The organism is Bradyrhizobium elkanii WSM2783 (genome assembly GCF_000472865.1).
GTDB lineage: Bacteria > Pseudomonadota > Alphaproteobacteria > Rhizobiales > Xanthobacteraceae > Bradyrhizobium > Bradyrhizobium elkanii_A.
The window spans coordinates 1-55,270 of record NZ_AXAP01000048.1 but is presented as its reverse complement, the minus strand read 5'-3'; the positions used below and the strand labels follow the sequence as shown (position 1 = coordinate 55,270).

The following is a 55,270-nucleotide window of genomic DNA, read 5'->3' as shown; positions in this document are numbered from 1 at the left end:
CCTGCGCGAGATCTCGCCGACCTATTACGCCAACGTCCCCGCCGGCTACGCCGCACTGGCGGCGGCGATGGAAAAGGACGATGTGCTCTGCCGCAGCTTCTTCAGGAATCTTTCCGTGATGGCTTATGGCGGCGCGCGGCTGCCGGATGATCTCTACGATCGGATGCAGGCGCTTGCGGTCCGCTCCACCGGCGAGCGCATCGTGTTCTATACCGGATGGGGCTCGACCGAGACCGCGCCGACCTCGACTGGCACCTATTGGGACACCGAGCGCGTCGGCCTGATCGGACTGCCGTTCCCCGGCGTTGAACTGAAGATGGTGCCGTGCGGCGCGAAATATGAGTTGCGTCTGCGCGGCGTCAACGTGACGCCCGGCTATTTCGGCCAGCCCGAACTCACCAGATCGGTGTTCGACGAGGAAGGCTTCTACTGCATCGGCGATGCCGGCGTGTTCGTCGACCCCGAGGATCCCGTGCAGGGCATCATCTTTGCCGGCCGCGTGGTCGAGGATTTCAAGCTCACGACCGGCACCTTCGTGCATGTCGGCTCGCTCCGCACCGATGCGATCGCGGCCGCTACGCCTGTCGTGCACGATGCGCTGGTGGCCGGACAGGATCGCCCCTTTATCGGCCTGCTCGCTTGGCCCAATCTTCACGCCTGCCGGCAGATCATGGGCGATCCCAACGCAAGCTTCGAAGGCGCGGTGAAGCATCCCGAGGTGATCGCCTGTTTCAGGCGCGGACTGGAGGCGCACAATGCGTCCGTCGCCGGCGCCAGCAGCCGGCGTATCTCGCGCGCGATGCTGATGGTCGAACCGCCCTCGATCGACGGCAACGAACTCACCGACAAGGGCTACATCAACCAGCGCGCCGGCCTCGAGCGCCGCGCCGCGCTGGTGGAAAAGCTCTATGCCGACACACCCGACGCAGATGTGATCGTGCTGCAATGAAAATCAACACTCGCCACTCGTCATTCCCGGGCGCCGCGCAGCGGCGAACCCGGAATCCATTTCTCCGCTTGCGCGCGTGGCGCGATGGATTCCGGGTTCGCGCTTCGCGCGCCTCGGAATGACAGTTCCTTGTTACGCATCATCAACCCGAGTGAAATGCCATGAACTTCGATTTCTCCGACGAACAGAAGCAGATGCGCGACGAGGCGCGGAAATTCCTCAGCGAACAATGCCCGCCGAAAGCGGTGCGCACTGTGCTGGATGGCAAGGCCGCCTATGACAGGGACCTCTGGAGGGGCCTCGCCGAGATGGGCTTTCTCGGCGTCGCGATCCCCGAACAGTTCGGCGGTGCGGGCGCGGGCCATCTTGAGCTCTGTGTGATCGCGGAGGAGATGGGCCGGGCGCTGGCGCCGGTGCCGTTCTCTTCGACCGTGTATCTGGCGGCCGAAGCCTTGATGCTCGCCGGCAGCGATGCGCAGAAGCAGAAATGGCTGCCGAAGATCGCCGCAGGCGAAGCCATCGGCACGCTGGCGCTGTTCGAGGGCAAGGGCAATCCGTCGCCGAAGGCGATCAAGCTCACTGCGGCGGGCGCAGCGCTCAACGGCACCAAGAAGCCGGTGCCGGACGGCGCCATCGCCGATTTCGCGGTGGTGGCCGCGCGCACCGGCTCGACCGGACGTGATGCCGATATCTCGCTGTTCCTCGTCGATCTCAAGGGGAGCGGCGTCGAGGTCAAGGAATTGACCAATCTCGATCCGACCCGCGGCCAGGCGGAGCTCACTTTCACCAACGCCAAGGCCGAGCCGCTCGGCGCCACCGGCGAAGGCTGGGGCATCATCACGCAAGTGCTCGACCGCGCCGCGGTGCTGCTGGCGTTCGAGCAGGTCGGCGGCGCCGACCGCGCGCTGGAGATGGGGCGTGATTACGCGCTCGATCGCATCGCCTTCGGCCGGCCGATCGGCTCGTTCCAGGCGGTCAAGCACATCCTCGCCGACATGTATGTCTCGGCGACGCTGGCGCGTTCCAATTGCTACTACGGCGCCTGGGCGCTCTCGACTAACGCCGCGGAGTTGCCGGAAGCGGCCGCCGCGGCGCGGATCAGCGCGACGCAGGCGTTCCAGCACTGCGCCAAGAACAACATCCAAGTCCATGGCGGCATGGGTTTCACCTGGGAGTTCGACTGCCACATGTACTACCGCCGCGCCAATGCCACCGCGCTCGGCCTCGGCAGCGTCTCTTATTGGGAGGACGCCCTGATCGACCGCATGCGCAAGAAGAACGCGGCAGCCTAAGTTGTAAGACCGTAGGATGGGCAGAGCGAAGCGAAACCATCAAACCGGTGGCGGCAAATGATGGGTTTCGCTGCGCTCTACCCATCCTACGACGCCACGAAACACGGCCGAGGATTTTAGAACATGAATTTCGACGACACCCCGCAGGAAGCCGCGTTCCGCGCCGAGGCGAGAGCCTGGATCGCGGCGAACGCGCCGAAGCAATATGAGGAAGAGCTGCGCAAATCCTCGCTCGGCCGCGTCCAGCTCAAGAATGCCAACATCCTCGAGGTCGCAAAGGCCTGGCAGAAGAAGAAGGCGGATGCCGGCTGGGCCTGTCTGCACTGGCCGAAGGAATATGGCGGCCGTGGCGCCTCGCCGATCGAGCGCGTGATCTGGCAGCAGGAGGAGGGTCCGTTCGGCAGGCTCAGCGCGATGTTCATCATCGGCCACGGCATGTGCGGCCCGACCATGATGGCGTTCGCCCGCGAGGAACATAAGCGCCACTATCTGCCGCCGCTGGCCTCGGGCGAAAAGATCTGGTGCCAACTCTTCTCCGAGCCCGCAGGCGGGTCCGACGTCGCGGGGCTTCGTACCCGTGCGGAGAGGAAGGGCGACGAGTGGATCATCAACGGCCAGAAGATCTGGACATCGGGCGCGCATTATTCCGACTACGGCATCCTGCTGACCCGCACCGATCCGACCGTGCCCAAGCACAAGGGCCTGACGATGTTCTTCCTGGACATGAAGAGCCCAGGCGTCGAAGTCAGGCCGATCAAGCAGGCGAGCGGGCAATCCGACTTCAACGAGGTCTATTTCACCGACGTCAGGATCCCGGATCATCAGCGGCTCGGCGAAGTCAATGACGGCTGGAATGTCTCGCTGACCACGCTGATGAATGAGCGCATGTCGATCGGCGCCGGCGTCTCGACCGGTTTCCCGGAACTGTTCGAGTTCTGCAACAGTTTGATGCTGGAGGACGGCCCCGCGATCGAAGATCGCAGTGTTCGTTCAAGGCTTGCAAACTATGCGGTGAAGGCGAGCGGGTTGAAATACACCAGCATGCGCGCGATCTCGGCCCTGTCGAAGGGCGAGCGACCGGGCCCGGAGAATTCCATCGGTAAATTGGTGGCGGGATCGATGATCCAGGAAGTCGCGATGTACGCGCTCGACCTGCAGGGCGCCGCCGGCGTGCTGAGCGGGACGGATGCGGAACTCGCCGGCAAGTTCCAGGCGATGCTGCTGCGCGCGCCCGGCACCCGCGTCGAGGGCGGCACCGACGAGATCATGCGCAACATCATCGCCGAACGGGTACTGGGATTGCCAGGTGATATCAGGGTCGACAAGGACGTGCCGTTCAACCAGATACCGACCAAAGGCCGCGCGTAGATCGCGCGTCATTCCGGGGCGCCGCGCAGCGGCGAACCCGGAATCCGGAGATTGTGGATCGAGATTCCGGGTTCGCGCTTCGCGCGCCCCGGAATGACGAACAAAAAGGAAGCGCCAATGAACTTCGACGACACCCCGGAGGAAGCCGCCTTCCGCGCCGAGGCGCGCAAATGGGTCGAGGCCAACGCGCCCAAGGAGTATGAGGCGGAGCTGTCAAGGTCGTCGCTCGGCCGTATCCGGCTGGAGAAGGCCGAGATCGTCGACGTCGGCAAGGCCTGGCAGAAGAAGAAGGCAGAGGCCGGCTGGGCCTGCCTGCACTGGCCGAAGGAATATGGCGGCCGCGGTGCATCGCCGATCGAGAAGGTGATCTGGCAGCAGGAAGAGGGCATCTACGGCAAATTGACCCAGCCGTTCCAGATCGGCGAGGGCATGTGCGGCCCAACCGTGATGGCCTATGGCAGCGAGGAGCATAAGCGTCGCTATCTGCCGAAGCTCGCTTCGGGCGAAGAGATCTGGTGCCAGCTCTTCTCCGAGCCGGCCGGCGGCTCTGACGTCGCAGGGCTGCGCACGCGCGCGGAAAAGCAGGGCGACAACTGGATCATCAACGGCCAGAAGATCTGGACCTCCGGCGCGCACTATTCCGATTACGGGCTTTTGATCACGCGCACCGATCCCAACGTGCCAAAGCACAAGGGCCTCACCATGTTCTTCCTGGACATGAAGAGCAAAGGCGTCGAAGTCCGCCCGATCAAGCAGGCCAATAGCATGCAGGAGTTCAACGAGGTCTATTTCACCGACGTCGTGATCCCGGACAGCCAGCGGCTTGGCGCGGTCGGCGACGGCTGGAACGTCTCGCTGACCACCTTGATGAACGAGCGTATGTCGATCGGCGCGCGGCTTGCGACCGGCTTTCCGGAAATGTTCGAGTTCTGCTCGAATTTGATGACGGAGGACGGGCTTGCGATCGACGATCCCGCCGTGCGCTCGAAGCTCGCGAGCTGGGCCGTGAAGACAAGCGGACTGAAATACACCAGCTACCGCGCGATCTCTTCGCTCTCCAAGGGCGAGCGGCCGGGACCGGAGAACTCGATCGGCAAGCTCGTCGCGGGCACCATGCTGCAGGACATCGCGACTTACGCGATGGACCTGGAAGGCGCCGCCGGTGCGCTCACGGGCGCTTCGGAGGAAGTGGCAAGCGGCCAGTTCCAGCAGATGCTGCTCACTTCACCGTCGATGCGGATCGCCGGCGGCACCGATGAAATTTTGCGCAACATCATCGCCGAACGTGTGCTCGGTCTGCCCGGTGATATCCGCGTCGACAAGGACGTGCCGTTCAACAAGATCCCAACCAAAGGACGCTGACCATGGATGCGAAAACGCCAAGCCCGCGTTACACGACGGAAGATCGCATCGGCGTGCTCGAAGAGCTCCTCAACGAGCGCTACTCCGTTCGCGCCTTCCTGCCGCGCGAAGTGCCGCGGGAGATCATCGAGCATGTGCTCAACGTGGCGCAGCGCACCGCGTCCTGGTGCAACAGCCAGCCGTGGCAGGTCCTGATTGCGAGCGGCGAGGCCAAGGAACGGTTCCGCAAATCGATCTATGCCGAGGCGGCATCCGGCGCCAAGGACGACCATGACTTCACGCCGCCGCGCGAATATGTCGGGGTCTATCTCGAGCGCCGCCGCGAAAGCGGCTTCCAGCTCTACAACACGCTGGGCATCGCGCGCGGCGACAAGGCGGCGTATGCAAAACAGGCGCTGGAGAACTACAATTTCTTCGGGGCGCCGCATGTCGCTGTTATCCACACCAACGAGCCGCTCGGCATTTACGGCGCGATCGATTGCGGCGCCTATGTCAGCAATTTCATGCTGGCGGCCCAGGCGCTCGGGCTCGGCACCATCCCGCAGGCGGCGCTCGCCCGCCATTCCGGCCTGATCCGCCGTCACTTCAACCTGCCCGACGACCGCCGCGTCGTCTGCGGCATCTCCTTCGGCTACGCCGATCACAGCCACAAGGTGAACAGCTATCGGACATCAAGGGCGACCGTCGCGGATGCCGTGACGTTCTTGGACGAGTAGTCCGTGATCTCGACGTGGCTTGTTTAACCCGCGACCGATCAGCGGGTGCGCGTCGGTGGTTTCGGTAGCTTGTCAGGGTCGAATTTTGGTGTCGGCCCGATCGGCTCCGGTGCAGGCAGCTGTGGTTCGCTGAGAATCAGGGTCCCTTCAAGGATCACTCCCGGCACCTGCTCCGCGGTCGCTGTGTAACGACCCAATTTGTCGGCGCACGTTCCTTCAAGCCGAAGCGTAAGGTCATCGGCGCCGAAGACGGTTGCATGTCCTTCGGTGTGCCTTCTGATCGATAGGATGGCGGTGAAGCGGTCCCCGTCGATTTCGCAGGAGCCGCTATAGGTCGTGATGCTGTCATGACCCCATATCCTGCCGTCTTCGACATGGGCGATGCCGGTGCCTTGGCCCAGCGAGGTGTTGAACCACGCTGCATAGGTACCGTTTCTGAGCATGGAGGAACCTTCTCCCTCGGTGTTCACAGATGCCCCAGCCGGATCATCGACATGGCTGGCGCTAAAACTTGGTTAACCTCCTTCTCCGGGTGAATCCGGTGAAGAGCTGCGCAGCGGATCCAAGTGCAGCCGCCCCAGTCGCCGACCTCGACCGGCTGGTTGCGCATTCCGTGCCACTGACGTTTGCCGGCAGCAGCGCGCCCACGGTCAGAACTTCGCCGGCCGTTTCTCCGCGCGCGCCTTGATGCCTTCCTTGATCTCGGTCCCGCGCAGGCTCTCGCGATGACGGGTGTCGGCGGCTTCCTTGTCGAACTCGCCGTGAGCGAATTCATTGATGGCGCGCTTCATGCCGGCCATCGCGCGAGGCGCGTTGGCGACCAGCAGGCTCACGAGCCGGTCGACCTCCTGGTCCAGCTCGCCCTCGGGCACCATGGCGGTGAGATAGCCGATCCGCAGCATCTCCACCGCGCTGATCTTCTGCCCGGTCAGAAACAGCATCTTGGCATTGTTGACGCCGAGCCGCGACACATAACGCCTGATACCGCTCGGGTAATAATGCAGGCCGAGCTTTGCGGCCGGCATGAACATCTCCGCGGTGTCGACGCCGATGCGGAAGTCGCAGGCAAGCGCCAGATCGGTCGAGCCGCCATAGACGCCGCCGTTGAGCCGGCAGATCGTGGGCACCCGCAGATCTTCGAGCCGGTTGGCCACGCCCTCGAACACGGAACCGGAGCTCGGCTCGTCGCTGCCAGCACCGGCGCGGGCCGCCACCGAATTGAGATCGTAGCCGGCGGAAAAAGCCCGGCCGGTGCCGGTCAGCACCAGCACGCGGACGGCAGGATCGGCCTCGACGCGGTCGAACAGTCGCACCAGCTCGACCAGATCTTCCGCCTGCAGCCGGTTCATGTGCTTGGGACGGTTGAGGCGGATGGTGGCGCGAGGGCCCGAAATCTCGAGCTGCGGCGGGGTTGCGGTCTCGGCCGCGTCAGACATGGTTTGCTCCATTGTTGGTTCTCCAGCTCGCGCCGGTTTGGCGTCGGTCGTCTCGGCAAGGCCGGGCCTGTTGGCTGCTTCGCGGACGTGGTAATCCACACCGGTTGCCGGAAGGTGCCTTTCCTTGCCCAGCCCGTCAACGACGACTGGCAAATGGCTGCATTCCGCCTCGGTCTCACCCGTCTGGGCATGCCAGGCGCCTTGGCCGGCGCCTGATTTGCCTGACAAAGTCGTGAGATTCGCGAACAAAAGAGCGACATTTCCCGTATATCAGGGAGAGGCTGCCGTGCGGGGCGGCCCCGGATTTAAGAAATCGCGGCGACATTCACTGCTTAGAAATTGGTTGGTTTCCTATGGATACCTCACATCTTGTTCAGCACGCAGGGACTGCCGGCACGTTGTTCGCATCGATCTTCGTGATCGCGACGACCACGATGCGGACAATGATTCCCTTGCGCGTTTTCGGCATTCTCGCAAACATTGTCCTGATCATCACAGCCATTCCGATCCATAATTATCTGGTCATTCTGGTCCAGGTGGTCATGCTGCTGGTCAATACCTATCGCCTGCACCAGATGCTGCAGCTCGTCCGCGACGTCAGGAAGTCCGTCAACAGCGATCTCTCGATGGAATGGCTGAAGCCGTTCATGACCGAGCGTAAATGCAGCGCCGGCGAAGTCCTGTTCTACAAGGACGAGAAGGCCGACAGCATGTTCTACATCGTCAGCGGCCGCTTCCGCCTGGTCGAGTCCGGCATCGAGCTGCCGGTCGGCGCCATTGTCGGCGAGCTTGGCATGCTGTCGCCGTCCAACGTCCGCACGCAGACGCTGGAATGCGTCCAGGGCGGCGTCATCCTTTCGGTGAGCTACGACCAGGTCGAGCAGCTCTATGTGCAGAACCCGGCCTTCGGCTTCTACTTCCTCAGGCTTGCCAGTGCGCGGCTGTTCCAGAATATCGATACGCTGGAGCAGCGGCTGGCCCAGCAGGTGGCGGCGGTAGAGCCGAAGCCGGCATGACGAGCGAGAGTGCAACCGTGGCGGACGATGGCATCCTGTCCTCGTTGCGTTATCTGTTCGCCGATTTCCTCGGCGACGATGACGACACGCAGCCAGTGCTTCCCGAGGGATTGCCGGAGAGCGTCGCAGCCGTCGCGAGCGATGCCATCCACCTGCTGATCGACTATCAGAGCGCCGGCTATGCGCAGCTCTATGTCGACCGCTTGCGGCGCTTCGTCGGTAGGCACGACGTCGACGAAGCGATGCTTGCCGAGATCGCGCAGTTGATGATGCAGCGCATGGCCTATGAGGATCCGATCCGGATCGCGCAATTGAAACTGCTCGAACTCGGCGACAAGGGTGCGCAGGCCGGATCGGTGGAGATCAGGAGATTCCGGTTCGACGAACTGGTTGATGCTCTGCCTGCGGCGATCGCCGAGCCGGTGCTCGATATCCTGGAGCGGCTGGGCTGGGCACGAAGGACGGTCAAAGTCCGCTTCTCCACCAAGAACCGCTTCAGCATCCGCCGCCTGAAGCTTGAGGCCGGCCTCAAGCGCTGGCGCCTGTTCTCGATTCGCTACGCCAAGGAGCGGGTCTGGGTGGAGCGCTGGCTGCATATGATCAACCGCAGCCTGGCCAAACAGCCCGCGGCAGCCCTCGCTGTCATCCGGACGGCGACGATGATCGAAGGCTACGGCGCGAGCTACCGCCACGGGCTCGCCGACTGGCACACGATCATCGACGACCTCGCCAAGCCGACCTTCGATGGTGTGCTCGCCCTGCCTGATCTCGCCGGGGCCATTGCGGAGGCACGCGCGGCAGCGATGCCCGATCCGCGCCAGGCGGCGCTGAAGCGCAAGATCGCGGAAATCCGGGCCCGTCTGCCTGCCGAAGCCAGCGCAGCAGCCGGGTGATCGTTCGATTTATCTGAGCTTGATCTCTTTCGGAAAACCGGTGCCCACTTTTCCGGATCATGCTTTATCGCGGGCCGTCCTCGCGCGAGGACAGTTTCGGCGGTTCGTCATAGCCGCGGCGGCTCGAGTAGAACAGGAGTGCCATCAGGCCGACGCCGATGACAACGGAGAACACGATGCCGATCGCCATGGCTGCATAGCCTTGGCCGGGCATCGCGGCACCCGGCAATGTCAGTCCCTCATAGGCGAAGACGCCAACGGCCGCCAGAATCGCGAGCAAGGCAAGGATGATCGCCACTCGCATGGTTGCTGCCTTTCCTGTTTGGGTAACAAGAACCGGCAGGCGGGTTGTGTTCCTGCGAAAGCCGTTATTTCGCGGCGGGAGCCAGATTGCTGAGCGACCGCTTGCCCGCGGCGATCAGTTCCGTCAGCGTGGTCTTGCCGCCCTCGGCGGATCTGATGATGCGTCTCGCGATTCTCTTGCGAACCGAGTGCCGTTCGCCATGCTGCGTTTGCTCACAGATCCGATCCAAGGCGGCGTTCATGATTGCCAAGGTCTTCGAATCAAATTTGCTCTCGATCATTTGCCCCTCCCTGATCTCACCTCTCATTGGTCGCATCGACATGGCGGACGCTCAGCATGGCGCTGACATCGAGGACATTCTCGGTCTGCCGGGCTTTCTTCATTAACGCATCGCGCTCGCGGCCAAGCGGCAACCGGCGCGCAGCGGCGCGAGCATCGCGGGCGAATTTCTCTAAACGGACCTCGAATGGCTCGGTCGGCCGCGATCTGTTTCGCTTCTTCTTCATGCCGCCTCCGATCTGGAAGCGAAGCTAGTCTGACGCCTCGACAGCGTCCTTAACCTATGAAAGCCGATCAAACCAAAGGTGCAAATCTCCGGCGACTGGAACGTTTGCAGCAGTCGGGCGTAAGCCTGTTGCTTCCGCTATCCGTCCCCGGAGGATGGCGGAAGCACTCCGATGACAGGCCCCGGCGAAAGAGATCGTCGGGGCCGTCGAGATATCAGGGAAGCAGCCGATGACGCGTTCGGATCAGGGTATCGTCAGGGACAACAAGGGCGAGGAGCAGCCTGCCGACAAGCGTCGCGCTCAGACCGTTCACAAGACGGATCCGAAGCATTCGGTCTCGAAGGAGGCGACCCGCGATCCCAAGCTCACCGACGACAACAAGACGCCGGGGTCGGGCATGGGCCCCGACGACAGCGGCGACGCGCCGACGGGATAGAAGGACGCGCATGGCTTTCTTGCGAGGCTGCGCGTGGCGACGGCCTGACACGAAGGGGTCCACTTATCGGGAGCCATCTCGGCAGCCATCGTCAAGTTTGGCGACGATACGCACCCCCTGCCAGACCTCGACCGTCCCGCCATTGAAGTGCTGGCGTGCCCTAGCGACAGCCTCGTCGTCGGTCTCGCTTTCCAGCTCCATTTGCTTCCGAATGTGGCCGTCGCTTCCCAACAGATAGGCCCGGTATTCCTGCATCACATTTCCCCGACTGCACCAACAGCGATTGTCACAGAGAGAGTTCCGCCCGCGCATTAACATGTGCTGGGGTCGTTGAAGAAACTCGCATTTTAGGCATCACTAGCCACAACCTGATAGAGTATGATATATGATTGGCTACTTGAGAGGGAATAACATAGGTTATTGAAAACGGTCCTATCCTTACTCGACTTATTAGCGGGGAGACTGTTCCTTGAGTCCACTCGTTCGTAAGCTTGAGCAGTTTGTGCGGCTGTCGTCGGCCGATCGCGCGTACCTCACCCGCGCGGCATCGGAACGGCTGCGCAAGTTCGGTCCCAGGGTCGATATCGTGCGCGAGGGCGAGAGGCCCAAGGACGTGCAATTGGTCGTTGCCGGCTGGGCATGCCGCTACAAGCAGTTGGAGGATGGGCGACGGCAGGTGGTGTCCTTTTTCCTGCCGGGCGATAGCTGCGATCTCAACGTCTTCATCCTGCGCGAGATGGACCATTCGATCGGCTCGATCACGGACTGCACCATCGCCGACCTGTCGCGCGATTTCTTCGAGGAGATCAGCGTCGGATATCCGCGCATCGTGACGGCGCTCTGGTGGGAAAGCCTGGTTGATGCCGCGATCCAGCGCGAATGGACGTTGAACCTGGGTCAGCGCACGGCCCTGGAGCGCATGGCGCATCTTTTGTGCGAGCTCTTCTTCCGCCTACGCCTTGCCGGTCTCACCAACGGCGACGGTTGCGACTTCCCCCTGACGCAGGCCGATCTCGCCGACGCCAGTGGGCTGTCCAAGGTGCATGTCAACCGCACCCTGCAGGAATTGCGTTCGGCGAATCTGATCGTATTGAAAGGCAGGACGCTTGTCGTGCCGGATCTTCGGCGCCTGATGAATGCCGGCCTGTTCAACGCCAACTATCTGCATATGGAGCGCGAAGGCCGTCAGCTCGATGCCACCGAGTGATGCCGCCCGGTCGGTGATCGCTTGACGCTTGGTATTACCGACGCCTGGAGCGGGAGTGGTGACGCTCTGGCCCGGCAGCCGATCGTCGCGACGCCAGGCGCGGTTCGCAATCTTCTTGAAATGCCCGTTTCACCTGCTCTGTTTGTGAACATATATCTATTTGATTTTGCTATATTTTTTGTTCCAGCCCAACTCCATCGCGTTCAGGCGGTTGCGATCGTATTGGGCGGGCGATGCCGCGCGGCTGAACGATGTCCGGCTTTGTCCCGACTACGGATCGCCGTCGACTGTTAACCTTTATGGCCTGCGCGACGATGCCGCAGCACTATCGCCGTAGGGCCACACCATATGAATTTCGGAGGACCGAGAGGTGCATTCGGGCGCGGGAGATGCCATAAATGGCCGCAAGTTTTGAATATTGCGGGTTTAAGAAAAAGTTGCGCTGACGCCCAGGTCCGGTTTCTCTCCATCATTTTCCATCAGTCGCAGCGAAGGGCGTCAGCTTTGTCGTTTCCATCCATGTCGTCGTCGGTCCCGGTTGCTGCACTGGTAGGATGGATGCTGCTGCTGACCGCCAAGCACATCGTGGCGGACTTCTTTCTGCAGACTTCCTGGATGGCGATCGGCAAGGATCAGAAGACCGGCTGGGCGCTGCCCTTGTTTGCGCATTGTCTCGTGCACCTCGCGACCTCGCTGCTCGTGATCCTGGTGATCGCGCCGAGATTCTGGTTCGTCGCCTTCATCGATTTCTTCATCCACCTTGCGGTGGATCGCGCCAAGGGAATCACCACCTCGACCTTCGGCGTCACGACCGAGCACCCGTGGTTCTGGTCACTGATCGGCGTCGATCAGGCGCTGCATCACCTGACCGGCTTCGGCCTTGCAATCTTTATGGCCGCGAACTGAGCCCAATTCTCTCCGTCATTCCGGGGCGGGCTCCGCGCGAGAATCCATTACGCCGCACGCGCAGGCCGAGAAATGGATTCCGGGCTCGATGCTTCGCATCGCTCCGGAATGACGTGCGCGTTTCTGATTCGCTCAAAAATCGCAATCACCCCGGACGACTACTGGCACCCTTGGTTAACCCTTCGTTAGAGAATTGCACGGCATCTTCCGGACCAGGGAGAACTGCAATGTTTTCAAGCCGCAACGCCTTCGAGAACGACGTTTGCCCGGTCCGCGAGGAGCTGCTCGGACAGATGTACCGCGCCAATCCTGCCGGCCTCCAGGCCCTCGTCGAAAGCGTCTCGTCCGATGTCCGGGCCATGCTGGCGCTGTTCTGCTATCGCCGCCATCATCTGCATTCGCTGGCAGTGGCGATCGCCGGAAGCTGCAGCGAACGCGAGCTCGCTTATTTCGGCGGCCACGTCGGCAACAACCTTTATAAACTGTCCCGCCAGCCGGCCCGCTCGGCAGCGCCCTCGCATGGCGGCCGCAAGCCGATCACGCTGTCGACTAAGCCGCTCGCGACCTTCGCGCCGATCGTCGACGATCTCGACGAGGAAGAGGTTGCGGAGACTGTGACTGCCTAGGCCCTATACGGGACCACGAACTCTCCCTTATCCCGAGGAGCCGCAAAGCGGCGTCTCGAGGGATGGGCTGCGGGCGAGATCGGGGCCTCACGGTTCGAGACGCGCGAAGACGCGCTCCTCACCATGAGGGACTCCTGCCCCATCCGGGCTACGATTCAACTGCCAACACCGGAAGTCCGTGCCGGCGTCGCGCCATCGCGCATTCGGCATCGCCGGGCATGCAGGTGCGGCAGACCTCGGGCCGTATCGGATAGATCGCGCAGCTCGTGGCCACGCCGATCTTGCCCGACAGCGCCGAGCAGCGGTCGCCGTCGCAGCGCATGCCGGATTGCCTTGCATTGACGTATTCCAGCGGGATCAAGTCGAGCTCCGCGTCGTCCTCGGTGGTGAAGCGGGGCCAGTTCTCCGAGTAGAAGCAGCACGCGCCGCAACCCTGGCAGGGATTCTCGGTCGCAATTTCGATCGCCATCAGACGTCCTTCGGCGCTTCCCAGACCAGGCTGCGGCGCCAGCGCGCCCGCAACAGGTCGCGCCTTTCAGGGTATTTCTCGTCATGATAGACCGCGCCCTGCACGCGGTCGGTGCGGAAACTGCGGAAATCCTTCCTCAGCTCGCACCATGCCGCCAGGATCCGCACCGCCTCGTGATAGCCGACCGCGATCGGCCAGATCGTGCGTTCGGTATTGCGGCCATGTTCGTCGCGATAACTGAGCGTGATCTTCTTGCCGTCGTGGATCTGCGAGCGTGTCCGCACCATGTCGATGCGGTCGGGTTCCTGGTTCCGCGCCCAGCGGGCGCGGCTTGCGGGTTCGAGTACGAACGGCCGCAACCGTTCCGGCACCGTATCGGCGATCTTGGCCATCAGATCCTGCGCGGCGCGCGCCAGCGCCGGATCGGCGTGGCCCGTGACCCAGCTCGCGCCGAGCACGCAGGCCTCGATCTCGTCGGGTGTCAGCATCAAGGGCGGCAGGTCGAATCCCTTCTCCAGGATGTAGCCCATGCCGGCTTCGCCGCGAATCGGCACGCGCTGCTCGATCAGGGTCGCGATGTCGCGATAGATCGTGCGCTTGGATGTCTCGAGCTCGGCGGCGATCGCGTCCGCGGTCAGCGGTTTGCGGGTGCGCCGAAGCACCTGGATGATCTGAAACAGCCGGTCGGCGCGTCTCATGGCAGCTCTCTTTGGTCAGTCTCTTGGCTAGTCAGTTCCAGGCCGTCGATTTTCCCGATGTCGGCCTCGCCGCTGCTGACAGGATGTTGGCAGCAGGGGGTGGTTATAACGGGACAACATCTCAACTGAAGGGAATTTGTCCATGCTGAATCGTCTTGATACGGGCGGCTTCGATAGCCGTCTTGAAAGGTTCAGGCGAGCCCAAACCTTTGCGTTGGAACAGCTCGTCACGATCCACACCGTCTCCTCCGATCTTCGTTGGGCGCTGATCGAACTGGCCCTGCGTTCGATCGCGGCCCTGTTCACGGCCATCGGAAAGCATCTGGTTTTCCGGGGCCGCCGCCTCGTGAAACGGGTTCGCTTGGCGACCCATTTTACCCCTGCTGACACCATGGTGGCAGCAGGGGGCCGCTAGGCTCGGCATCGTTTTTTGGAAATTGGGAGGCTTCTATGATCATTCTCCATGGCTTCGGTCCGGGGTTCGGCTTGCCGGAAATCAGCCCGTTCGTGACCAAGACCGAGGTCCAATTGAAAATGGCCGGGCTTGCCTATTGCAAGGAGAAGGCGATGCCGCCGAGTTCGCCCAAGGGGCAGTTGCCCTATATCCGTGACGAAGCGGAGACCATCGCCGATTCCACTTTCATCCGCGCGCATATCGAAGGCAAATACGGCTTCGACTTCGATGCGCCCCTGAGCTTGCAGGCGCGCGCGCAGGCCTGGGCCTTCGAACGGATGATCGAGCACCATGTCTATTGGGCCCTGGTTGGCGCTCGCTGGGTCGATGAAACCAATTTCGCCAAGGGGCCGGCACATTTCTTCGACGGCGCGCCGGAACACATGCGCGAGAAACTACGTGAGGATGCTCAATTCCGGGTCGCCGAGAATTATCTCCTGTCTGGCCTTGGCCGCCATGCGCCCGACGACGACATCGACCTCGCCATCCGATCGCTGTTCGCGCTTTCCGTGCAGCTCGGCGACAAGCCGTATTTGATGGGCGATACGCCGTGCGGCACGGATGCCACCGCGTTCGGGGCGCTTGCGGGAATCCTGACCCCATTTTTCGATTCGCCGCTGCGCGCGCGGACCGAGAAGTTCAGCAACCTCACCGACTATGTCGACCGGATGATGGGGCAATATTATCCAGAGTTCGCCTGGTCGCCCGTGCGCGAAGCGGCCTGAGATCAGTTCGCCTAAGATGATGTCCCAGGCTGCGGCTGGCGCCTCAATGCAGCCAGCTCCGCTTCGAGCTCGGCGATCCGTGCGTCGCGTGCGGCGAGTGCCGCAGCGACATCGGCGGCATCGAATTTCTGCGGGATGTGCTGCGGACAGTTGGTGTCCCAAGCCGATATCTTGAACAGGATCACCTGCTCGGGACGCGCCCTGTAATCCTTGGGCATCAGTGATTGTGTCAGCGCCGGGTCGTCGTCGACCACGCGCGCTTCTCCCCAGAGCTTGACGCGTCTGCGATGCGCGTAATCCATCACGAAAATATACGCCTTCGGATTTTCCGACAAATTGCCTTGGGTGATGTACTGCCGGTTGCCGCTGAAGTCGGCGAACGCGATGGTACTGGCGTCCAGGACCTTGATGAATCCCTTCGGTCCGCCGCGGTGCTGGATATAGGGCTGGCCGTCGGCAGACGCGGTCGCGAAATAGAAGCTGTTGGTGTTGGCCAGGAAGGCTGCCAGGTTCTCGTCGATCTCGGTGCGCCAGCCGCGCCGTTCGGCCTGAGCATAGGCCTCGCGCGAACCTTTGCGCGCCTGGATCGCCTTCACCGCAGGCGTAAAGGCGACGTCGCTCGGATAGATCTGAGTGTCTGACATTTGAACCTCCCGGCGTGGAGCGCCAAAGCGTCGTTTCACCGTACAAAATGGGATGGTTCCCTCAGTTGAACAATCAAGGCGATTGACACTTCACTGTTGCGGTTTATGCAATAATGCGATGGACCGCATTGATGCTATGCAGGCCTTCGTCGCCGTGGCCGATCTGCAGGGGTTTGCGCCTGCGGCTCGAAAGCTCGGGCTGTCGCCGTCGGCCGTGACCCGGCTGATCGCCGCGCTGGAGGAGCGGCTTGGTGCGCGGTTGTTGCAGCGGACCACGCGGTCCGTGACCCTGACCGATGCGGGCTCGCGCTATCTGGAGCGCGCCCGCCGCATCCTTGCCGATCTCGAAGAGGCCGAGGAGGCCGTCGAGGGCGAGCGCACACGCCCGGCCGGGCGATTGGTGATCTCGGCGCCGGCCGGTTTCGGCCGCCTGCATGTCAGTCCCATGGTGACGGCCTATCTGAAGCGCTATCCCGACGTCGGCGTCGACCTCAGGCTGTCCGACCGCATGATCAATCTGGTGGAGGAGGGCGTCGATCTCGCCGTCAGGATCGGGCATCTGCCGGATTCGACGCTTGTCGCCCGCCATGTCGGCGAGATGCGGCGCATCGTAGTGGCGTCGAAGGCATATCTGAGCGCCCGCGGCGAACCGATGCGGCCCTCGGAGATATCAGCGCATGACACCATTCAGTTCGGCGCCATGTCGGCAGCGCCGGATTGGCGCTTTGTCGAGGAAGGGCAGGAGGTCCGCGTCGCGCCGAGTCCGCGCTTCTCATCGAACAACGCCGATGCCGCGATTCAATACGCCGAAGCCGGCGGCGGGCTGACGCGGGTGCTCGCCTATCAAGCGGCTGCCTCGCTGAAGGCAGGGCGGCTCAGGATCGTGCTGGCGAAATTCGAGCAGCCGCCGCTGCCGATCCACATCGTCTATCCGACCTCGCGCCTGCTCTCGGCCAAGGTGCGCACCTTCGTCGATCTGGTGACTGAGATCGCGGATTGGCGGTTTGGCTAATACTCGTCTCCCCACGCGCCGTCATGGCCGGGCCTGTCCCGGCCATCCACGTCTTTGTCGCCGCGCACAAGATCGTGGATGCCCGGGCCAAGCCCGGGCATGACGGTGCTAGGTGCAACGGCGATCGACGTCATCCGACACTGTCCTTCTTCGGCATCACCCGGAACGTCCCACTCGCCCGCGCGATGATGACGTCGTCCGCCTTCACCAAGCTCTGTGCAAAGCAGATCGTGCTCCCGGTCTTGATCACGTCGGTCTCGACCGCGAGCCACTGCCCGATCTCGGCAGTGCCAATGAAATCCACCGCAAGCGAGACCGTCACCAGCGAAGATGTCCAGCCCATCACTTGGGCGCAGCTATAGCCCATCGCGTTGTCGGCGAGTGCAGCGATCAATCCACCATGGATCAGACCGCGCGAGTTGGTGTGCGCCCTTGCGAGCCTGAGCCCCATGATCACTGCCCTGTCGGTGCGCTTCGAATAAAGCGGCTCCCAGGGATCGGTGAGCGGGCTCTTGCGGAAGTGAGGCTCAAAGCCTTCCGGAATGTCGGCAATGACGGAAGTATCGGTGCTCATGGTCGGCCCGTATGTCTGGTGATCTCGGCGCCATTGAACGCGATGTCGATGACAGTTTCACCGCATACAAAGTTTTAAACGGCATCTGCGCGGATGTTTGAAACACACTCCGTCGTCAGCGCGGTCCCGTAGGGTGGGCAAAGCGCAGCGTGCCCACCATCAGCACTCCGTTCGCAAAGGTGGGCACGCTGCGCTTTGCCCACCCTACGATTCCACGATTCTACAACGGCAGGCCGACGTAATTCTCCGACAGCGATGTCGACGCCGCCTTGGAGCTGACGAGATAGTCCAGCTCGGCGAGCTGGATACGTGCACCGAATTCGCCCTGATCGGGGAATTTGTGCAGCATCGAGGTCATCCACCAGGAGAAGCGCACCGCTTTCCAGACCCGCGCCAGCGCTCTGGCGGAGTAGCCATCGATGCCAGCGGAAGATCTCTCGTCGTAATATTCACGTAAGCCTTGCGACAGGTAGTGCACGTCGCTGGCGGCGAGGTTCAGTCCCTTTGCGCCGGTCGGCGGCACGATATGCGAGGCGTCGCCGGCCAGGAACATCCTGCCGAAGCGCATCGGCTCGGCGACGAAGCTGCGCAGCGGCGCGATGCTCTTTTCGATCGAGGGGCCGGTGACGAGTTCGTCCGCCGCCTTCTGGTCGAGCCGCCGCTTCAGCTCGTCCCAGAACCGCTCGTCGGACCATTGGTCGATATGGTCGTCGAGCGGACACTGCACGTAATAGCGGCTGCGGTGCATCGAGCGCATCGTGCACAGCGCAAAGCCGCGGTCATGGTTGTTGTAGATCAGCTCATGCGAGACCGGAGGAGTCTCCGAGAGGATGCCGAGCCAGCCGAACGGATACACCCGCTCATAGGTCTTGATGGCGGAAGCCGGCACGCTGGCGCGGCTGACGCCGTGGAAACCGTCGCAGCCCGCGATGAAGTCGCAGATGATCTCGCCTGCTTTGCCATCCTTCACGTAAGAGACGCGCGGATGGTCGGTGTCGAAATCGTGCGGCTGGACATCGGCGGCCTGATAGATGGTGGTGAGCCCGGCCTGCTGCCGCGCGTTCATGAGGTCGAGCGTCACCTCGGTCTGTCCGTAGATCATGACCGTCTTGCCGGTCGCCGCGTGCATGTCGATGCGATGCCGGTCGCCGCCGAAGGCGAGTTCCAATCCGTGATGAATCAGCCCCTCGCGATGGGCGCGCTCGCCTGCGCCGACGTGGTCGAGCAGGCCGACCGTGCCCTCTTCCAACAGGCCGGCGCGGATCCGTCCCAGCACGTAGTCCGGCGTCTGCCGTTCCAGGATCACATTGTCGATGCCATAGGCGTGAAGTAGTTGCCCAAGCAACAATCCTGCCGGACCTGCGCCTATGATTGCTACCTTTGACCGCAATTTTTGCTCCTCCCGATACCGTAGGCCACAGCTTATACCCGCTGGCCAGCCGCTGTCGTCAGCTTGCAATGGTGATTATATCATATAACAATAATCGCAAAGGGCCACCAAAGGCCCGCAAAGAGGGAGAGGATGCCGATGAGGAAGACGGTTCTGGCGTTGCTGCTGGCCGCCAGCGTGACGCCTGCGTTCGGGCAGGAGAAGACGTTCGACCTGAAGATTTCGCATTGGGTGCCGGCCTCCCATCCGCTGCAAAAGTCGCTGGAGGACTGGGCCGCGGCGGTGGAAAGGGATTCCGGCGGCACCATCAAGGGCAAGGTGTTCCCGGCCCAGCAGCTCGGCAAGGCCTTCGACCATTACGACATGGCGCGCGACGGCATCGCCGATGTCACCTATGTCAATCCGGGCTACCAGCCCGGCCGCTTCCCGATCGTCGGCGCCGGCGAATTGCCGTTCCTGATCTCGGACGCCAAGGGCGGCTCGATGGGACTGGATGCCTGGTACCGCAAATATGCCGAGAAGGAGATGAAGGACGTCAAATATTGTCTGGCCTTCGTCCATTCGCCGTCTTCGTTCCATTCGCGCACCAAGAAGATCGTGGTCCCCGAGGACGTCAAAGGCCTGAAGATCCGGCCTGCGCACGCCACCATGGCCAATTTCGTCACCTCGCTCGGTGGCACCAATGTGCAGTCCTCAGCGCCTGAAGTGCGCGATATCATCGAGCGCGGCGTTGCCGACGGCGTCACCTTTCCCTGGGGCTCGCTGGTGTTGTTCGGCATCGACAAGGTGACGAAGTACGACATGGAGGCGCCGCTCTATGTCACGACCTTCGTGTTCGTCATCAACAAGGACAAGTACAACGCGATGTCCGACCGTCAGAAGGCCGCCATCGACAAGAATTGCTCGACCGAGATGGCGGGCATCGTCGGCGAGCACTGGGGTAAGTTCGAGGACGCCGGCATCGATAAGGTGAAAGCCGAGTCCGGCCACGAGGTCTACACGCTGACGCCGGAGCAGACCGCGCTGTGGAAGAAGGCCGCCGAGCCGCTGGTCAAGACCTGGGCCGACAGCGTCAAGAAGACCGGCGTCGACGCGGATGCCGCCATGGCGGACCTGAAGGCGTCACTCGCGAAGTACAACGCGCTCGCGCAGTAAGGGTAGGCGCCGATCACGTTGGCCGCCGTTCCTGCAATCGTCATGAGCCGATGAGATTGGATCATACTGAAGCCGCATCGACGGTGCCCCACCTCTCCCCTTGTGGGAGAGGTCGGATCGCATCGCAAGATGCGATCCGGGTGAGGGGTTTCGCTCTCTCGTGGGACTTGATCGCCCTCACCCGGCGCTTCGCGCCGACCTCTCCCCGAAGGGGCGAGGTGAACTGCGCCGCCGGACCGCCTTAATCAACTGATCGCACAGCATAGGACGCTCCACTCATGAAACGCGCTTACATGGACCGTTTCATCGACACGATCGAATGGATCGCGGCCGGATTCGTCGGCATCGTCGCCGCCAATATCTTCCTTGCGGTGCTCCTGCGAAACACGCTGAACTACGCGATTCCCGATTCCTTCGACATCGGGCGGATGCTGCTCGGCATCCTCATTTTCTGGGGCATCGCCGCGACGTCCTATCGCGGCACCCACATTACCGTCGATCTGGTCTGGGCCAATGTCGGGCCGAGATACCAGCGCGTCATCGACGTGTTCGCGACGCTGGTGCTGCTGTTCGTGGTCACCGTGCAGACCTGGACGTTGTTCGACAAGGTGCGCGGCACCTACAACGACAATGTCCTGACCTTCGACCTGCACATGCCGACTTGGCCGTTCTTCGCGCTCGCCTGGATCGGCGACGTGTCCGCGGTGCTCTTGATCGCGATCCGCACCTATCGGCTGATCTTCCACCCCGAGGAGATGCACGATCCCAAGATCAAGGCGACGGAGTAAGCGCCGATGAGCACCGACGCCGTCGCCATCATCGGCTTTGTCGCGCTGTTCGCGCTGATGCTGCTCCGCGTGCCGGTCGGCATGGCGATGGGCCTCGTCGGCGTCTGCGGCTTCAGCTATCTGGTCGGCGCCACGCCGGCGCTGAAACTCGTCGGCCAGACCTCGATGCGTACGGTGACCGACTATACCTTCGGCGTCATCCCGATGTTCCTCCTGATGGGGACCTTTGTCAGCAATTCCGGCATGAGCCGCGAATTGTTCGGGGCGGCCAACGGTTTTGTCGGCCATCTCCGCGGCGGGCTCGGCATCGCCACCGTCGCCGCTTGCGGCGGCTTCGCCGCGATCTCTGGCTCCTCGGTCGCGACCGCCGCGACGTTCTCGGCTGTCGCGTATCCGGAGATGCGCCGCTTCGGCTACCCGCAATCTTTTGCCACCGGCGTGATCGCGGCGGGCGGCACGCTCGGCGCGATGCTGCCGCCGTCGACGGTGCTTGCGGTCTACGGCATCATCACTGAGCAGGACATCGGTAAACTCTTCATCGCCGGCATCATCCCGGGCCTGCTCGCGATGACCATGTATATGATCACCATCGCGTTGATCGGCTATATCAGGCCCGGCTTCCTGCCGACGGGGAAGCGGATTTCCTGGCGCGAGCGCTTCGCCGGCCTGCGCGACATCTGGGCGCCGGTGCTGCTCTTTATCTTTGTCATCGGCGGCCTCTACGGCCTGCCGTTCCTGCCGCGCTTCACGCCGACGGAAGCCGGCGGCGTCGGCGCCACCGGCGCATTCCTGATCGGCATTCTCACCGGACGGTTGGACAAGGAGAAGATCCTCAATTCGCTGCTGCAGGCGACGCGCACCGCGGCCGCGGTGTTCACCGTGCTGATCGGCGCGCTGATCTTCGGCTATTTCCTGACGGTGACGCAGACCCCGCAAAAGGTCACCGAATTCCTCACCGGCCTCGGGCTCGGCAGCTACGGCATCCTCGCCGTCATCATGGTGATGTATCTCGTGCTCGGCTGCCTGATGGACGCCATGGCGATGATCATCCTGACCGTGCCGATCATCTTCCCGGTGATCATGCATCTCGGCTTCGATCCGATCTGGTTCGGCGTCATCATCGTGATGACCGTCGAGCTCGGCCTGATCCATCCGCCTGTCGGCATGAACGTGTTCGTGATCAAGAGCGTGGTGAAGGACGTCTCCTTCTCCACGATCTTCAAGGGCGTGATCCCCTTCGTCGTCACCGACCTGATCCGGCTCGTGATCCTGATCGCCTTCCCGCTGCTCGCGACGTGGTTGCCGCAGCGGATGATGGCGAATTAGCGATCTCTCCATTCGTCATGGGCTTGTCCCGGCCATCCACGTTCTCGTTGCCGCCAAGACGTGGATGCCCGGGATATCTGCGCGAAGACGCGCTTCGCGCTTTTGCCCGGGCATGACGGAGAATGTGGCGCTGGCGATCAACAGCGCATCACTCCCCCTCGTCGCTCGCGAGCACGCCCTTCACCGCGCGCGCCCAGCCCGCCAGCTTCCGCTCGCGCGTCGCCTGGCTCATCGCGGGCTTGAATCGGTGCTCCAATCGCCAGTTGTCGGCGAATTTCGTCGGCTCGGGATAGACGCCAGCCTGCAGGCCCGCGAGATAGGCGGCTCCTAACGCCGTGGTCTCCTGGATCATCGGGCGGTCGACCGGGGCGTCGAGCAGATCGGCCAATCGCTGCATGGTCCAGTCGGAAGCGGTCATGCCGCCGTCGACGCGGAGCACGATGTTGGCCGCGGTTGCGTCAGGCCAGTCGGCGCGCATCGCGGCCCAGAGGTCGTAGGTCTGGTAGCAGACGCTTTCCAGCGCGGCATGCGCGAGCTCGGCCGGGCCGGTGTTGCGGGTGAGGCCGAACAGCGCGCCGCGCACACGCGGATTCCAGTAGGGCGCGCCCATGCCGACAAAGGCCGGCACCAGATAGACGCTCTGCATCGAGTCGGATTTGTCGGCGAGCGGCCCGGTCTCGGCGGCCTGCTTGATGATACCGAGCCCGTCGCGCAGCCATTGCACTGCGCTTCCGGCGACGAAGATCGAGCCTTCCAGCGCGTAGGTGCGTTTGCCGCCGAGCTGGTAGGCTATCGTGGTCAGCAGCTTGTTCTTCGATTTCACCGGCGTGGTGCCGGTGTTGAGCAGTGCAAAGCAGCCGGTGCCATAGGTCGACTTGATCATGCCGGGCTCGAAACAGGCCTGCCCGATGGTCGCAGCTTGCTGGTCGCCGGCGATGCCTGCGATGGCGATGCTGCCGCCGAACAGGTCGGGCACGCTGTCGCCGAATTTCGCCGACGAGTCCTTCACCTCTGGCAGCATCGAGCGGGGCACGCCGAGGATTTTCAAGAGCTCGTCGTCCCATTCGCCGGTGTGGATGTTGAACAGCAGGGTGCGCGAGGCGTTGGTGGCGTCGGTTGCGTGCACCTTGCCGCCGGTGAGCCGCCAGAGCAGATAGCAATCGACGGTGCCGAACAGCAGTTCGCCGCGCTCGGCGCGCTCTCGCGCGCCGGGCACGCCGTCGAGGATCCAGGCGACTTTTGTCCCCGAGAAATAAGGGTCGATGATCAATCCGGTCTTGGCCGAGATCACGGGCTCGTGGCCTTCGGCCTTCAGTCTGGCGCAGAAATCTGCGGTGCGACGGTCCTGCCAGACGATGGCGCGGTGCACGGCCTGGCCCGTGGCGCGGTCCCACACGACAGTGGTCTCGCGCTGGTTCGTAATGCCGATCGCGGCGATGTCTTTCGCTTTGAGATCGGCCTTCTCCAGCGCATTGCGGCAGGTGGCGATGGTCGAGGTCCAGATGTCCTCCGGCTCATGCTCGACCCAGCCGGAGGCCGGGAAATGCTGCGGAAACTCCTGCTGCGCCACCGCCGCGATGGAAATATCGCTGCGGAACACAATGGCGCGCGAGGACGTGGTGCCCTGATCGATGGCCAGCACAAAGGACATGGCGCTCCTTCCCGGAGGTGATGGTTTGCGCCAAGGGAGCGGATTGGCGCGGGAAGGTCAATATGCCGCCCGCTCGACCTCGCCCCGCTCTCGCGGGGAGAGGTCGGCGCGCAGCGCGGGGTGAGGGGACGCGCCGCATTCACGGTGTTCAGAATTTGTGGAGGCAGCCCCTCACCCCAACCCTCTCCCCGTGAAGAACGGGGAGAGGGAGACGAAGCTACACCGCTGCCGTGGTGACGCCGCCGTCGATGACGATGGTCTGGCCGGTCATGAAGGTGGAGGCGTCGGAGGCGAGATAGGCGACCGCGCCGGCGATCTCGTCGGGTTCGCCGATGCGACGGAGCGGGGTGGTGGCGGTGCGCCGTTTCAAAAGCTCCGCGTCTTCCCAGAGCGCGCGGGCGAAATCGGTCTTGACCAGCCCCGGCGCGACGCAATTGACGCGCACGCCTTTTGGTCCCCATTCGCCGGCCAAGCTGCGGCAGAGCGCGAAGTCGGCCGCCTTCGAGATGCCGTAGGCGCCGATCACGGTCGAGCCGCGCAATCCGCCGATGGACGAGATGATTACGACCGAGCCATTGCCGCGCTCGGCCATCTGCGGGATTGCCAGCGCGCAGAGCCAGATGTTGCTCTTGACGTTGCTGCCCATGATCTTGTCGAACGCCTCGTCCTTGATGTCGAGCAGCGGGCCGTAATAGGGGTTCACCGCGGCGTTGCAGACGAGGATGTCGATCTTGCCGTAATGTTTGGTTGCGCCGGAGATCAGCGCCTCCACCTCCTCGCGGCGCGAGATGTTGCAGGGGATCACATGCGCATCGCCGCCGGCCGCATTGATGCCGTCAGCCACTTCCTGGCAGGCGTCCGCCTTGCGCGAGGAGATCACCACCTTGGCGCCGAGCTTTGCCAGCAGTTCGGCGGAGGCGCGGCCGATGCCGCGGCTCGAGCCGGTGATGACGGCAACTTTTCCGGTGAGATCGAATGGGGTGTTCTTCATTGTTATGTTATTCCCTCTTCTGTTTTGTTCGCATTTTCCCACACCGTCATGGCCGGGCTTGACCCGGCCATCCACGCTCTTCCTTCGCCGCCAAGACGTGGATGCCCGGGACAAGCCTGGGCATGACGACCATTATGCGGCTTACGGGCTCGCAATGGCGAGCAGCTAAATCAACCCGCCCGCGTCTGCGACGCGGCGCAGGTGATACTCGGTGTCGCCAAAGGTGTTCTCGATCATGGTCAGGCGCTTGAAGTAGTGGCCGATCTTGGCCTCCATCGTCATGCCGATGCCGCCATGGAGCTGAATCGACTGCTGGCCGACGAACTTCAGCGACTTGCCGATCTGCACCTTGGCCGCCGCGATTGCGCTCGCGCGCTCCTTGGCATCCTCGAAGTCGCCGGCCATGGTCGCGAACATCGACATCGAGCGGGCCTGCTCGGCCGCGACGAACATGTCGGACGCACGGTGCTGCAGGCTCTGGAACGAACCGATCGCGACGCCGAACTGCTTGCGCGTCTTGATGTACTCGACGGTCTCCTTGAGCGATTCATCCATCGCGCCGACCGCCTCCGCGCACAGCGCGATGCGGGCTTCGTCGACCACGCGCTCGATCAGATCAAGCGCATCCTCGGGATTGCCGATCGCGGCATCGCTGCCGACTTCGACGCCGGTGAAGCTGATGTCGGCGGCGTGCAGGCCGTCCTGGGTCGGATAGCCCTTCTTGCTGATGCCCTTGGCATCGGCGGGCACCAGGAACACGCCGATCCCGTTTCTGTCGCGCCGCTCGCCCTTGGTGCGCGCGGTCACGATCAGCGTGTCGGCGTTCTCGCCGTTGAGGACGACGAACTTCTCGCCGTCGATGACCCAACCGGCGCCCTTCTTCTTCGCGGTCGTGGTGACGTCGAACAGGTCGTAACGCGAGTTCTTCTCGAGCTGCGCGAACGCGAGCGTCTTGCTGCCGTCGATGATGCCGGGAATGTGCGCGGCCTTCTGCTCGGCCGAGCCGCCATGGCGCAGGAAGCCGCCGCCGATCACCACGGTCGCCAGATAAGGCTCGAGCACGAGCGCTTTGCCGAGCGCTTCCATCACGATCATGGTCTCGACCCCGCCGGCGCCGAACCCGCCGTCGGCCTCAGTGAAGGGCAGGCCGAGCAGGCCCTGCTCGGCGAGCTTGCTCCAGACGGCTTTGCTCCAGCCGCCCTTCTCCTTCATGTATTTCTTGCGCTGCTCGAAATCGTAGGAATCCGTCAGCAGACCGTCGATGCTTTCCTTGAGAAGCCGCTGCTCCTCGGACAAATCAAAATCCATGTTCTTGCTCTCTCAGGATTATCGGAAATTCTCCGTCATGCCCGGGCTTGTCCCGGGCATCCACGCTCTTGCTCTGTCTGCACCACCGCGTGGATGGCCGGGTCAAGCCCGGCCATGACGCCAGTGTGTGTGACGGTAAGAGCCGTCAACTCAAAGCCCCAGCACCGCCTTGGCGATGATGTTGCGCTGGATCTCGTTGGAGCCGCCGTAGATCGAGACCTTGCGATTGTTGAAGTAGCTCGGCGCGATCTGGGCGGTCCAATCCATGGCCTCGTTTGAACCGTCGTCGCCATGCACGTCATAAGGTGCGGCGAACGGGCCGATCACTTCCATCAGGAGTTCCGTCGTGGTTTGCTGGATCTCCGAGCCCTTGATCTTGAGCACGGACGATGCCGGGTTGGGCTTGCCCTTGCCATGCTTGCCTTCGTCGGCGACGACGCGAAGCTGCGTCAGTTCCAGGGCCTTCAGCTCGATCTCGCAGGCTGACAGTCTCTCGCGGAACGCGGGATCCTGGATCACCGGCCGGCCACCGGATTCGACCTTGGAGGCGAGCTCCTTGATGCGGCGCAGCCGCTCCTTGGAGACGCCGACCCGCGCAATGCCGGTGCGCTCGTTGCCGAGCAGGAACTTGGCGTAATCCCAGCCCTTGTTCTCCTCGCCGATCAGGTTCTCGATCGGGACCTCGACATTGTCGAAGAACACTTCGTTGACCTCATGGCCGCCGTCGATGGTCTGGATCGGCCGAACCGTGACCCCCTTCGACTTCATGCTGAACACGATGAAGGAGATGCCCATCTGCTTCTTGGCGCTAGGATCGGTGCGGCACAGGCAGAAGATCATGTCGGCATGCTGCGCCAGCGTGGTCCAGGTCTTTTGGCCGTTGATGATCCACTTGTCGCCCTTGCGCTCGGCCTTGGTGCGGAGCGAGGCGAGGTCCGAACCCGAGCCCGGCTCCGAGAAGCCCTGGCACCACCAGTCGTCGACATTGGCGATGCGCGGCAAATACTGCTTCTTCTGCGCCTCGTTGCCGAAGGTGTAGATGACCGGGCCGACCATGCTGACGCCGAAGGCGAGCGGCTGCGGCGCCGGATAGGACTGCAGTTCCTCGTTGAAGATGTAGTGCTGCACCGACGTCCAGCCGGTGCCGCCATATTCCTTCGGCCAGTGCGATACGCCCCAGCCCTTCTTGTTCAGGATGCGCCACCAGGTGACCATCTCGTCCTTGGAGAGATGGCGGCCCTCCTGCATCTTCCTCCGCGTGTCCGGCGGCACATTGTCCCTGAAGAACGCCCGCACTTCCTCGCGAAACGCCACTTCTTCCTTGGTGAAAGCGAGATCCATCGGATCCTCCTTGTGAGCAAATGAACTATTTCTGCTTTGTGTTTCTCGTTCGTCGTCCCCGCGAAGGCGGGGACCCATAACCCCCGGCCTTTGTAGTGGACTTAAGCTATCTACCAGCGAGGCCCCAAAGCGAGATCACGCGGTATGGGTCCCGGCCTTCGCCGGGACGGCAGGCTTAGTGCACCACCTCGAACAAACCGGCCGCACCCATGCCGCCACCGACGCACATGGTGACGACCGCATATTTTGCCTTGCGGCGGCGGCCTTCGATCAAGGCGTGGCCGGTCAGCCGCGCGCCCGACATGCCGTAGGGATGGCCGACCGCGATCGCGCCGCCATTGACGTTGAGCTTATCGGGATCGATGCCGAGCTTGTCGCGGCAATAGAGCACCTGCACCGCGAAGGCCTCGTTGAGCTCCCAGAGGTCGATGTCCTCGACCTTCAGGCCATGGCGCTTGAGCAGGCGCGGCACGGCGAAGACCGGCCCGATTCCCATCTCGTCGGGCTCGCAGCCGGCGGAAACGAAACCGCGGAAGATGCCGAGCGGCTTCAGGCCGCGCTTGGCCGCTTCCTTGTCGCTCATGATCACCGTTGCGCTGGCGCCATCGGAAAGCTGGCTGGCATTACCGGCGGTGATGGTGAAACCTTCGCCGCGCACCGGCTTCAGGCCGGCAAGGCCTTCGGCCGTGGTCTCGGGCCGCGGACCCTCATCCTGCGACAGCGTCACCTCCTTGAACGAGACCGCGCCGGTCGCCTTGTCGGTCACCGCCATCTGGGTGGTGATCGGCGCCAGCTCGTCCTTGAACTTGCCGCCCTGCTGGGCGGCCGCGGTGCGGCGCTGGCTCTCGAGCGAATATTCGTCCTGCTTTTCGCGCGAGATGTTGTAGCGTTTGGCGACTACTTCGGCGGTGTCGATCATGGGCATGTAGACCTCGCCCTTGATCTTCAACAGCGCCGGGTCCTGGGCGTGAAACGTATTGATCTTGTCGTTCTGCACCAGGCTGATCGATTCACCGCCGCCGCCGACCGCGATCTCGACGCCGTCGAACAGCACCGAGCGCGCGGCAAGCGCAATCGCCTGCAGGCCGGAGGCGCATTGCCGGTCAATGGTGGTGCCGGCGACAGTGACGGGAAGGCCGGCGCGGAGCAGCGCCTTGCGTGCGATGTTGCCGCCGGTTGCGCCCTGCTGCAGGGCTGCGCCCATCACGACGTCCTCGACCTCCTTCGGGTCGACCTTGGCACGGGCGACTGCCTCGCCGATCGCGTGTCCAAGCAGGGTTGCGCCTTCGGTGACGTTGAGCGCGCCGCGATAGGCCTTGCCGATTGGCGTGCGGGCGGTGGAGACGATAACGGCGTCGGTCATGAACGACCTCCTGTTGCGGTTTCTGGTTGTTGTTTGGCTGCGCTGCCCGGAGCGGCCTTCTGCTGGCGCAGTTCGTGACGGGAGAGTTTTCCGACCGACGTTCGCGGCAATTCCTCGACGAATTCGAGTGCGGCCGGCAGTTCATGCTTGCCGAGCTTGCCGGTGAGAAAGACGCGCAGATCGTCGATCGTGAACGGCGCCGCGCCGTCGCGCAGCTTGATGAAGGCTTTCGCAGCCTCGCCCCGGTAGTCGTCGGGGATGCCGATCACGATCACTTCCTGCACTGACGGATGCGTATAGATCGCCTGCTCGATCATCTGCGGATAGACATTGAAGCCGCCGGAGATGATCATGTCCTTCTTGCGGTCGACCAGATAGAAATAGCCGTCCGCGTCCATGTAGCCGATGTCGCCGGTGAGGAAGCGGTCGCCGACAAACGCTTCGGCGGTTTCCTTGGGCCGGTTCCAGTAGCCCTTTGTGACATTCGGGCCGCGAATACGGATTTCGCCGACTTCGCCGACGGGCAGCACCTGCTTCGGATCATCCAGCGAGACCACGTCGAGCTCGATGCCCGGCAGCATCAGGCCGATCGAGCCCGGCTTATCCGGCCCTTCCTTGACGTGGCCGGTGCCCGGCGAGCAGGTCTCGGTCATGCCCCAGCCGCTGCGCAGCTTCATGCCGACCCGGCGCTCGAAGATCTTTGCTACCTCCACCGGCAGCGGCGCGCCGCCGGAGCCGCAGCTCACCAGCGACGACAGGTCGCGCTTGTCGAGATCGGGCAGGGCGGCGATTGCAATCCACATCGTGGGCACGCCCGGGAACACGGTGGCGCGCTTCTCCTCGATGTCGCGCATCACGGCCTGGACGTCGAAGCGCTGGTGCAGCGAGATCAGATGGCCGTGCCGGATCGAGGACAGCAGCACGACCGTCAGCGCATAGATGTGGAACAGCGGCAGCACGCAGATCACGCGCTCGATCGCATCGCGCTCCGCGCGGGCCGCCTTGCCCCAGACCTCATAGATCGACACCGCCGCAGTCAGATTGCCGTGGCTCAACATCGCGCCCTTCGGCAGGCCCGTGGTGCCGCCGGTATATTGCAGCAGCGCGACGTCGTCGGCGCTGACCTCGGGCCATTTGGCCGGCCTGGTCGCGCCGTCGATGAACTGGCGGTAGGTGATGATGGCGGGATTGTCAGGTAGCGCCGTCTGCGGGGTGCCGATCTTGCCCCAATGATCGTCCTCGCAGACGATCAGCCGGTCGAGCAGGCCCTTGTCAAGGAACTTCAGCGCGGTCGGCAGCAGTGCCGAGAGGTTGCTGGTGATGAGGATGCGCGCGCCGGAATCCGAGAGCTTGTGCGAGAGCGCGATCTCGCCGTCGAGCGGCGACAGATGCACGACGCGGGCACCCGCCTTCAGCGCGCCGAAGAAGTTGATGGGATGGTCGGGCGTGTTGCCGAGGAACAGCGCCACCGAGGTGTTCTTGCCGTAGCCGGCCCGCAGGAACGCGGAAGCCGCGGTTTCGACCAGGGCTTCCAGCTCCGCATAGCTGATCGGCCGGTCGCGGAATTCGATCACCGTCCGCGGGCCGTAGGCCGCCGCGGCCGTGGAGAGCAAATCAGGCAACGTGCCGCGCGCGATCGGATCGTCCCAACGCACGCCCTTCGGATAAAACTGTTCGCCGGGATGGGTCATGATGCTCAGCGCAAAAACCTAGCGGCCGTCATTCCGGGGCGTCCGAAGGACGAACCCGGAATCCATCGGGCCACATGTGCAGGCGGAGAAATGGATTCCGGGTCCACGCTTGCGCGTGTCCCGGAATGACAAGTGGCAACAGCCGATCATCAAGCCGCCTTCGACGGCGCGGCGAGCGAAGCAAACGTCTTGCCTTCGTCGGCAAGGCGCTTGAGCAGCGGCGCCGGCTCCAGCGAGGGATCGTTGGTCTCCTTGGCATAGAAGGAGAGCCGATCGGCGATATGCTTCAGACCCACGGTGTCGGCCCAGAACATCGGGCCGCCGCGATAGATCGGCCAGCCATAGCCATAGAGCCAGACCACGTCGATGTCGGAAGGCCGCGCGGCGATGCCTTCCTCCAGGATGCGCGCGCCCTCATTGATCATCGGGTACATCATGCGCTCGAGGATCTCGTCGTCGCTGACGACGCGCTTCTTGCGGCCGAGGCGCGCCAGCGTCTCGTCGATCAGCTTCTCGACTTCCGGATCGGGCAGGGGCGCCCGCGAGCCCGCCTCATATTTGTAATAGCCCTTGCCCGTTTTCTGGCCGAAGCGGCCGGCTTCGCACAGCGCGTCGGCGATCTCCGACTTGATGCCGCGGTCCTTGCGCGAGCGCCAGCCGATGTCGAGGCCGGCGAGGTCGCCCATCGCGAACGGCCCCATCGGCATGCCGAATTTCGTAACGACAGCGTCGACCTGCTGCGGCAGCGCGCCCTCGAACAACAGCTTTTCCGCCTGCTTGCCGCGCTGGGCCAGCATGCGGTTGCCGACGAAGCCGTCGCAGACGCCGACCACGGCCGGAACTTTCGCAATCTTGCGCGCAATCGAAACCGCCGTGACCAGCGCGTCGGGCGCGGTCTTCTCGGCGCGCACGATCTCGCACAGCTTCATGACGTTCGCGGGCGAGAAGAAGTGCATGCCCAGCACGTCCTGCGGCCGCTTGGTCTCCTTGGCGATCTCGTCGATGTTCAAGTAGGACGTGTTGGAGGCCAGCACGGCGCCCGGCTTGGCATATTGATCGAGCTTGCCGAACACTTCCTTCTTGACCGCCATGGTCTCGAACACCGCCTCGATGACGAGGTCAGCATCCTTGACGTTTTCCAGGCCGACCACGCCTGATATCAGCGCCATCCGCTTGGCGGGTGCATCCGCCGGGATGCCGCCGCGCGCAGCGGTCGCTTCATAGTTCTTCTGCATCACGCCGAGGCCGCGCTTGAGCTGTTCCTCACCGGTCTCGATCAGCGTCACGGGGATGCCGGCATTGGCAAACGACATCGCGATGCCGCCGCCCATGGTGCCGGCGCCGATGATGGCGACGCGCGCGACGTTGCGCGGCTTGGTGCCATCAGGCACGCCTGCGATCTTCGCGGCCTCGCGCTCGGCGAAGAAGGCATAGCGCTGCGCTTTGGACTGGTCGCTCGCCACCAGTTTCAGGAAGGTCTCGCGCTCCTTCTTCAGGCCTTCATCGAAGGGCAGGTCGATCGCGGCGCCGACCGCGTCGGCTGCGGCGAACGGCGCTTCCAGGCCGCGTGCGCGCTTGGTCAGCGCGGCGACCGCATTGGTGAAGATCGAACGGTCGGCCTTGGCCGCGGCGAGCTTGGAGTCGTCGTCGCGCAACTTGCGCAATGGGCGCTTCTCCGCCAGCACCTTGAGTGCGAAGGCTTCGCCGCCGGCGGCCGGTCCCTCGACGATCTCTTCGATCAAGCCGTTCTTCAGCGCTTCCGCGGCGCCGATCGGATCGCCGCCGACGATCATCTTGACCGCAAGCTCCGGTCCGACCGCGCGCGGCAGCCGCTGGGTGCCGCCGGCGCCGGGCAGCAGGCCGAGCTTCACTTCAGGCAAGCCGAGCCGGGCGTCCTTGGTGGCCACGCGATAGTGGCATGCCAGAGCGACTTCGAGGCCGCCGCCGAGCGCGGTGCCGTGGATCGCGGCAACGATCGGCTTCGGTGAATTCTCCATCGCCTCCAGCACCTCGTTGAGGCCGGGCGGCTTCGGCGGCTTGCCGAATTCGGTGATGTCGGCACCGGCGATGAAGGTGCGGCCGGCGCAGGTCAGCACGATCGCCTTCACTTCGGCATCGGCAATCGCGCTCTTGATGCATTCCAGGATGCCGCCGCGTACTGCGGCACTCAGCGCGTTGACCGGAGGATTGTTAACCGTGACGATGCCAATGATGTCATGCCGCTCGAGTTTTACGACTTCGCTCACGAGGCTCTCCTTGGATGCTGTGTTCTTTTGCGGTGTGTTCTTTTGCAAGGCGTTGTTGCGGTTCTTGCGTCTAGTAGCTAATTTCGCACTGCGAAATTAAATTCCACATCTTGACACGGAGGGTTATTTTGAAGCACGTCCCTTGTCAACGAGATCGACAAAGTGGCGGGGAATGAAACGTTCAGGAAAGAAGGCGGCGACCGACCGCAATTTTGTGGTCGCGCTTTCCCGTGGATTGGAAGTCCTGCGCGCATTCCGTCCCAATGACGGGCTTCTCGGCAATCAGGAGATTGCGGCCCGCACCAATTTGCCGAAGCCTACCGTTTCGCGGCTGACCTATACGTTGACCAAGCTTGGTTACCTTACACCCGTTCCGCGTTTCGAGAAGTACCAGCTCACGCCCTCTGCCATGGCGCTGGGTTATGCCGCGCTCGCCAATCTCGGTGTCCGGCATTTGTCCGAACCCTATCGCGAGGACGTGATGCGTGCGACCGGCGGTGCGGTCGCGGTCGGCGGGCGCGATCGGCTCAGCATGATCTATTTCGGGCAAAGCCGGAACGGACTGACGCTCGGCGTTCAGCTCGATGTCGGTTCGCGGATACCAATAGCGACCACCGCGATGGGACGCGCCTATATCTGGGCGCTGCCGGACGATGAGCGTACCGCTCTGCTGCGTGAGCTTCGCGACCACTATGGCAGCCGCTGGCCGAAGATGCGCGATGGCATCGAGCGCTCGGGCGAATTGGTAGCGAAGCGTGGCTTTGCAATTTCTGCTGGTGAATGGCAGGACGATGTTCACGCTGTCGGCGTGGCATTGCAGCTCAATGACGGAACCGGTCCGTATGCATTCAACTGCGGCGCGCCGGCATTCCGCTTTACGGAAGACCGGTTGCTCAACGATATTGGACCTCGCCTTGTCGCGATGGTAAGGAACATCGAGCAGGCGCTTGGTGGGGTAGCGCCGCAATCCAGAAAAGTTGAAAGCAAAAAGTCGAGACTAGGAGGGAAAGTTGCACGTGTGGCCGAGGGCATCTGACAGCCTTCTTCATCGCCGGCGCGATCGCTCGCGCGGCGCTCTCCGCCCTCTCAAGCGGGCGGGCGAGACGAGATGACGCAGGCACAACTCGCGCAGGGTCATGCGCCACTGCTCGCGGTTCGCGACGTCAGCGTCGTGTTCGGCGGCATCGTCGCGTTGAACGGCGTCTCCTTCGACATGCATCAGGGCCAGATCCTGGGACTGATCGGACCGAACGGCGCCGGCAAGACGACGCTCTTCAATTGCCTCTCCCGGCTCTATCAGCCGAGCTCCGGCGACATCCTGATGGAAGGCGCGAGCATCCTCAGCCGCCCGCCGCACAAGATCGCCGAGATCGGCATCGGTCGCACCTTCCAGAACGTCGCGCTGTTTCCCAATCTCTCGGTGCTCGACAATGTCCGCGTCGGCACCCACGCGCGCACCTCCAGCGACATCATCAGCGACTCCCTCAAGCTCGCCTGGATCAGGCGCAGCGAGGCTTCGGTCAACAAGAAGGTGCACGAGATCCTGGCCTATCTCGACCTCGAGGACGTCGTGCACAGCATCGTTTCGGGCCTGCCGTTCGGCACCCAGAAGCGCGTTGAACTGGCGCGCGCGCTCGCGGCCGATCCGAAGATCCTCTTGCTGGACGAGCCGGCCGGCGGCCTCAACCATGAAGAGGTCTATGTGCTCGGCGACCTCGTCCGCAAGATCCGCGACGAGCGCAAGATCACCGTGCTCCTGGTCGAGCACCACATGGGCATGGTGATGTCGACCGCCGACCATGTCGTCGCGCTCAATTTCGGCCGCAAGCTCGCCGAGGGAACCCCTAGCCAGGTCCAGGCCGATCCCGACGTCATCAAGGCCTATCTCGGGAGCAAGGACCAATGACGATGATGCTCAACGTCAAGGATCTGCGCGCCTATTACGGCCAGGTTCAGGCGCTTCACGGCCTCAGCTTCTCGCTGAACGAAGGTTCGCTCACCACGCTGCTCGGGGCCAACGGCGCCGGCAAGACCACCACGCTGCGGGCGATCTGCAACATGGTGCGCTCGACCGGCGCGATCGAATTCGAGGGCAAGCCGATCGGTAATCGTTCGACCGAGAACGTGGTCCGCCTCGGCATCGCCCATGTGCCGCAGGGGCGCGGCACCTTCACCAACATGACGGTGGAGGAGAACCTGCAGCTTGGCGCCATCACGCGCGGCGACAAGAAGAACATCGTCGCCGACATCGAGCGCATGTACGACCACTTCCCGGTGCTCAAGCAGCGCCATACCCAGCAGGCCGGCACGCTGTCGGGCGGCGAGCAGCAGATGCTCGCGGTCGCGCGCGCGCTGATGCTGCGGCCGCGGCTGATGCTGCTGGACGAGCCGTCGTTCGGCCTGGCGCCGCTGGTGGTCCGCGACCTGTTCCGCATTCTCGGCAAGATCAACCGCGAGGACAAGGTCACCATCCTGGTGGTCGAGCAGAATGCGCAGCTCGCCCTCGAGCTCGCCGACCAGGCCTATGTGATCGAAACCGGACGCATCGTGATGTCCGGCAACGCCAAGGACGTCGCCAACAACGAAGACGTCCGTAAATCCTATCTGGGTTACTGAGGGAGCGAGGACCATGGAGCTTTTTGCCAACCAAGTCCTGGCCGGCATCGCCACCGGCGCGATCTACGCCTGCATGGCGCTCGCCGTCGTGATGATCTACCAGGCGATCGACCATCTCAATTTCGCGCAAGGCGAAATGGCGATGTTCTCGACCTTCATGTCCTGGCAGATGATGCAATGGGGCGTGCCCTATTGGTGGGCCTTCATCCTCACCGTCATCCTTTCCTTCGCCGGCGGCATCCTGATCGAGCGGCTGCTGTTCAAGCCCTTGGCGAAGGCGCCGGTCCTGACCAACGTCGCCGGCTTCATCGCCCTGTTTGCGATCGTCAACTCGGTCGCCGGCCTGATCTGGGATTTCACCATCAAGCAATATCCGACGCCGTTCGGCTCCTCGCCGTTCCTTGGCAGCCAGCTGATCTCGACCCACCAGGCCGGCATGGTCGGCGTCACCCTGCTGCTGCTCGCCGGGCTCTATTTCTTCTTCCAGTTCACCCGCATTGGCCTTGCGATGCGGGCGGCCGCCTCACTGCCTGAATCGGCGCGGCTGGTCGGCATCAACACCTCATGGATGATCGCGCTCGGCTGGGGCATGGCCGCCGCCATCGGCGCGATCGCCGGCATGCTGATCGCGCCGGTGGTGTTCCTCGAGCCGAACATGATGGGCGGCGTCCTGATCTACGGTTTCGCCTCCGCGGTGCTCGGCGGCCTTAGCTCGCCGCTCGGCGCCGTGATCGGCGGCTTCCTGGTCGGCGTGTTCGAGAACCTTGCCGGCACCTACATTCCAGGCGTCGGCAACGAGCTCAAGCTGCCGATCGCCCTTGCGCTGATTATCACCGTGTTGGTCGTCAAACCGGCCGGGCTGTTTGGCCGGCCCATCGTGAAGCGAGTCTGATCATGAGCGCGGCTGAAGAAGTTGTAACCGAAGCCCCGGCCGTCGAGGCGGTTCCGAAGCGCGCCATGACGCTCGGCTACGGCACCTCGCTGGTGGTGCTGGCGGCCCTGATCCTGACTCCCCTGTTCGTCAAGAACTTCATCATCTTCCAGATGACGATGCTCCTGATCTACGGGCTCGCGGTGCTGGCGCTCAACATCCTGACCGGCGGCTCGGGCCAGTTCTCGCTCGGCCAGAGCGCGTTCTACGCCATCGGTGCCTATACCACGGCGATCCTGATGGAGCACTTCAACGTCAACTACGCGCTGACCCTGCCGGTCGCGGGCGTCGTCTGCTTCGGGGCGGGTTTCCTGTTCGGCCAGCCGGCGCTGCGGCTGTCGGGCATCTACCTCGCACTCGCGACCTTTGCTCTGGCGCTCGCCATGCCTCAGCTCCTCAAGCTTGGCTTCCTCGAGCACTGGACCGGCGGCGTGCAAGGCCTGGTGGTGACCAAGCCGGATGCGCCATTCGGCCTGCCGCTGTCGCAGGACATGTGGCTCTATTACTTCACACTGGCGGTCTCGATCGGGATCTATGTCGCCTCGGTGAACCTGCTCCGCTCGCGCTCGGGCCGCGCCCTGATGTCGATCCGCGACAACGAGATCGCGGCCTCCGCCATGGGCGTTAACGTCGCGCTGTACAAGACGCTGGCCTTCGGCGTCAGCGCCGGCATCACCGGCATCGCCGGCGGCCTGGGCGCGATCGCGGTGCAGTTCGTGGCGCCCGACGGCTACACCATCACGCTCGCGATCTCTCTGTTCGTCGGCATGGTGGTCGGCGGCGTCGGCTGGCTGCCGGGTTCGATCGTCGGCTCCGCCTTCATCATCTTCGTGCCTAACATTGCGGAAGGCATTTCCAAGGGTCTCTCTGGCGCCGTGTTCGGCGTGCTCCTGTTCCTCGTCATCTACCTGGTGCCGCATGGCGCCCGGCAGGTCGCCCTCATTGCCCAGCAACTGGCGGCGAAACTCAAGAAGAACTGAAGAACCAAAAAAGAGACTTTAGGAGAGACGATGCCCTTCAAACTACGGACCGCCGTGCTTTCGGCGGCGGTCGTCGCTTGTGCTGTCGCTTCCGGCAGTGCCTTCGCCCAGAAGACATACGATACCGGCGCCTCCGACACCGAGATCAAGATCGGAAACATCATCCCTTATAGCGGACCTGCGTCCGCCTATGGCAGCATCGGCAAGACCGAGGCCGCCTATTTCCGGATGATCAACGATCGGGGCGGCATCAACGGCCGCAAGGTCAATTTCATCACCTACGACGACGCCTACTCGCCGCCGAAGGCGGTGGAGCAGGTGCGCAAGCTGGTCGAGAGCGACGAAGTCCTTGTCGTCTTCAACCCGCTCGGCACGCCCTCGAACACCGCGATCCAGAAATACCTCAACTCCAAGAAGATCCCGCAACTGTTCGTCGCCACCGGCGCGACCAAGTGGAACGATCCGAAGAACTTCCCGTGGACCATAGGCTGGCAGCCGAGCTACCAGAGCGAAGCGCAGATCTACGCGAAATGGCTGATGAAGGAGAAGCCGGACGCCAAGGTCGCGATCCTCTATCAGAACGACGATTTCGGTAAGGATTACCTCAAAGGCACCAAGGACGGCCTCGGCGCCAAGGGCGCCTCGATGATCATCCTCGAGGAAAGCTACGAGATCTCCGAGCCGACGATCGATTCCCACATCGTCAAGATCAAGGCCGCCAACCCGGACGTGCTGCTGATCTATGCCACGCCGAAATTCGCCGCCCAGACCATCAAGAAGACCGCCGAACTCGGCTGGAAGCCGCTGCAGATCGTTGCCAACGTCTCGATCTCGGTCGGCAGCGTGATGCAGCCGGCGGGATTTGATAACGCCCAGGGCGTGCTCTCGGCCGCCTACGCCAAGGACGGCAGCGACCAGCAATGGAACAACGATCCCGGCATGAAGAAGTGGAATGAATTCCTCGACAAGTACATGCCGGGCGCCGACAAGACCGAGAGCGCCCTGGTTTACGGCTACGGCGCTGCACAAACCCTGGCGAAGGTGCTGGAGATGTGCGGTGACAACCTCACGCGCGCCAACGTCATGAAGCAGGCGGCGAGCCTGAAGGATTTTACGCCGGACACGCTGCTGCCCGGCGTCAAGATCAACACCAGCGCCACCGACTTTGCCCCGATCAGCCAGCTTCAGATGATGCGCTTCAAGGGACAAAAGTGGGAACTGTTCGGCGAGATCATCAGCGGCGACGTTCCCGCCGACTAGGGTTGTGCAGTGCAAGAGACCAGCGCAAAGCCCCGCGGTGCAAGCCGCGGGGCTTTTTGTTGACGGACGGCGCGAGAACCGCATTCAATGCCCGCCGTGGGAGTTCCAAGAAACGCATCCACCACAGCATGATCCGGAAAAGTGGGAACCGGTTTTCCGAAAAGATCATGCTCAAACAAGAGATGAGTTCATGATCCGATTCCGTCTAATCGGATCATGATCTCAAGGATGAAGGAAACGAATGACTGCCGTCCGCTTGCGATTGACTGCCCTTTCAGCCGTGCTCGTCCTGATCGCCGCCAGCACCGGCGGTGCGCTCGCCCAGAAAAAGTACGATACCGGCGCCAGCGATACCGAGATCAAAATAGGCAACATCATGCCCTATAGCGGACCGGCTTCCGGCTATGGCGTGATCGGCAAGACCGAGGCGGCCTATTTCAACAAGGTCAACGCCGAGGGCGGCATCAACGGTCGCAAGATCGTTTTTCTCAGCTACGACGACGGCTACAACCCGTCGAAGACGGTGGAGCAGGCGCGCAAGCTCGTGGAGAGCGATAAAGTGCTTCTGATCTTCAACTCGCTCGGCACGGTCACCAACCTCGCGATCCAGAAATACATGAACGGCAAGGGAGTGCCGCAGCTCTTCGTCGCCTCCGGCGCCAGCAAGTGGGACCAGCCAAAAGAGTTTCCGTGGACCATGGGCTGGCAGCCGAACTACCAGAGCGAGGCGCGCATCTATGCCAAATACATCATGAAGGAGAGGCCGGACGCCAAGGTCGGCGTGCTCTATCAGAACGACGATTTCGGCAAGGACTACCTCAGAGGCTTGAGGGACGGATTCGGCGAGAAGGCGGCGATGATCGTCACCGAAGAGAGCTACGAGACCTCAGAGCCGTCGATGGAGAGCCACATCGCCAAGCTGAAGGCCGCCGGCGTCGACGTCCTTCTCAACGTCGCCATGCCGAGATTCGCAGCTCAGGCGATGAAGAACGTCGCGGAATTGAACTGGAAGCCGCTGCAGATCGTGTCCAATGTCTCCGCTTCCGTCGGCGGCGCGATGAAGCCGGCCGGCTTTGAGAATGTGCAGGGCGTCCTATCGGCGGCCTATGCCAAGGATGGCGCCGACCCGCAATGGGACAACGATCCCGGCATGAAGCGCTTCTTCGCGTTCCTGCAGGAATATTATCCGCAAGCCGATCGGCGCGATGACGCGGCGGTCTATGGCTATGGCGCGGCGCAAACCATGGTGAAGGTGCTGCAGATGTGCGGCGACGATCTCACCCGTGCCAACATCATGAAGCAGGCCGCGAGCCTGAGGGAGTTTGCGCCCGACACGCTGCTGCCCGGCATCACCATCAACACGTCGCCGACCGACTTCGCGCCCATCAAGCAACTGCAGATGATGCGCTTCAAGGGAGACAAGTGGGAGTTGTTCGGAGACATCATGAGCGGCGCGCTCGGGCATTGATGGAGCTGCGGCGGCATCAGCCGTTGAAAGCCCCCGCGACTCTGTCGCGGGGGCTTTTTGTTGAGGCCTTGTCGGCAAAATGGTAATCGATACGGTCAACACCAAGAGCTTTCGCATCAAGAAGGCCATGACACAGCATCGATGTCATCCAAGAGGGAGAGAGACGGAATGTCCGTTATCAAAAAACTTGCGATTCTTTCGACGGCGTTCGGCTTGTTCGCGGCCACTGCCGGCACTGCGACGGCACAGAAGAAATACGACCCCGGCGCATCGGATACCGAGATCAAGGTCGGCAACATCATGCCCTACAGCGGACCGGCCTCCGCCTACGGCGTGATCGGACGCACCGAGGCCGCCTACTTCAAGAAGATCAACGACGCCGGCGGCATCAATGGCCGCAAGATCAATTTCGTCTCCTATGACGACGCCTATTCGCCACCGAAGGCGGTCGAGCAGGCGCGCAAGCTGGTCGAGAGCGACGAGGTGCTGCTCATCTTCAACTCGCTCGGCACGCCGTCGAACACCGCGATCCAGAAATACATGAACTCGAAGAAGGTGCCGCAGCTCTTCGTCGCCACCGGCGCCACCAAGTGGAACGACCCGCAGAACTTCCCGTGGACCATGGGCTGGCAGCCCAGCTATCAGAGTGAGACCCAGATCTACGCCAAGTACATCCTGAAGAACCATCCCGACGCCAAGATCGCGGTGCTCTTCCAGAACGACGACTACGGCAAGGACTATCTAAAGGGCCTGAGGGACGGGCTCGGCTCCAAGGCCGCGAGCATGATCGTGATGGAGGAGAGCTACGAGACCTCCGAGCCGTCGATCGATTCGCATCTGGTCAAGCTCAAGGCCACCGGCGCCGACATCTTCATCAATATCACCACGCCGAAATTTGCGGCGCAGGCGATCAAGAAGAACGCCGAGATCGGCTGGAAGCCGCTGCACTTCCTCAATAACGTCTCGGCGTCTGTCGGCAGCGTGCTCAAGCCCGCCGGCTTCGAGAACGCCCAGGACATCATCTCCGCCGCCTACCTCAAGGACGCCTCCGACAAGCAGTGGGACAACGATCCCGGCATGAAGGAATTCTATGCCTTCATGGCCAAGGATTTTCCGGAAGGCGACAAGCTCGACGGCGGTACCGTGGTCGGCTACGGCGTGGCGCAGACGCTGGTTCAGGTGCTGAAGCAGTGTGGTGACAACCTGACGCGCGAGAACGTCATGAAGCAAGCGGCGAGCCTGAAGGATTTCCGTACCGAAGTCCTGCTGCCCGGCATCAAGATCAACACCGGACCAAACGACTTTGCTCCGATCAGCTCGCTTCAGCTCATGAAGTTCAAGGGCGACAAATGGGAGCTGTTCGGCGACGTCATCAGCGCTGACGTCGGCGGGTAAAAGTCTCCCGCAGTTACCCAAGGTTAAGCACGCAAAGCTCCTGCGACACAGTCGCAGGGGCTTTTTGTTGCCAACGTGATTTTCCGCGCTATCAATGCGATGCACCAGAATGGGAGCTTCTGCTCCGAAGGAGTCCTATGCCTATGTTGACCCGACGCCGCCTTGCAACCGCATTCCTCGGCTTTGCCGTAACCGCCACCACTGCCTCTGCCGCACTCGCGCAGAAGCAATATGACACCGGTGCGACGGACACCGAGATCAAGATCGGCAACATCGTGCCCTATAGCGGGCCGGCTTCGGCTTACGGCAGCGTCGGCAAGGCGATGGCTGCATTGTTCAAGAAGGTCAACGACGAGGGCGGCATCAACGGCCGCAAGATCAACTTCATCTCCTATGACGATGCCTATAGCCCGCCGAAGACGGTCGAGCAGGCACGCAAGCTGGTCGAAAGCGACGAGGTTCTGCTGGTGGTCGGCACGCTGGGCACCGCGCCCAACACTGCAATCCAGAAATACCTCAACAGCAAGAAAGTACCGCAGCTCTTTGTCGCCACCGGCGCGACCAAGTGGAACGAGCCGAAGACCTTTCCCTGGACCATGGGCTGGCTGCCGAGCTACCAGAGCGAAGCGCGCATCTACGCGAAATACCTGATGAAGGAGAAGCCGGGCGCCAAGGTGGCCGTGCTCTACCAGAACGACGATATGGGCAAGGACTATCTGAAGGGCCTGAAGGATGGGTTCGGCGCAGACGCCTCGCGGATCGTCCTGGAGGAGAGCTACGAGGTCTCGGAGCCGACCATCGATTCGCACGTGGTGAAGATCAAATCGGCCAATCCCGACGTTCTGGTGCTTTACACCACCCCGAAGTTCGGCGCGCAGGCGATCAAGAAGCTGGGCGAGATGAACTGGAAGCCGCTCACGATCATCTCCAACGTCAGCGCCTCGACGGCGGCCGTGATGAAGCCGGCGGGCGTTGAGAACTCGCAGGGCGTGATCTCGGCGGCTTATGCCAAGGATGTCAGCGATCCCCAGTGGGCCAACGATCCCGGCATCAAGGCATTCGACGATCTGCTCGCGAAATATCTTCCCGAGATGAACCGGATCGACTCTTCGGCGATGACCGGTTACAACCTTGCGACTACCATGGTAGAGGTGCTCCGTCGCTGCGGCGACAACCTGACCCGGGAGAATGTCATGAAGCAGGCGCAAAGCCTGAAGCAATTTGCGCAAGGCGGACTGTTACCGGGCGTGACGCTGACCACGAGCGCGACTGATTACATGCCGATCGAGCAGTTGCAATTGATGCAGTTCAAGGGTGAACGCTGGCAGTTGTTCGGCGAAGTCCTCAGCGGCGAGATCTCTGGCAACTGATGACGAACCGACGCCCTCTCCTGCGCGCGATCTTCGATGCGGCGGTAGCTGCCGCCCATCCGGACGTCGTGCTGGCGCCGCATTTGCGTCCGGTGCCGAAGGGGAGGGTGATCGTGCTTGCCGCGGGCAAGGGCGCCGCCGCCATGGCGGCGGCGGCCGAACGACACTATCTCGACGCGCTCGAGCTGGATCCGGCGCTGCTCACGGGGATTGCAACTACCCGCCACGGCCATGGCGTGCCGACCCGCCGGATCAGGGTGGTCGAGGCCGGCCATCCCGTACCTGACGAAGCCGGGCTGAAAGCCGCCGATGATACGCTGCGGCTGGCGGCGACGGCGACCGTGGATGATCTCTTGCTGGTGTTGATCTCCGGCGGTGGCTCCGCCAATTGGATCGCGCCGGTGGACGGCGTCAGTTTTGCGCAGAAGCAGCAGGTGAACCGGGCGCTGCTCCGCTCGGGCGCGCCGATCGGCGAGATGAACATTGTGCGGAAACATCTGTCGCGCATCAAGGGCGGCCGCTTGGCGCGGGCCGGCCAGCGCGCCGAGATCGTGACGCTCGCGATATCCGACGTGCCGCATGACGATCCTTCCGCGATCGCATCCGGCCCCACGGTAGCAGATCCGACTACGCTTGCGGACGCACGCGCCATCGTCGCCAAATACAATCTAGCCATCGATGACTCCGTTCGCCGCGCGCTCGATGATCCTGGCAACGAAAGCTGCAAGCCGGGCGATCCCGCCTTTGCGCGCGCGACGTTCGAGTTGATCGCAAAGCCGAAGGCCTCGATCGAATCGGCGGTCAAGGTCGCGCGCGAGGCCGGCTATGCGACCATCGATCTCGGCGCCGATCTCGAAGGCGAAGCGCGCGACGTCGCCGCCGCGCACGCGCAGCTCGCGCTGACGGCCCGCAGCGAGGGCAGGCGCGTCGCGATCCTGTCCGGCGGCGAACTGACCGTGACCGTGCGCGGCAATGGCCGCGGCGGCCCCAACCAGGAATACGCGCTTGCGCTCGCCGATCTGCTCAAGGGCATGACCGATGTCTCGGCGCTCGCCGCGGACACCGACGGCGCCGATGGCGGCGCGGGCAGTGCCAGCGACCCGGCCGGCGCCGTCATCGACCACTCTACGTTCGCGAAGATGAAATCGCAGGGCCTCGATCCCAGGGCCTATCTCGAAAACAACGACGCCAGCGGCTTCTTCGCTCAAACCGGCGATCTGCTCCTGACCGGCCCGACGCTGACCAACGTCAACGACGTCCGCGTCATCCTAGTGGACTGACGCCACGCTCTCTCCGTCGTTGCGAGCGAAGCGAAGCAATCCACGTCTCCGCTTGCGGCGCTATGGATTGCTTCGCTGCGCTCGCAATGACCTGGATAGCGCGGCGCACTCCAGCTTATCCCCTCACCCTGAGGAGACCGCGCAGCGGTCGTCTCGAAGGGCGAGGCCACCGGCGGGGCCTCATCCTTCGAGACGCGGCGAAGACGCCGCTCCTCAGGATGAGGATCTGGGCAGAATCGTAGGATGGGTAGAGCGAAGCGAAACCCATCATTGGCGCGGCATGCTCCATCGCGATGGGTTTCGCTGCGCTCTACCCATCCTACGGCAGCTCCACCCTCAAAACTCGCGCGCGATCTTCGCCAGCATCTCCAGCAGCGCCGCGTGGTTCTCAGGTCCCAAGAGTTCGATCAGCCGCGCCTCGTGCTTGTTGGCAACGAGCTTCTTGGCGCGTGCCAGCACCGCGCGGCCCTTGTCGGTCAGCACGAGAATGTGCGAGCGGCGGTCGCTTGCCGAGCGCATGCGCGCGCAGAGTTCGCGGCTCTCCAGGGCGTCGAGCATCGCCACGAAATTCGGCCGCAGGATGCCGAGCGTACTCGCGATCTCGGTCTGGTTGCGGCCGGGATTCTGGTCGAGCAGCAAGAGCACCGAGAATTGTGCCGGCGTGAGTTGCAAGGGCGCGACGCAGCGCAGAAAATCCTCGAACACCTTGAGCTGCGCACGCTTCAGCGAATAGCCCAATAGCCCCGACAGTTCTCCCAGGTGGAGCAGGCCATCGTCGCTCGAAGCATCAAGATCCTGCCCGGCGACGGGGCGGGATACCTTGGCGGCGTCGGCGGCGGTCTTGGGAACAGTCATCGCTCGAGGCTCGCAATCCCGGGAGTCGGGCTCTTGAGATTATATTCGATAATTGTTATTGATTATATCAAACGTCGGCAGCTTTCAACAGCCGACACCGGACGATCGAACGCGGCGACGCGTCGATCGGCCCGCCGCGTGAGGGGGAGCGCTCGGCCTTGAACACGACGATCATGCTGTTCCTGCTGCAGGACGGCATCACCAACGGCGCCATCTACGCATTGCTGGGGCTGGCCCTGGTCCTGGTGTTTGCGGTCACGCGGGTGATCCTGATCCCGCAGGGCGAGTTCGTCACCTATGGCGCGCTGAGCTATGCCATGCTGGCGACCGGGCAGGTGCCGGGCACCGCGAAGCTCGCGGTCGCGATGGGACTGGTGGCGTTCGGCCTCGACCTGTTCTTTGCGCGGAAGTCGCTGCATGCGCGGCTGATCGCGCGCGCCGTCGCGGTCGACATCGTCTTTCCAGTCGCCGTCTGCCTGCTGACTTATGCGCTTGCCGGGCCGAAGACGCCGATCGCCGTCAACATCGCGCTCGCGCTTCTGATCGTGGCGGCGATCGGGCTGTTCCTCTACCGCATCGCGTTCCAGCCGATCGCGCATACGTCCGTGCTGGTGCTGTTGATCGCCTCCGTCGGCTGCCATCTCGCGCTGCAGGGCCTGGGTCTCGTCTTCTTCGGCGCCGAAGGCCTGCGCGGCCCGGCGCTCTCCAACGTCGCGCTGACAGCGGGCGCGCTCCGCTTCACCGGCCAGAGCCTCGCGGTCTATGGCCTCACCATTGGTTTCATCGTCGCGCTCTGGCTGTTTTTCGGCTACTCGCTGACCGGCAAGGCGCTGCGCGCCACCGCCGTCAATCGCCTCGGCGCCCGCCTCGTCGGCATCCGCACCACATTGTCCGGCCAGATCGCCTTCCTGCTGGCCTCGCTGATCGGAGCGATCTCGGGAATTTTGATCGTGCCGATCACGACGCTCTATTACGACACCGGCTTCCTGATCGGCCTCAAAGGCTTCATCGCGGCGATCATCGGCGGTCTCGTCAGCTATCCCTTGACGGCCATCGCCGCCATTCTCGTCGGTGTCGTCGAGGCGTTCTCCTCGTTCTATGCCAGCAACTTCAAGGAAGTCATCGTCTTCACGCTGATCCTCCCCGTCCTGGTGCTGCGTTCGCTCGCGGCGCCCGCGGTCGAAGAAGAGAAGGATTGAGCGCGATGACGCAGCGATTGCCTCTCATCATCTTCGCCCTCGTGATGGCGCTGATCCCGCTGGTGCCGGGCATCCCGCCATTCTGGATCGTGCTGCTCGACAATATCGGCCTCGCCGCGCTGGTGGCGATGGGATTGGTGCTGCTGACCGGCGTCGGCGGGCTCACCTCGTTCGGGCAGGCGGCGTTCTGCGGCTTCGGCGCCTACACCACGGCGGTGTTGACGACCGCCTATGGCGTCTCGCCGTGGCTGACGCTGCCGGTCTCGCTCCTGGTCAGTGGCATCGCCGCGGTGCTGCTCGGCATCGTCACGGTGCGGCTGTCCGGCCACTATCTGCCGCTCGGCACCATCGCCTGGGGCATCGCGCTGTTCTACCTCTTCAGCAAGCTCGAATTCCTCGGCCGCAACGACGGCATCTCCGGCATCCCGCCGCTTGCGATCGGCGCCTACAAGATGCTGAGCCCCGGCACGATCTACTATGCGATCTGGATCGCGGTCTTGATCTCAGCGGTGCTGACGTTGAACCTTTTGGATTCGCGCACCGGCCGCGCCATCCGCGCACTGCGCCGCGGCCATATCGCGGCCGAAGCCTTCGGCGTGCAGACGCCGCGCGCCAAGCTCCTGGTGTTCATCTACGCTGCGGTGCTGGCGGGCCTGTCCGGCTGGCTTTATGCGCATTTCCAGCGCGCCGCCAACCCGACGCCGTTCGGTCCGCAGGCCGGCATCGAATATCTCTTTATCGCCGTCGTCGGCGGCGCCGGCTATGTCTGGGGCGCGGTGCTCGGCGCCGGCATCGTCGTGATCCTGAAGGAAGTGCTGCAGAGCTATCTTCCTTACATCTTCGGCGGCCAGAGCCAGCTCGAGACCATCGTGTTCGGCATCCTCCTCGTGATGCTGCTGCAGCTCGCGCCATCCGGCGTCTGGCCGTGGCTGATGGCGCGATTGCCGTTCAAGGCGGTCCGCAGGACGGTGGACAATTCGCTGACGCTGCCGGCCCGGGAGCGTGCGCCGACGGCGGCGGCCGTGCTGCTGCAGCTCGACAAGGCGCGCAAGCAGTTCGGCGGCGTCACCGCCGTCAACGATGTCAGCTTCGACGTCAGGGCCCGCGAGATCGTGGCGCTGATCGGACCCAATGGCGCCGGCAAGAGCACGACCTTCAACCTGGTCACGGGCGTCCTGACCGCAACCAGCGGCGCCATCTCCGTGCTCGGCAGGAAGGTCGAGAACGCGCCGCCGCAGGAGGTGGTCAAGCTCGGCGTCGCCCGCACCTTTCAGCACGTCAAGCTGGTGCCCGACATGACGGTGCTGGAGAACGTCGCGATCGGCGCGCATCTGCGGGGACATTCCGGCGCGGTCGCCAGCATGCTCCGCCTCGACCGCGCGGATGAAGCACGGCTGCTCGCGGAAGCCGCACGGCAGATCGAGCGCGTCGGGCTCACCGACCAGATCGACCAGCTCGCGGGCTCGCTCTCGCTCGGCCAGCAGCGCATCGTCGAGATCGCCCGCGCGCTCTGCGTCGATCCGATGCTGCTCCTGCTTGACGAGCCCGCCGCGGGGCTGCGGCACATGGAGAAACAGCGGCTCGCGGCGCTGCTGCGGCAATTGCGCGACGGCGGCATGTCGGTGCTGCTGGTCGAGCACGACATGGGTTTTGTCATGGACCTCGCCGACCGCATCGTCGTGCTCGATTTCGGCACCAAGATCGCAGAAGGCACGCCGGAGGCGATCAAGAAGAACCCCGAGGTCATCAAGGCCTATCTCGGAGCCGCGGCATGAGCGCATTGTTGTCGGTGTCCGATGTGCATATCGCCTATGGCAAGGTCGAAGCCGTGCGCGGCGTCTCGCTCGAAGTTAACGAGAACGAGATCGTCACCATCATCGGCGCCAATGGGGCCGGGAAGACCACGCTGCTCAACGCCGTCATGGGCATCCTGCCGCTGAAGGGCCGCACCGCCTTCGCAAGCCGAGACATGGCCACGCTCGACATCGAGGACCGTGTTGCGGCGGGCCTCAGCCTCGTGCCGGAGCACCGCGAACTGTTCGCGACCATGAATGTCGAGGACAATCTGCAGCTCGGCGCATTCCGGGTCCCGAAGGCGACCGCGGCGAATTCGTTCGAGCGCGTCTACAGCCTGTTCCCGCGGCTGAGGGAGCGGCGCAAGCAGCTCGCCGGCACGCTGTCTGGCGGCGAGCAGCAGATGCTGGCGATGGGGCGGGCGCTGATGGGCGCTCCGAAACTCCTGATGCTGGACGAGCCGAGCCTGGGCCTCGCGCCGATCGTTGTCGCCGACATCTTCCGCACCATCGGCGAGCTTCGCGCCGCCGGCGTGTCGGTGCTGCTGGTGGAGCAGAACGCCCAGGCCGCGCTACAGATCGCCGACCGCGCCTATGTGATGGAGCTCGGCGAGTTCGTGCTCAGCGGAGCGGCCAGGGATATCGCCAGCAATCAGCGCGTCGCCGCAAGCTATCTCGGCTTCCAGCATGAGGGCGAGAGCGCGGTTTGATCCACGCTCCCGCCCCGCATCGTCACATCGCCGGCACGTATTTGCCGTCTTTCACCGTGAGCAGGATCCGCGAGCGATCGTCGAGACCGTAGCGGTCCTTGTCGGTCCAGTTATAGACGCCTTGCGTAGCGACAATTTCCTTCTCGCTCATCAGCGCCTGGCGGATGCCTTCGCGGAACTCCGGCGTGCCGGGCTTGCCGGCCTTCAGCGCGACCGGGATCACGCGCTTCAGCACTTCGAAGGCGTCGTAGGAGTGGCCGGCAAACTGGCTGCGGCTATTGGCACCATACTTGGCTTCATAGGCGGTGTTGAGCGCGAGCCCCGGCTTCTTGGTCAGTGCGTTGTCCGGCTGGCTCTCCGGCGACATCACCGGGCCCGATGCCATGATGACGCCCTCCGCCGCGGGACCGGCGATGCGGACGAAGTCCATGCTCGCGGCGCCGTGGGTCTGGTAGATCAGGCCCTTGTAGCCGCGCTCGCGCAACGCGGTCTGCGGCAGCGCCGCGGCAGTGCCGGAGGCACCGACCAGGATCGCGTCGGGATTGGCTGCGACGAGCTTCAGCACCTGGCCCGCGACCGAGGTATCGGGCCGGGCAAATCGCTCTTCGTCGACCATCTGCAGGCCCATCGGCACGCCCTGGGCCTTGAAGTCGTTGAACCAGAGGTCGCCGTAGGAATCGGAGTAGCCGATATAGCCGACGGTCTTGATGCCATGCGCCTTCATGTGCTCGTACAAGACCTTGCCCATGATCGGGATCGACTGCGGCATGTCGACCGACCATTTCGCGCGCGCTTCGTTGATCGGAAACGGCGCCAGCCCGAAATGCGGGATGCCAGCCTCGTTGGCGACGGTGGAGACCGCGATCGAGGGCGGAGTGGTGGAGGAGCCCATGATGATGTCGGCCTTCGATTCCGTGACGAAGCGCCGTGCGTTGGTGGTAGCCGCGGTCGGGTCGCCGCCGTCATCGAGCACGATCACCTTGAGCGGCACGCCGCCAATCTCCTTGGGCACGAAATCCAGCGCGTTACGCTCGGGGATGCCGAGCGCCGCGGCAGGCCCCGTGGTCGAGATCGAGATGCCGATGACGATCTCGTTATTCTGCGCGGATGCCGGCGTGCCCGGCAGCGCCAGCGCTGCAGCCAGCGCAGCGGCGGCGAGATAAGCCTTCCTCATTCATTCCTCCCTTTTCAATTATTCTTGTCGGTGTAAGCAACTGGCAGGGCCAGTCCAGCCCCTTCTTTAGGTCAATAGAACGGGGCACTCAAATCAGCCCTTCATGAAACGGTCAATGATCTCCTGCGGAAACGGCGCGGACTTCAATTTTGCGGGATCGTTCGGATCACTGCCGACGAGGACGCGGGTCTCGAAAGCTTCGATCGCCAGCGCCTCGCCCTTGAACACCTTGTGCGTCACTTCGAAACTCGAGCGCTTGATGCTTTCCACCCGCGTTTCAATTGTAATCCAGTCGCCATGGGTCGACGGGATGTAGAACTTCGCCCGCGTGTCGACCATGGGAATGCCGACCAGGCCGTAGTTGCGGACGAGGTCCTGTTTCGAGAAGCCGGCCGCTTCGAACATGATCGAGGTCGAATCGTCGAACATCGCGAAATAGCGCGGGTAATAGACGATGTTGGCGGGGTCGCAATCGCCCCACTGGATCTGCACATCGCGCCGGTGCACGAACATGCGCTGGCCTCAGCGCGGCGCCATGCGAAGCGCGGCATCGAGCCGCACCACCTCGCCGTTGAGGTAGGGGTTGTCGATCATGTGCAGCGCCAGCGAAGCGAACTCGCCAGCGTCGCCGAGCCGGTGTGGGAACGGGATCGAGGCGGCGAGCGAATCCTGCGCTTCCTGCGGCAGACCTGCGAGCAGCGGCGTCAGGAACAGGCCGGGCGCGATCGCCAGCACACGGATGCCGAACTGCGCGAGCTCGCGCGCGATCGGCAGCGTCATGCCGACGATGCCGCCCTTGGAAGCCGAATAGGCGGCCTGGCCGATCTGGCCGTCATAGGCGGCAATCGACGCGGTCGAGATCACGACGCCGCGTTCGCCGTTTGGTAGCGGCTCGAGCTTTGTCATCGCCGCGGTCGCAAGCCGCAGCATGTTGAACGAGCCGAGCAGGTTGACCTTGATCACCTTGTCGAAATCGCCGAGCGGCATCGGGCCGTCGCGTCCGATCACGCGCTTCGCCACGCCGATGCCGGCGCAGTTGATCAGGATGCGCGCCGGGCCATGCGCTGTCGCAGCCTGAGCGACGGCGGCTTCCGCTGAGGCTGCATCGGACACATCGCAGATCACGGCAACGCCGCCGATCTCGGCCGCGACACTTTCCGCAAGCTTTGCGTTGAGGTCGCATACTGCAACCTTGGCACCCTGCGCGGCGAGCCGGCGCGCGGTCGCGGCGCCCAGTCCCGATGCACCACCGGTGACGATGGCGGCCTGATCCTTCAACTGCATGGTCTTCTCCCTTATAAAACTCAGCTCAATGTGATGACGTGCGCAGGCGGCACATCGGCATAAAGCGCCGCGATCAGCGCTGCGCGATGCTCCAGCACCGCGCGCTGATTGACCGAACCCTTGTCGGTGACCTCGCCGCGATCGATCGATAGCGGCGCATCGAGCAGGATCGCGCGGGTGATCCGGGTCGACGATCCGGTAGCGCTGGCGAGGAAGCGGGCGAAGCGCTCGCGGAAAGCGGCGCGGACCAGGGAATCGGACGCCGCCGCCGCGATATCGTTGGCTGATAGCGCCGGGTTGATCACGCGGCAGCCGTCGAGATCCAGGATCACAACGGCGGAAATCTCGTCGCGGTTGATGCCGGCGATGACGACGTCGCGCACCAGCGGCGCGCAGGCCGCGATGAAGCGCGCGCGGAGCGGGCCGACGCTGACCCAGGTGCCGCTGGCGAGCTTGAAATCCTCGGCAATGCGGCCATCGAAATCGAAGCCGGCATCAAGATCATCCGCTTTGGCCGGCTTCAGCGCATCGCCGAACTTGTAGAAGCCCTCTTCGTCGAAGGCGGCGGCAGTCAGTTCCGGCTGGCGCCAATAGCCTGGCGTGACGTTTGGCCCTCTGGCGCGCACTTCGAGCTTGCCGTTGTTCGGCAACAGCTTGGCTTCGTTGCCGAGCACTGGAAGGCCGACATGGCCGGAGCGGCTGGTGTCCGGCCGTACCGACATGAAGAACGGCGCCGTCTCGGTGGCGCCGAGCCCGGTCAGCATTGGCACGCGAAAGCCGGTCTCGCGCACGGCGAGCTCGTCGAGGCTGTTCCACACATAGGGCGACAGCGCCGCGCCGGAGAAGAACATCGCGTGCAGCCGGCCGAAGAATTTTGCGCGCAAGCCGGAATCGTCGCGCAGATAGGGCAACAGCGATTCATAACCCTTGGGCACGTTGAAATAGACCGTGGGCGAAATCTCGCGGAGGTTCTTCACGGTGTCCTCGATGCCGCCGGGCATCGGCTTGCCCTCATCGAGATACATCGAGCCGCCGTTGAACAGCGTCAGCCCGATATTGTGGTTGCCGCCAAAGGTGTGATTCCAGGGCAGCCAGTCGACGATGACAGGCGGCTCATCCTTCAGGAACGCCAATGTCTCGCGCAACATCACCTGGTTCGCGCAGAGCATGCGCTGGGTGTTGATGACGGCCTTGGGGTTGCCGGTCGAGCCGGAAGTCAGCAGGAATTTCGCGATCGTGTCCGGCGTGATGGCTTGGTGTGTCGCGTCGAGCAGCGGATGCTCCGGCGTGTCCAGCAGCTCGGAAAGTCTGGTCACGACCCGGCCGGGAAGGTCGCCGCGCGTGGCGACGATCTCGGTCTCTGGCGCAACATTCGCGGACAGCGCTGCGGCGAACTTGCCGGCGTCATCGGCGAAGACAAGGCCGGGCGTCAGCAGCTTGATGACAAAACCGAGCTTGCCGAAATCGCGTGACACCAGTGAATAGGCCGGCGACACTGGGCAGAACGGCACGCCGGCATAGAGCGCGCCGAACGCGAGCAGAGCGTGGTCAATCGAATTGCCCGACAGAATCACGAGCGGCTTTTCCGCCGACAGGCCGCGCGCGATCAGTGCCGAGGCGATGTGCCTCGCGGCATCGAGCAGCTCAGCGTAGCTGATCTCGCGCCACGCGCCGTCCGCGGCGCGCTCCGCCATGAACACGCGGCGGGGCTCGACCTTGGCCCAGTGATGCAGCCGATCGGTGATGCGCTGCGGATAATCAAGGAGCTTGCTGCGTGGGCGAAGATAGATCGTGCCGTCGTCGCGGCGCTCGATGATAACAGCGGGATTGCCGAACGATATCGCGCGCAGCGGATGCGCGGTCGCATCTTTGACTGACACTGACATGTCGGCTCTCGCGCTCATCTCAGGTCGGCTTCACTTTCGCGGTCTTGTGTTCGAGGAATTCGCGGATCCGGCGTTTGGCTTCCTTGTCGCTCTGCGCCACCGTCGCCATCAGCGATTCCATCAACAGCCCGGTCTGCGGATTGGCTTCGGCGATCATCGGCAGCGCCTGCAGCACCGCAAAATTGGTCAGCGGCGCATTCCTCGCGATGCGCTCGGCAAGCTCGATCGCCTTCGGCAATGCGCCGCCCGCATCCGTCAGATATTGTGCGAAGCCGTAGGCCGCGCCTTCGGTCGCGGAATAGACGCGTCCGGTCAGCATCATGTCGATCATGCGGGGCACGCCGATCAGGCGCGGCAGGCGCACCGATCCGCCGCCGCCGACAAAGATGCCGCGTTGGCCTTCGGGCAGTGCGAAATAGGCTGACGGTTCGGCAACGCGGATATGCGCGGCGCAGGCAAGCTCCAGCCCGCCGCCGATCACGGCGCCCCTCAGTGCGGCGATCACAGGCACGCGGCTGTACTGGATGCGGTCGAACACCCGGTGCCACATCTGCGAATGCTGCAGGCCTTCGGTCGCGTCGCGCTCGGAGAGTTCGGAGAGATCGAGGCCGGAGGAGAAATGGTCGCCGATGCCGTGGACGACGATGGCACCGACGCCATCGGGGATGTCGGAAAAGCAATCCTGGATCGCCAGCATGATGCCGTCGTTCAGCGCATTGCGCTTGGCCGGCCGGTTGAGGCCCACGGTCAGGACCGCGCCGTTGTGCTCGATTGTCAGTAGCGCCGCGCGATCCTCGCTCGCGGCGGAGTCGGCGTTTCCCATGGCCTTATTGTTTCCTTCCCAGAATAGTTATATTTTATAACGATTGGCCCGGGAGTCAATACGATGTGTCATCGCGCGCGAGCCCCGTAAGATGGGTAGAGCGCAGCGAAACCCATCGCGATGGAGCAAGCTGCGCGAATGATGGGTTTCGCTTCGCTCTGCCCATCCTACGACATTGTCCCCGACCCAAGCGTGATGCGGCAGAGCTAATCCCACCACGATACCGGCTGCGGTTTCGACAGGATTTCGCGATCATCGATCTGTATTGAGAAGAGCATATCTCCGCCTCAATCGGTCGTGCATCTGACGGTCGTCAGCATTGCCGTCAGAAACAGGACTGTCAGATGGTCGTTCATCGCCTGCTACCGAAGCTGCTCCGACGGCGGATGCGGAATTTGTCCGGTCGCACCACGTTGCAGGGTGTGGCGGCATTGGCCGCGGCCTGCCTGATGTCCGGCTGTGCGACGGTGGCGCTGGATGAGGGCGGGTCGCTGACATCGTATAGTCAGCTCCAGCCCTCCGATGGCGTGCTCACGAAGTCGAAGCTCTATGTGCGTGAACAAGAGGTGCTGGCGGCACGCACCGTGCGGATCGTCCCTGCGACGATTGCCGAGAAGGCAAGGGTGGAGGGGATCACGGATCAGGAGCGAAGATTGGTCGCCAACGCGATCGATCGCTCCCTTTGCGCCGGCCTCAGCGAACGCTTCACCGTGGTCGCCGCGAACGACGATGCGGATATCACGGTTCATTCGCGGATCACGCAGATGACGCCGACCGACGAAAAGGCGGTGGCGGCATCGAAAGGGGCATCCGTCGCCAAGACCGTGCTGCTGCCCGGCGTGCCGGTGCCGGTCCCGCGCATTCCCATTGGCCTTGGCTCACTGTCGGTTGAAGCAGAGGCGCGGGCGCGCGACGGCAAGCAGGAAGCCGCCATGGTCTGGGGGCGCGGCGCGAATGCCCTCTCCGGCTCGGCGCGCGTGTCTCCGTCGGGTGACGCCTATGAGCTGGCGAGCGCGTTCGGCGACGATTTCAGCCGCATGCTGGTCACCGGCAAGACACCCTTCGGAGGGCTCGGGAAACCGCCTTCCATGGATCGCATCCAGTCATGGGCGGGTGGCGCACCGAAATATGCGGCGTGCGAAGCATTCGGCCGCGAGCCGGGCATCGCGGGCCTGGTCGGAGGAGCGATCGGCGTACCGCCGGATTGGAACGACAAGGTGCCCGATACCAGCACCACGACCGCGCAAGCTCAGTAGAAGTCTTAGGGCGGATTAGCGTCCCAAACTCCGCACTATCAACTAGCGCAGTTCGTAGAGCCTGAGAACCAATTCGGTTTTCGGGTAGACGGCATCCGAAGTAGCGGATGTTGAAGACCTCGACGGTGGAGCGGGGCGGGATTTGCG

Annotated in this window: 55 protein-coding genes (1 of these 55 cut by a window edge); 31 read left to right on the top strand and 24 right to left on the bottom strand. The window is 63.3% G+C overall.

Annotation, left to right across the window (positions count from 1 at the left end):
- From YY7_RS0131985 to YY7_RS0131960, 5 genes are all read left to right on the top strand, one after another.
- A protein-coding gene (locus YY7_RS0131985) for an AMP-binding protein (RefSeq protein ID WP_028166787.1) crosses the window boundary here: on the top strand, nt 1-949 show its 3' portion. The gene continues 926 nt to the left of window position 1, outside the view; the window shows 949 of its 1,875 coding nt (coding positions 927-1,875); its start codon lies off the left edge, out of view; its stop codon occupies nt 947-949.
- Between the two features lie 161 nt (nt 950-1,110).
- On the top strand, nt 1,111-2,241 hold the full coding sequence (locus YY7_RS0131975) for an acyl-CoA dehydrogenase family protein (RefSeq protein ID WP_028166786.1): 1,131 nt from the start codon (nt 1,111-1,113) through the stop codon (nt 2,239-2,241).
- Between the two features lie 123 nt (nt 2,242-2,364).
- The gene (locus tag YY7_RS0131970; RefSeq protein WP_028166785.1) at nt 2,365-3,609 is read left to right on the top strand and encodes an acyl-CoA dehydrogenase; all 1,245 of its coding nucleotides are present in this window, start codon (nt 2,365-2,367) and stop codon (nt 3,607-3,609) included.
- Nucleotides 3,610-3,726: 117 nt separating this feature from the next.
- Nucleotides 3,727-4,971 (top strand): acyl-CoA dehydrogenase, encoded by a 1,245-nt coding sequence (locus tag YY7_RS0131965; RefSeq protein ID WP_028166784.1) that lies wholly within the window; start codon nt 3,727-3,729, stop codon nt 4,969-4,971.
- A 2-nt stretch (nt 4,972-4,973) separates the two neighbouring features.
- Nucleotides 4,974-5,687, top strand: coding sequence for a nitroreductase (locus tag YY7_RS0131960; protein ID WP_051397040.1), 714 nt, complete (start codon nt 4,974-4,976; stop codon nt 5,685-5,687).
- A gap of 38 nt (nt 5,688-5,725) precedes the next feature.
- Here YY7_RS0131960 and YY7_RS0131955 read toward each other — a convergent pair whose 3' ends face one another.
- Both YY7_RS0131955 and YY7_RS0131950 read right to left on the bottom strand, forming a co-directional pair.
- Nucleotides 5,726-6,130, bottom strand: coding sequence for a hypothetical protein (locus tag YY7_RS0131955; protein ID WP_028166782.1), 405 nt, complete (start codon nt 6,128-6,130; stop codon nt 5,726-5,728).
- A gap of 207 nt (nt 6,131-6,337) precedes the next feature.
- On the bottom strand, nt 6,338-7,123 hold the full coding sequence (locus tag YY7_RS0131950) for an enoyl-CoA hydratase/isomerase family protein (RefSeq protein ID WP_028166781.1): 786 nt from the start codon (nt 7,121-7,123) through the stop codon (nt 6,338-6,340).
- A 353-nt stretch (nt 7,124-7,476) separates the two neighbouring features.
- On the opposite strand from YY7_RS0131950, the gene YY7_RS0131945 reads away from it, so the two are divergent.
- Nucleotides 7,477-8,139 (top strand): Crp/Fnr family transcriptional regulator, encoded by a 663-nt coding sequence (locus tag YY7_RS0131945; RefSeq protein WP_028166780.1) that lies wholly within the window; start codon nt 7,477-7,479, stop codon nt 8,137-8,139.
- A complete protein-coding gene (locus tag YY7_RS0131940; RefSeq protein ID WP_035691437.1) occupies nt 8,136-9,032 on the top strand; it encodes a DUF6537 domain-containing protein in 897 nt (298 codons plus the stop codon). The genes YY7_RS0131945 and YY7_RS0131940 overlap by 4 nt, the downstream gene beginning before the upstream one ends.
- Nucleotides 9,033-9,096: 64 nt before the next feature.
- On the opposite strand, the gene YY7_RS0131935 is transcribed toward YY7_RS0131940, so the two are convergent.
- The 3 genes from YY7_RS0131935 to YY7_RS0131925 all read right to left on the bottom strand — a co-directional run bounded on the left by YY7_RS0131935 (nt 9,097) and on the right by YY7_RS0131925 (nt 9,842).
- Nucleotides 9,097-9,336, bottom strand: coding sequence for a hypothetical protein (locus tag YY7_RS0131935; protein ID WP_028166778.1), 240 nt, complete (start codon nt 9,334-9,336; stop codon nt 9,097-9,099).
- Between the two features lie 64 nt (nt 9,337-9,400).
- On the bottom strand, nt 9,401-9,616 hold the full coding sequence (locus YY7_RS0131930) for a hypothetical protein (protein ID WP_028166777.1): 216 nt from the start codon (nt 9,614-9,616) through the stop codon (nt 9,401-9,403).
- A 16-nt stretch (nt 9,617-9,632) separates the two neighbouring features.
- Nucleotides 9,633-9,842: a hypothetical protein gene (locus tag YY7_RS0131925; protein WP_028166776.1), complete on the bottom strand. Its 210-nt coding sequence runs from the start codon at nt 9,840-9,842 to the stop codon at nt 9,633-9,635.
- Nucleotides 9,843-10,071: 229 nt separating this feature from the next.
- Between YY7_RS0131925 and YY7_RS0131920 the strand changes: the two genes are divergently transcribed.
- Complete coding sequence (locus YY7_RS0131920; protein ID WP_028166775.1) at nt 10,072-10,278, top strand: hypothetical protein; 207 nt, start codon at nt 10,072-10,074, stop codon at nt 10,276-10,278.
- A 63-nt stretch (nt 10,279-10,341) separates the two neighbouring features.
- Here the strand turns inward: YY7_RS0131920 and YY7_RS0131915 are convergent, their stop codons facing one another.
- The gene (locus YY7_RS0131915; RefSeq protein WP_035691435.1) at nt 10,342-10,533 is read right to left on the bottom strand and encodes a hypothetical protein; all 192 of its coding nucleotides are present in this window, start codon (nt 10,531-10,533) and stop codon (nt 10,342-10,344) included.
- A 214-nt stretch (nt 10,534-10,747) separates the two neighbouring features.
- Between YY7_RS0131915 and YY7_RS0131910 the strand changes: the two genes are divergently transcribed.
- From YY7_RS0131910 to YY7_RS0131900, 3 genes are all read left to right on the top strand, one after another.
- Nucleotides 10,748-11,485 carry a Crp/Fnr family transcriptional regulator gene (locus YY7_RS0131910; RefSeq protein ID WP_028166773.1) on the top strand — a complete coding sequence of 246 codons (738 nt, stop codon included), beginning with the start codon at nt 10,748-10,750 and terminating at the stop codon, nt 11,483-11,485.
- 558 nt (nt 11,486-12,043) lie between these two features.
- Nucleotides 12,044-12,391, top strand: coding sequence for a DUF3307 domain-containing protein (locus tag YY7_RS0131905; protein ID WP_051397039.1), 348 nt, complete (start codon nt 12,044-12,046; stop codon nt 12,389-12,391).
- A 227-nt stretch (nt 12,392-12,618) separates the two neighbouring features.
- Nucleotides 12,619-13,017: a hypothetical protein gene (locus YY7_RS0131900; RefSeq protein WP_028166771.1), complete on the top strand. Its 399-nt coding sequence runs from the start codon at nt 12,619-12,621 to the stop codon at nt 13,015-13,017.
- 148 nt (nt 13,018-13,165) lie between these two features.
- Here the strand turns inward: YY7_RS0131900 and YY7_RS0131895 are convergent, their stop codons facing one another.
- Nucleotides 13,166-13,486, bottom strand: coding sequence for a YkgJ family cysteine cluster protein (locus YY7_RS0131895; protein ID WP_028166770.1), 321 nt, complete (start codon nt 13,484-13,486; stop codon nt 13,166-13,168).
- On the bottom strand, nt 13,486-14,184 hold the full coding sequence (locus tag YY7_RS0131890; protein ID WP_028166769.1) for a helix-turn-helix transcriptional regulator: 699 nt from the start codon (nt 14,182-14,184) through the stop codon (nt 13,486-13,488). The genes YY7_RS0131895 and YY7_RS0131890 overlap by 1 nt, the downstream gene beginning before the upstream one ends.
- A gap of 142 nt (nt 14,185-14,326) precedes the next feature.
- Between YY7_RS0131890 and YY7_RS53410 the strand changes: the two genes are divergently transcribed.
- Both YY7_RS53410 and YY7_RS0131880 read left to right on the top strand, forming a co-directional pair.
- The gene (locus YY7_RS53410) at nt 14,327-14,599 is read left to right on the top strand and encodes a hypothetical protein (protein WP_035691433.1); all 273 of its coding nucleotides are present in this window, start codon (nt 14,327-14,329) and stop codon (nt 14,597-14,599) included.
- A 35-nt stretch (nt 14,600-14,634) separates the two neighbouring features.
- Entirely contained in the window at nt 14,635-15,363 is a 729-nt protein-coding gene (locus YY7_RS0131880; protein WP_028166768.1) for a glutathione S-transferase family protein, read from the top strand.
- Nucleotides 15,364-15,374: 11 nt separating this feature from the next.
- On the opposite strand, the gene YY7_RS0131875 is transcribed toward YY7_RS0131880, so the two are convergent.
- Nucleotides 15,375-16,007: a pyridoxamine 5'-phosphate oxidase family protein gene (locus tag YY7_RS0131875; protein ID WP_028166767.1), complete on the bottom strand. Its 633-nt coding sequence runs from the start codon at nt 16,005-16,007 to the stop codon at nt 15,375-15,377.
- Between the two features lie 118 nt (nt 16,008-16,125).
- Here YY7_RS0131875 and YY7_RS0131870 point away from each other — a divergent pair, with 118 nt between their 5' ends.
- Nucleotides 16,126-17,019, top strand: a complete 894-nt coding sequence (locus YY7_RS0131870; RefSeq protein WP_028166766.1) for a LysR family transcriptional regulator — start codon at nt 16,126-16,128, stop codon at nt 17,017-17,019.
- 130 nt (nt 17,020-17,149) lie between these two features.
- Here YY7_RS0131870 and YY7_RS0131860 read toward each other — a convergent pair whose 3' ends face one another.
- Nucleotides 17,150-17,593, bottom strand: coding sequence for a PaaI family thioesterase (locus tag YY7_RS0131860; RefSeq protein WP_028166765.1), 444 nt, complete (start codon nt 17,591-17,593; stop codon nt 17,150-17,152).
- Nucleotides 17,594-17,813: 220 nt separating this feature from the next.
- Complete coding sequence (gene pobA, locus YY7_RS0131855) at nt 17,814-18,983, bottom strand: 4-hydroxybenzoate 3-monooxygenase (protein ID WP_028166764.1); 1,170 nt, start codon at nt 18,981-18,983, stop codon at nt 17,814-17,816.
- 138 nt (nt 18,984-19,121) lie between these two features.
- Here pobA and YY7_RS0131850 point away from each other — a divergent pair, with 138 nt between their 5' ends.
- The 3 genes from YY7_RS0131850 (at nt 19,122) to YY7_RS0131840 (ending at nt 22,252) form a co-directional block, all read left to right on the top strand.
- A complete protein-coding gene (locus YY7_RS0131850) occupies nt 19,122-20,138 on the top strand; it encodes a TRAP transporter substrate-binding protein (RefSeq protein WP_028166763.1) in 1,017 nt (338 codons plus the stop codon).
- A gap of 278 nt (nt 20,139-20,416) precedes the next feature.
- A complete protein-coding gene (locus YY7_RS0131845; protein WP_028166762.1) occupies nt 20,417-20,926 on the top strand; it encodes a TRAP transporter small permease in 510 nt (169 codons plus the stop codon).
- Nucleotides 20,927-20,932: 6 nt separating this feature from the next.
- Nucleotides 20,933-22,252, top strand: a complete 1,320-nt coding sequence (locus tag YY7_RS0131840) for a TRAP transporter large permease (protein ID WP_028166761.1) — start codon at nt 20,933-20,935, stop codon at nt 22,250-22,252.
- Between the two features lie 148 nt (nt 22,253-22,400).
- Here the strand turns inward: YY7_RS0131840 and glpK are convergent, their stop codons facing one another.
- The 7 genes from glpK to YY7_RS0131805 all read right to left on the bottom strand — a co-directional run bounded on the left by glpK (nt 22,401) and on the right by YY7_RS0131805 (nt 32,843).
- Complete coding sequence (gene glpK / locus YY7_RS0131835; RefSeq protein WP_028166760.1) at nt 22,401-23,903, bottom strand: glycerol kinase GlpK; 1,503 nt, start codon at nt 23,901-23,903, stop codon at nt 22,401-22,403.
- Between the two features lie 217 nt (nt 23,904-24,120).
- The gene (locus YY7_RS0131830; protein ID WP_028166759.1) at nt 24,121-24,894 is read right to left on the bottom strand and encodes an SDR family NAD(P)-dependent oxidoreductase; all 774 of its coding nucleotides are present in this window, start codon (nt 24,892-24,894) and stop codon (nt 24,121-24,123) included.
- Between the two features lie 165 nt (nt 24,895-25,059).
- Nucleotides 25,060-26,202: a pimeloyl-CoA dehydrogenase small subunit gene (gene pimD, locus YY7_RS0131825; RefSeq protein WP_028166758.1), complete on the bottom strand. Its 1,143-nt coding sequence runs from the start codon at nt 26,200-26,202 to the stop codon at nt 25,060-25,062.
- Between the two features lie 150 nt (nt 26,203-26,352).
- The gene (pimC, locus tag YY7_RS0131820; protein WP_028166757.1) at nt 26,353-27,543 is read right to left on the bottom strand and encodes a pimeloyl-CoA dehydrogenase large subunit; all 1,191 of its coding nucleotides are present in this window, start codon (nt 27,541-27,543) and stop codon (nt 26,353-26,355) included.
- Nucleotides 27,544-27,718: 175 nt separating this feature from the next.
- A complete protein-coding gene (locus YY7_RS0131815; RefSeq protein ID WP_028166756.1) occupies nt 27,719-28,906 on the bottom strand; it encodes an acetyl-CoA C-acyltransferase in 1,188 nt (395 codons plus the stop codon).
- The gene (gene pimA / locus YY7_RS0131810) at nt 28,903-30,597 is read right to left on the bottom strand and encodes a dicarboxylate--CoA ligase PimA (RefSeq protein WP_028166755.1); all 1,695 of its coding nucleotides are present in this window, start codon (nt 30,595-30,597) and stop codon (nt 28,903-28,905) included. Before pimA ends, YY7_RS0131815 begins: the two co-directional genes overlap by 4 nt.
- A 149-nt stretch (nt 30,598-30,746) precedes the next feature.
- Complete coding sequence (locus YY7_RS0131805; RefSeq protein ID WP_028166754.1) at nt 30,747-32,843, bottom strand: 3-hydroxyacyl-CoA dehydrogenase NAD-binding domain-containing protein; 2,097 nt, start codon at nt 32,841-32,843, stop codon at nt 30,747-30,749.
- Nucleotides 32,844-33,015: 172 nt separating this feature from the next.
- On the opposite strand from YY7_RS0131805, the gene YY7_RS0131800 reads away from it, so the two are divergent.
- From YY7_RS0131800 to YY7_RS0131755, 10 genes are all read left to right on the top strand, one after another.
- Entirely contained in the window at nt 33,016-33,879 is an 864-nt protein-coding gene (locus YY7_RS0131800) for an IclR family transcriptional regulator (protein WP_028166753.1), read from the top strand.
- 72 nt (nt 33,880-33,951) lie between these two features.
- Complete coding sequence (locus YY7_RS0131795; protein WP_028166752.1) at nt 33,952-34,749, top strand: ABC transporter ATP-binding protein; 798 nt, start codon at nt 33,952-33,954, stop codon at nt 34,747-34,749.
- A complete protein-coding gene (locus YY7_RS0131790) occupies nt 34,746-35,459 on the top strand; it encodes an ABC transporter ATP-binding protein (protein ID WP_028166751.1) in 714 nt (237 codons plus the stop codon). Before YY7_RS0131795 ends, YY7_RS0131790 begins: the two co-directional genes overlap by 4 nt.
- Before the next feature lie 13 nt (nt 35,460-35,472).
- The gene (locus YY7_RS0131785; RefSeq protein WP_028166750.1) at nt 35,473-36,351 is read left to right on the top strand and encodes a branched-chain amino acid ABC transporter permease; all 879 of its coding nucleotides are present in this window, start codon (nt 35,473-35,475) and stop codon (nt 36,349-36,351) included.
- A gap of 2 nt (nt 36,352-36,353) precedes the next feature.
- Nucleotides 36,354-37,370, top strand: a complete 1,017-nt coding sequence (locus YY7_RS0131780) for a branched-chain amino acid ABC transporter permease (protein WP_028166749.1) — start codon at nt 36,354-36,356, stop codon at nt 37,368-37,370.
- A gap of 30 nt (nt 37,371-37,400) precedes the next feature.
- Nucleotides 37,401-38,630 carry an ABC transporter substrate-binding protein gene (locus tag YY7_RS0131775; protein ID WP_028166748.1) on the top strand — a complete coding sequence of 410 codons (1,230 nt, stop codon included), beginning with the start codon at nt 37,401-37,403 and terminating at the stop codon, nt 38,628-38,630.
- Nucleotides 38,631-38,871: 241 nt separating this feature from the next.
- Nucleotides 38,872-40,098 carry an ABC transporter substrate-binding protein gene (locus YY7_RS0131770; RefSeq protein WP_028166747.1) on the top strand — a complete coding sequence of 409 codons (1,227 nt, stop codon included), beginning with the start codon at nt 38,872-38,874 and terminating at the stop codon, nt 40,096-40,098.
- Between the two features lie 168 nt (nt 40,099-40,266).
- On the top strand, nt 40,267-41,493 hold the full coding sequence (locus YY7_RS0131765; RefSeq protein WP_028166746.1) for an ABC transporter substrate-binding protein: 1,227 nt from the start codon (nt 40,267-40,269) through the stop codon (nt 41,491-41,493).
- A 137-nt stretch (nt 41,494-41,630) separates the two neighbouring features.
- On the top strand, nt 41,631-42,863 hold the full coding sequence (locus YY7_RS0131760) for an ABC transporter substrate-binding protein (RefSeq protein ID WP_028166745.1): 1,233 nt from the start codon (nt 41,631-41,633) through the stop codon (nt 42,861-42,863).
- Complete coding sequence (locus YY7_RS0131755; protein ID WP_028166744.1) at nt 42,863-44,143, top strand: glycerate kinase type-2 family protein; 1,281 nt, start codon at nt 42,863-42,865, stop codon at nt 44,141-44,143. Before YY7_RS0131760 ends, YY7_RS0131755 begins: the two co-directional genes overlap by 1 nt.
- Nucleotides 44,144-44,479: 336 nt before the next feature.
- Here YY7_RS0131755 and YY7_RS0131750 read toward each other — a convergent pair whose 3' ends face one another.
- Nucleotides 44,480-44,998 carry a MarR family winged helix-turn-helix transcriptional regulator gene (locus tag YY7_RS0131750; RefSeq protein WP_028166743.1) on the bottom strand — a complete coding sequence of 173 codons (519 nt, stop codon included), beginning with the start codon at nt 44,996-44,998 and terminating at the stop codon, nt 44,480-44,482.
- Nucleotides 44,999-45,156: 158 nt separating this feature from the next.
- Here YY7_RS0131750 and YY7_RS0131740 point away from each other — a divergent pair, with 158 nt between their 5' ends.
- From YY7_RS0131740 to YY7_RS0131730, 3 genes are read left to right on the top strand one after another with little or no spacing between them, the layout of a single operon-like run.
- On the top strand, nt 45,157-46,197 hold the full coding sequence (locus YY7_RS0131740) for a branched-chain amino acid ABC transporter permease (RefSeq protein WP_028166742.1): 1,041 nt from the start codon (nt 45,157-45,159) through the stop codon (nt 46,195-46,197).
- Between the two features lie 5 nt (nt 46,198-46,202).
- On the top strand, nt 46,203-47,972 hold the full coding sequence (locus YY7_RS0131735) for a branched-chain amino acid ABC transporter ATP-binding protein/permease (protein ID WP_051397038.1): 1,770 nt from the start codon (nt 46,203-46,205) through the stop codon (nt 47,970-47,972).
- On the top strand, nt 47,969-48,700 hold the full coding sequence (locus tag YY7_RS0131730; protein WP_028166740.1) for an ABC transporter ATP-binding protein: 732 nt from the start codon (nt 47,969-47,971) through the stop codon (nt 48,698-48,700). The genes YY7_RS0131735 and YY7_RS0131730 overlap by 4 nt, the downstream gene beginning before the upstream one ends.
- Before the next feature lie 22 nt (nt 48,701-48,722).
- Here YY7_RS0131730 and YY7_RS0131725 read toward each other — a convergent pair whose 3' ends face one another.
- From YY7_RS0131725 to YY7_RS0131705, 5 genes are all read right to left on the bottom strand, one after another.
- Entirely contained in the window at nt 48,723-49,874 is a 1,152-nt protein-coding gene (locus YY7_RS0131725; protein WP_028166739.1) for an ABC transporter substrate-binding protein, read from the bottom strand.
- Between the two features lie 93 nt (nt 49,875-49,967).
- Nucleotides 49,968-50,387 (bottom strand): acyl-CoA thioesterase, encoded by a 420-nt coding sequence (locus tag YY7_RS0131720; protein ID WP_028166738.1) that lies wholly within the window; start codon nt 50,385-50,387, stop codon nt 49,968-49,970.
- 9 nt (nt 50,388-50,396) lie between these two features.
- A complete protein-coding gene (locus YY7_RS0131715; protein WP_028166737.1) occupies nt 50,397-51,158 on the bottom strand; it encodes an SDR family NAD(P)-dependent oxidoreductase in 762 nt (253 codons plus the stop codon).
- A 20-nt stretch (nt 51,159-51,178) separates the two neighbouring features.
- On the bottom strand, nt 51,179-53,044 hold the full coding sequence (locus YY7_RS0131710; RefSeq protein WP_433994538.1) for a feruloyl-CoA synthase: 1,866 nt from the start codon (nt 53,042-53,044) through the stop codon (nt 51,179-51,181).
- A 19-nt stretch (nt 53,045-53,063) separates the two neighbouring features.
- Nucleotides 53,064-53,867, bottom strand: a complete 804-nt coding sequence (locus YY7_RS0131705; protein ID WP_028166735.1) for a crotonase/enoyl-CoA hydratase family protein — start codon at nt 53,865-53,867, stop codon at nt 53,064-53,066.
- A 344-nt stretch (nt 53,868-54,211) separates the two neighbouring features.
- Between YY7_RS0131705 and YY7_RS53405 the strand changes: the two genes are divergently transcribed.
- Nucleotides 54,212-55,123, top strand: coding sequence for a DUF3313 domain-containing protein (locus YY7_RS53405; RefSeq protein WP_080663932.1), 912 nt, complete (start codon nt 54,212-54,214; stop codon nt 55,121-55,123).
- Nucleotides 55,124-55,270 lie beyond the last annotated feature (147 nt).

Excerpts from the sequence above, each read along its gene's own strand:
- YY7_RS0131975 (WP_028166786.1), top strand. The coding sequence starts at position 1,111 with ATGAACTTCGATTTCTCCGACGAACAGAAGCAGATGCGCGACGAGGCG.
- YY7_RS0131970 (WP_028166785.1), top strand. The coding sequence starts at position 2,365 with ATGAATTTCGACGACACCCCGCAGGAAGCCGCGTTCCGCGCCGAGGCG.
- YY7_RS0131965 (WP_028166784.1), top strand. The coding sequence starts at position 3,727 with ATGAACTTCGACGACACCCCGGAGGAAGCCGCCTTCCGCGCCGAGGCG.
- YY7_RS0131960 (WP_051397040.1), top strand. The coding sequence starts at position 4,974 with ATGGATGCGAAAACGCCAAGCCCGCGTTACACGACGGAAGATCGCATC.
- YY7_RS0131955 (WP_028166782.1), bottom strand. The coding sequence starts at position 6,130 with ATGCTCAGAAACGGTACCTATGCAGCGTGGTTCAACACCTCGCTGGGC.
- YY7_RS0131950 (WP_028166781.1), bottom strand. The coding sequence starts at position 7,123 with ATGTCTGACGCGGCCGAGACCGCAACCCCGCCGCAGCTCGAGATTTCG.
- YY7_RS0131945 (WP_028166780.1), top strand. The coding sequence starts at position 7,477 with ATGGATACCTCACATCTTGTTCAGCACGCAGGGACTGCCGGCACGTTG.
- YY7_RS0131940 (WP_035691437.1), top strand. The coding sequence starts at position 8,136 with ATGACGAGCGAGAGTGCAACCGTGGCGGACGATGGCATCCTGTCCTCG.
- YY7_RS0131935 (WP_028166778.1), bottom strand. The coding sequence starts at position 9,336 with ATGCGAGTGGCGATCATCCTTGCCTTGCTCGCGATTCTGGCGGCCGTT.
- YY7_RS0131930 (WP_028166777.1), bottom strand. The coding sequence starts at position 9,616 with ATGATCGAGAGCAAATTTGATTCGAAGACCTTGGCAATCATGAACGCC.
- YY7_RS0131925 (WP_028166776.1), bottom strand. The coding sequence starts at position 9,842 with ATGAAGAAGAAGCGAAACAGATCGCGGCCGACCGAGCCATTCGAGGTC.
- YY7_RS0131920 (WP_028166775.1), top strand. The coding sequence starts at position 10,072 with ATGACGCGTTCGGATCAGGGTATCGTCAGGGACAACAAGGGCGAGGAG.
- YY7_RS0131915 (WP_035691435.1), bottom strand. The coding sequence starts at position 10,533 with ATGCAGGAATACCGGGCCTATCTGTTGGGAAGCGACGGCCACATTCGG.
- YY7_RS0131905 (WP_051397039.1), top strand. The coding sequence starts at position 12,044 with ATGCTGCTGCTGACCGCCAAGCACATCGTGGCGGACTTCTTTCTGCAG.
- YY7_RS0131900 (WP_028166771.1), top strand. The coding sequence starts at position 12,619 with ATGTTTTCAAGCCGCAACGCCTTCGAGAACGACGTTTGCCCGGTCCGC.
- YY7_RS0131895 (WP_028166770.1), bottom strand. The coding sequence starts at position 13,486 with ATGGCGATCGAAATTGCGACCGAGAATCCCTGCCAGGGTTGCGGCGCG.
- YY7_RS0131890 (WP_028166769.1), bottom strand. The coding sequence starts at position 14,184 with ATGAGACGCGCCGACCGGCTGTTTCAGATCATCCAGGTGCTTCGGCGC.
- YY7_RS53410 (WP_035691433.1), top strand. The coding sequence starts at position 14,327 with ATGCTGAATCGTCTTGATACGGGCGGCTTCGATAGCCGTCTTGAAAGG.
- YY7_RS0131880 (WP_028166768.1), top strand. The coding sequence starts at position 14,635 with ATGATCATTCTCCATGGCTTCGGTCCGGGGTTCGGCTTGCCGGAAATC.
- YY7_RS0131875 (WP_028166767.1), bottom strand. The coding sequence starts at position 16,007 with ATGTCAGACACTCAGATCTATCCGAGCGACGTCGCCTTTACGCCTGCG.
- YY7_RS0131870 (WP_028166766.1), top strand. The coding sequence starts at position 16,126 with ATGGACCGCATTGATGCTATGCAGGCCTTCGTCGCCGTGGCCGATCTG.
- YY7_RS0131860 (WP_028166765.1), bottom strand. The coding sequence starts at position 17,593 with ATGAGCACCGATACTTCCGTCATTGCCGACATTCCGGAAGGCTTTGAG.
- YY7_RS0131850 (WP_028166763.1), top strand. The coding sequence starts at position 19,122 with ATGAGGAAGACGGTTCTGGCGTTGCTGCTGGCCGCCAGCGTGACGCCT.
- YY7_RS0131845 (WP_028166762.1), top strand. The coding sequence starts at position 20,417 with ATGAAACGCGCTTACATGGACCGTTTCATCGACACGATCGAATGGATC.
- YY7_RS0131840 (WP_028166761.1), top strand. The coding sequence starts at position 20,933 with ATGAGCACCGACGCCGTCGCCATCATCGGCTTTGTCGCGCTGTTCGCG.
- glpK (WP_028166760.1), bottom strand. The coding sequence starts at position 23,903 with ATGTCCTTTGTGCTGGCCATCGATCAGGGCACCACGTCCTCGCGCGCC.
- YY7_RS0131830 (WP_028166759.1), bottom strand. The coding sequence starts at position 24,894 with ATGAAGAACACCCCATTCGATCTCACCGGAAAAGTTGCCGTCATCACC.
- pimD (WP_028166758.1), bottom strand. The coding sequence starts at position 26,202 with ATGGATTTTGATTTGTCCGAGGAGCAGCGGCTTCTCAAGGAAAGCATC.
- pimC (WP_028166757.1), bottom strand. The coding sequence starts at position 27,543 with ATGGATCTCGCTTTCACCAAGGAAGAAGTGGCGTTTCGCGAGGAAGTG.
- YY7_RS0131815 (WP_028166756.1), bottom strand. The coding sequence starts at position 28,906 with ATGACCGACGCCGTTATCGTCTCCACCGCCCGCACGCCAATCGGCAAG.
- pimA (WP_028166755.1), bottom strand. The coding sequence starts at position 30,597 with ATGACCCATCCCGGCGAACAGTTTTATCCGAAGGGCGTGCGTTGGGAC.
- YY7_RS0131800 (WP_028166753.1), top strand. The coding sequence starts at position 33,016 with ATGAAACGTTCAGGAAAGAAGGCGGCGACCGACCGCAATTTTGTGGTC.
- YY7_RS0131795 (WP_028166752.1), top strand. The coding sequence starts at position 33,952 with ATGACGCAGGCACAACTCGCGCAGGGTCATGCGCCACTGCTCGCGGTT.
- YY7_RS0131790 (WP_028166751.1), top strand. The coding sequence starts at position 34,746 with ATGACGATGATGCTCAACGTCAAGGATCTGCGCGCCTATTACGGCCAG.
- YY7_RS0131785 (WP_028166750.1), top strand. The coding sequence starts at position 35,473 with ATGGAGCTTTTTGCCAACCAAGTCCTGGCCGGCATCGCCACCGGCGCG.
- YY7_RS0131780 (WP_028166749.1), top strand. The coding sequence starts at position 36,354 with ATGAGCGCGGCTGAAGAAGTTGTAACCGAAGCCCCGGCCGTCGAGGCG.
- YY7_RS0131775 (WP_028166748.1), top strand. The coding sequence starts at position 37,401 with ATGCCCTTCAAACTACGGACCGCCGTGCTTTCGGCGGCGGTCGTCGCT.
- YY7_RS0131770 (WP_028166747.1), top strand. The coding sequence starts at position 38,872 with ATGACTGCCGTCCGCTTGCGATTGACTGCCCTTTCAGCCGTGCTCGTC.
- YY7_RS0131765 (WP_028166746.1), top strand. The coding sequence starts at position 40,267 with ATGTCCGTTATCAAAAAACTTGCGATTCTTTCGACGGCGTTCGGCTTG.
- YY7_RS0131760 (WP_028166745.1), top strand. The coding sequence starts at position 41,631 with ATGCCTATGTTGACCCGACGCCGCCTTGCAACCGCATTCCTCGGCTTT.
- YY7_RS0131755 (WP_028166744.1), top strand. The coding sequence starts at position 42,863 with ATGACGAACCGACGCCCTCTCCTGCGCGCGATCTTCGATGCGGCGGTA.
- YY7_RS0131750 (WP_028166743.1), bottom strand. The coding sequence starts at position 44,998 with ATGACTGTTCCCAAGACCGCCGCCGACGCCGCCAAGGTATCCCGCCCC.
- YY7_RS0131735 (WP_051397038.1), top strand. The coding sequence starts at position 46,203 with ATGACGCAGCGATTGCCTCTCATCATCTTCGCCCTCGTGATGGCGCTG.
- YY7_RS0131730 (WP_028166740.1), top strand. The coding sequence starts at position 47,969 with ATGAGCGCATTGTTGTCGGTGTCCGATGTGCATATCGCCTATGGCAAG.
- YY7_RS0131725 (WP_028166739.1), bottom strand. The coding sequence starts at position 49,874 with ATGAGGAAGGCTTATCTCGCCGCCGCTGCGCTGGCTGCAGCGCTGGCG.
- YY7_RS0131720 (WP_028166738.1), bottom strand. The coding sequence starts at position 50,387 with ATGTTCGTGCACCGGCGCGATGTGCAGATCCAGTGGGGCGATTGCGAC.
- YY7_RS0131715 (WP_028166737.1), bottom strand. The coding sequence starts at position 51,158 with ATGCAGTTGAAGGATCAGGCCGCCATCGTCACCGGTGGTGCATCGGGA.
- YY7_RS0131710 (WP_433994538.1), bottom strand. The coding sequence starts at position 53,044 with ATGTCAGTGTCAGTCAAAGATGCGACCGCGCATCCGCTGCGCGCGATA.
- YY7_RS0131705 (WP_028166735.1), bottom strand. The coding sequence starts at position 53,867 with ATGGGAAACGCCGACTCCGCCGCGAGCGAGGATCGCGCGGCGCTACTG.
- YY7_RS53405 (WP_080663932.1), top strand. The coding sequence starts at position 54,212 with ATGGTCGTTCATCGCCTGCTACCGAAGCTGCTCCGACGGCGGATGCGG.